The organism is Glaciecola sp. HTCC2999 (assembly GCF_000155775.1).
Taxonomy (GTDB): Bacteria; Pseudomonadota; Gammaproteobacteria; order Enterobacterales; family Alteromonadaceae; genus Opacimonas.
On the sequence record NZ_DS989811.1, the window covers coordinates 120,916 to 178,586 of the forward strand.

Sequence of the window (57,671 nt, forward strand, 5' to 3'; positions counted from 1 at the left end):
TCTATAATATCGTTATCTGATGCCCCAGATGAATTTTCAGGGGTATCATTAATTGCGTTATTATCTGCTTGGTCCTTCGCATCGGCTGCCATGCTTTACTCCATTAATTGATTTATATGCGCTATTAGTGCCGCGTCATCCGCACTTTGTGAGATAGAAATTTGTTGATTCGGTATCCCTAGCTTTAAAGCATACTGCGCTATTCTAGGACTCACTACTACCCATTTTAGTTCAGTTAGCCAAGAATGTGGATAAATATCAAAGGCTAATTGTAATTGTTCGTTACTCGTTGCAGTTATACCTGTTATATCAGTAACTTGCCACGCTTGTGTGCTCACAGGGTTATTCAGCGTTATACGTTCATATACAGTACATTCGGACACTACCGCACCACGCTCGCTTAGCGTATCACGCAAAGTTTCACGTCCCCCTAAGCCTTTGACAATGACAATGCGTTGCTCCGTCACATCTGATAATGACGGTAGAGATAATATCCCTTCACTCGTTTGCTGGTGTGCCAATGGCATCATTAGCTGATGGTTATTACACCAGAAAGGATATTGATGTGTCCATTGTGCTAAAGTCTGAAATGTCGATTTCCCAACGGCATACACATACGTATGACTGGATAAGTCGGGCATAAACGGCAAAGCAAATTGGGCGGCCATCTTACTAGTGAAAATGACGTTATCAACGTGGTGGAAGTTAACAAGATGGACCTGCTCTGCAATATCATCTCTAGGCAAGATTGTTTGGAGCGCTAGGCCAATCGAAGGTATTCCTGCTTGTTCAAACGCGTGCTGTGAAGAATCAATCTTATGTTCAGGTCGCAGCACTAACCACATTTGATATTAACCTAGTTCAACGGCAGCAAGAATATCCGCTGCACCTTGCTCTATAAGTTGTGAAGCGATGTGTTGACCGAGTTGGATAGCTTGTTGAATATGGACTTCTTCAATTTGTTCCAGTGGGCTATTGAGTGTCACAGAGGTATCTGTGATGTCATTCATCATTTCTTCCGCAGTTTTAGCTAATATAACGCTTCCATCTGATTCAAGTAACACACTGCCGTCAACGGTTGCCACTAACCCTTTTAAATATAATTCACGATAACCATCTTGACTGGTCTCTAGGGTAGCAAAACTCCCAATAGGTACCTGGCAACCTCCTTGAAGCTTGGCGTTCATTGCGCGCTCTGCCATCACACGGATGGTGGTTTCTGGGCAAGCTAAACATTGTAATACATCAATCAGTGCTAAATTATCATCCCGACACTCGATACCCACTGCCCCTTGACCTACGGCAGGTAAACTGGTGAGCGGATCAATCTCTGAGCGGATACGATCATGCATTTTTAGTCGAATCAAACCGGCACAAGCCAGAATAATGGCATCATATTCACCGGCATCAAGTTTGGCTAAGCGGGTGTTGACATTGCCCCTTAAATCTTTGATTGTTAAATCAGGACGACGGGCGCGCAGTTGCGCTTGGCGACGTAATGAGCTGGTTCCAACTACGGCACCTTTGGGTAAACTATCTATATCATCATAAGTATTTGACACGAACGCATCAAAAGGGTTTTCGCGAGGACAGATGGCGTGCAAACCAAACCCTTCAGGAAACTCAACCGGCACATCTTTCATAGAATGCACTGCGATATCTGCTCGGCCTTCTTGCATTGCTACTTCAAGTTCTTTTATGAATAAACCTTTGCCACCCACTTTAGCTAGAGGGGTATCTAGAATTCGGTCGCCCTTAGTGCTCATTGGCACCAAATTGACGCTCATGTCAGGGTAGTGTGCCTTTAATTGGGCTTGAACATATTCAGCTTGCCACATAGCGAGTGGACTCTTGCGGGTAGCGATATTAATAGTGGAGATTGATGTACTCATTAAAATTGCGTTTCCGTTGCATGATAGTGATTAATAGAAATGACCAAATTTAGCTTATGGCGCTAGTACTTTTTGTAACCATTGACTGATGTGACCGACTTCTTCAGGGCACACATTATGTTGCATAGGGTATTCATGCCATTTGGCGTTATATCCTAATTCATTAACACGCGCAAAAGCGGCCTTACCCATGGTCACAGGAACGACGTCATCATGGCTACCATGAGCGACCATTATCGGCACAATACGAGAAATTTGACTGTGTTCTTTTGCTAATGATTCTGGCTCTGCCATATACGTGGATAAACACATGATCCCAGCAAGGGCTTCCTCTAAACGTAAGCCTAAGTGATAGGCAATAACACCGCCTTGAGAAAAACCGGCTAACACGATATCACGTGCAGGAATACCAGATGCAATTTCAGCATCGATAAGCGCTTTGACCTGTTCTGCCGACTCGAGCACACCTGGCATATCAGCGCGCGAGTTAAAATCCATACTTTTAATGTCATACCAAGCACGCATGAGCATGCCATTATTAATGGTCACCGCTCGGTTAGGCGCATGAGGGAAAATAAACTTTACGCCTAATTCATCAGGGATATTTAACGCAGGGACGATAGGTGCAAAGCCATTGCCTGAATCACCCAGTCCATGTAACCAAATAACAGTTGCGCGATGCTCGCTTTTCGCCTCAACGACGACACTAGGTAATAAATCACTCATGAGTTAGCTTAAACCTAACGCAACAGGTTGTTCCGCCTGTACTGTCATTGCTGCATCTAAGAATGCCCAAAATTCACCAGCGCCGCGTTCATCAATCCACAAACCGTCTTCATAATTAAAGTGATGACCATTAAATTTGGTTGCAACCCATAATTGAAGTAACGGCTCTTGTTTGTTTAACACCATTTTTGAGCCATTTTCAAACGTTAATGTCAGGATACCTTCGGCACTTTCTGTATCAATATCAACAGGGTATTCGTCGAGCACTTCTTCGATGGATAAAAGTAATTGGTCGACTAGTTCATGGTATTGGCTTTCTGTAATTTGTGCTGTCATGCGAAGATACCTTTTATAAAATGCGGAAAATCCGGAATTGGTTAATGTTACCATTGTTTGTATAATGCAATCTATTGCCTCGGGTCAAAAATACTAGGAATTCACCATGACAGACGTAAATTTACCCCCACCCAAGCATTTGGGTCACTTGTTTGTAGTCTCAGCACCCTCAGGTGCGGGTAAATCGAGTTTAATCAAAGCATTATTGGCACAATATAGCTCTCAGGCGAATCCGCTCAAAGTGTCAGTATCCCACACTACCAGACAGCCACGAACGGGCGAAAGTGATGGTGAACATTATCATTTTGTCGATCACAGCCAGTTTGAAGCCCTCATTGAACAAGGTGCCTTTTTTGAATATGCCAAAGTATTTGATCATTATTATGGTACCTCTCGGTTAGCAATTGAAAATACGTTAGAGCAGGGTGTTGATGTATTCCTTGATATTGATTGGCAGGGTGCGCGTCAGGTCAAAGCACAATATCCTCAAGCGCATTTAGTGTTTATTCTGCCGCCAAGTGTGAGTGAGCTAGAGCGTCGTTTAATTGGTCGCGGACAAGATTCAGATGAGGTGATTGCTCGTCGGATGCGGGATGCGAAAGCTGAAATGTCACATGTTGATGAATTTGACTATGTACTTATCAATGATGATTTTGAGCAGACATTGCAGGCATTTCATGCGATTGTATTGGATAAACGTCAAGCATTGACCCATCAATCGTTACGCCACGCACAGTTACTGACAGATTTATTGAAAGACTAATTAAAGACTATCACTGGCGGTATAATTGGTGTACAATCTGCGCCCATTTTTTAAAAAATAACCTCACTTTCGGAGAATGTTATGGCTCGCGTAACTGTAGAAGACGCTGTTGAACAAATTGGTAACCGTTTTGATTTAGTGTTAGTTGCTGCTAAACGTGCTCGTCAAATTGCTACTGAAGGTAAAGAACCTATGGTTGACATGGGTAATGATAAGCCAACAGTAGTCGCACTTCGTGAAATCGAACAGCAATTAGTGACTGCCGATTCTTTAGAAGCTGCTGAGATTGCGGAACAGCATCAAGCAGAACAAGCAGAATTTGCATCAGTGGCAAATATTCTTAGCGAATAATCCCCCAAGTACTGGCATCGCAAGTGATTTACACGTATTCTTAGGATAGTGTGATAAACCAATAACTTGTGATGCTACGTGTACTTATTTGAAGGTCTAAAATCCAAAGTCTCCGCTTACCTACCAGATGACAAAGTGCAGCTGGTGCAAGAAGCATTCGTCCTAGCGAATAATGCTCACGATGGGCAAATGCGCTCGAGTGGCGATCCCTACATTACTCATCCTGTCGCAGTAGCGGGCATTTTAGCCGATATGCATTTTGATCATGAAACGCTCATGGCCGCATTATTACATGATGTCATCGAAGATACGCATTATTCTCAAGAAGATTTAGCCGATAATTTTGGTGATGTCGTAGCTGAGCTAGTAGAAGGCGTTTCGAAGCTAGATAAAATTAAATTCTCCAACAAAGAAGAAGCGCAAGTCGAAAACTTTCGTAAGATGATGATGGCGATGGTTCAAGATATCCGCGTTATTTTGATCAAACTCGCTGATCGTACCCATAATATGCGGACATTAGGGGCGCTGCGACCTGACAAACGTCGCCGAATTGCGACTGAAACGCTAGAAATATATGCTCCGATTGCACATCGCCTTGGGATCCATGACATGAAAAATGAATTGGAAAACCTCGGCTTTGAAGCCATGTATCCTATGCGCCATCGTGCGCTTCGTAGTGCGGTAAAACAGGCACGAGGTAATCGTAAAGAGATTATTGATAATATTTTTGGTGAGATCCGTGCACGCCTTGATGAACATGGACTGGGTGCTGTGGTTACCGGTCGCGAAAAACATTTGTATTCGATTTATCGAAAAATGCGCAACAAAGAACTCATGTTCAATGAAGTGATGGACATTTATGCCTTTCGCTTAGTATTTGAATCGATTGATGAGTGTTACCGTGCGTTAGGTGCCATGCATGGGTTATATAAGCCGATTGAAAATCGCTTTAAAGATTATATTGCTATCCCGCGCACCAACGGTTATCAGTCCTTACATACTTCGTTAATCGGCCCGCATGGGATCCCAGTGGAAATTCAAATTCGCACCAAAGATATGGATATTATGGCTGATAAAGGTGTTGCCGCGCATTGGTTATATAAAACACCAGGCGATAAAGATACTTCTTCACAGCTTAAAGCAAGAAAATGGATGCAGTCGTTATTAGAGTTACAACAAAGTGCAAGCTCATCGTTTGAATTCATCGAAAATGTAAAATCAGATTTATTCCCTGATGAGATTTATGTTTTTACGCCTAAGGGCACTATCATCGAATTACCGACTGGTTCATGCGCCGTTGATTTCGCTTATGCTGTTCACTCAGGAGTAGGGAATACGTGTGTCGGGGTAAGAGTTGATCGACGTAATTACTCATTATCAGAACCGTTACAAAATGGACAAACCGTCCAAATTATTACTTCACCTAGGGCAAAACCGAATGCGAATTGGTTGAACTTTGTGGTGAGTGCTAAAGCGCGTGCGAGTATCCGCCAATACTTACGTAAACAACAAACTGAAGATGCTTTAAGCATGGGAACGCGGTTATTACGTCATGCGCTAGGCCACACTAATTTAGATAATATAGCACCTGCAGATATTGCGCGAGTGGTAAAAGAAACAAAGCATACAAGCTTTAATGCATTACTTGAAGATATTGGTTTGGGGAATGAGCTCAGTGCGATTATTGCACGTCGATTGATTGGCGATAGTGAGTCACTGGCCGATACTAAAGTCGATAAAGTCGCTATTAAGGGTACTGAAGGGTTATTAATGCATTATTCAAAATGTTGTTATCCCATCCCTGATGATGAAATTGTTGCGATTTTAAATCCAGGAAAAGGGATGATGATTCATCAACATGGCTGTACCAATATTCGTAAACTGGCGAAAGAAGAGCCCCAACGAGTACTTGCGATGGAGTGGAGTGATAATGTAGAAGGCGACTTTAAAGTCTCTCTACGTGTAGAGCTCATTAATCATCAAGGCACTTTAGCTAGCTTAACTAATACCATCACTATGTGTGATTCAAATATTATTAATCTTGCGACCGACGAGAAAGAGAGCAACGTATATTTTGTTGATATGGAGATCACGACCCGCAATCGTGTTCATTTTGCCGATATTATGCGTAAGATCCGTCATATGGATCAGGTCCAAAAAGTCTCGCGTCATAGTCAAAATAAACATAATTAACCATCATTAGGAAAATTCCCATGACTAAATCTGTCATTCATACAGATAATGCTCCTGCCGCTATCGGCACTTATAACCAAGCCATAAAAGCTGGCAGCACTGTTTATCTTTCTGGTCAAATTCCATTAGTACCTGCTAGTATGGAAATGGTATCAGATGATTTTGCAGAGCAAGCTCATCAAGTATTTAAAAATTTATGTGCCGTATGCGAAGCCGCAGGTGGCGATATTAATGACATGGTCAAAGTGAATATCTTCTTAATCGACTTAAGTCATTTTGCTACAGTGAATGAAATCATGGCGCAATATTTTAACACCCCGTATCCTGCACGAGCAGCAGTGCAGGTTTCTGCATTGCCAAAAGCGGCGCAAATAGAAATTGATGGCGTTATGCAATTACCTGAGTAACGAATGGTATGACCCCGACACGTTTTGAACGCATTAAACAGATGCTCATCCAGCGTCAAACAGATCTTACTGTGCTGATGGAAGAAGTGCATAAACCGCATAATGTGGCTGCATTGATTCGAACTTGTGATGCCGTTGGGATCCATGAAGCTCATGTCGTATGGAATCAAAATTACAGTTTGCGAGTCGGTACCTCTTTAGGTGCGCATCACTGGGTCGGCATGCACGAGCATAGCGATATCGAAAAGGCTATTGCGCATCTTAAAGGTCAAGGTATGCAAGTATTAGTGACCAATTTATCCGATGATGCGGTAGATTTTCGTGAAGTGGATTATACGTTGCCCACTGCGATTATACTGGGGCAGGAAAAGTTTGGCGCTACTAAAAATGCGATTGCGTTAGCAGATAAAGAAATTGTCGTGCCGATGGTAGGCATGACGGTTTCACTCAATGTATCAGTAGCTGCGGCGGTGATTTTGTATGAAGCGCAGCGACAACGTGAAGCCGCTGGGATGTATGAAACGATGACACTACCAGAAGCAGAATGCCAACGTCAGCTCTTTGCTGGCGGTTATCCGCAGTTATACCAGCAGTGCCGTAAATTAGGACTTGTGTTACCCCAGATTAATGATGAAGGTGATATTGAGGCGGATGATGCTTGGTGGCATGCAGTACGACAATCCCCCATAGAAACGTCGGATCCATCAACCTCCTAAAAGGAAAATAGTGTGAGCCAGAGTTTGCCTGCATTAGGTCATCAGCCCATTACTGCGCTTAAAGGTGTTGGGGCAAAGGTGGCTGAAAAACTCCAAAATTTAGGGTTAAGGACCGTTCAAGACGTCTTATTCCACTTACCTCATCGTTACGAAGATCGGACACATATTTATAATATTGTAGATTTATATCATGGTATACATGCGACTATTCAAGGCGAAGTGATTCAAAGTGATATTGTGTTTGGTCGACGCCGAGCACTTGTTATCAAAATCAAAGATGCGTCAGGTATTATTACTTGTCGATTTTTCTATTTCTCTGCTGCACAAAAAGCCCAATTAACTCCTGGTACCCAAGTCCGCGCGTTTGGTGAATATCGCCGAGGCAAACATGCCTTGGAATGTGTCCATCCTGAATATAAAGTTGTTAATCCAAATGACGTAATGCCGGTGGCTGAAAGCCTTACTCCAGTATATCCCACCACTGAAGGCGTTAAACAAGTTACCTTGCGTAATTTGACCGAGCAAGCTTTGTTAGCACTAAAGCAAGGGGCCTTGGCTGAACTGATGCCCGATGGTATGTACGCCCAACAATTATCCTTAAGTGAAGCGTTACACATCGTACATCGTCCACCGCCTGATGTATCACTGCATTTGTTTGAAGAAGGAAAGCATCCTGCCCAGCAGCGTCTCATACTAGAAGAGCTTATGGCGCATCAATGTAGCGTGCTGAAGATGCGTGCCAATAATGAAGTCCAGCCTGGCTTTGCTATTGCCCAAGATGAAGCTCTGCAGCAAGCATTTTTGCAGACGTTACCTTTTTCACCTACCAATGCCCAAGCCCGCGTAGTGCGTGAAATTCAACATGATATGCAACAACCATATCCCATGATGCGTCTGGTTCAAGGGGATGTAGGATCAGGTAAGACACTCGTGGCAGCGCTAGCTGCACTTAACGTCATTGCTGCTGGCTATCAGGTGGTACTGATGGCACCCACCGAATTATTGGCCGAACAACACGCCCACAATTTTTCTTCATGGTTATCTCCATTGGGTATTCATGTTGGCTGGTTGGCTGGAAAGCTTAAGGGTAAGGCCCGCGATCAAGTATTGACGGCATTGGAAAGTGGCGATATTAATTTACTTGTTGGTACGCATGCGGTATTCCAAGAAAAAGTACAATATAAGAATCTTGCGATGGTGATCATTGATGAACAGCATCGATTTGGCGTACATCAACGCCTAGCACTGCGAGAAAAAGGTGAACAACAAGGGCGTTTTCCGCATCAACTCGTCATGACGGCTACACCGATTCCGCGTACCTTGGCGATGACAGCTTACGCAGATCTGAACACCTCGGTCATAGATGAGCTTCCACCTGGTCGCACACCTGTGCAAACTATTGTATTGCCTGCTGCACGCCGTGACCAAATCATTGCGCGGGTGCATAAGTCGGTAACTGAAGCAAATCGCCAAGTGTATTGGGTGTGTACTCTGATTGAAGAATCTGAGGTTTTACAAAGCCAAGCAGCCGAAGATACGTTTATTGCATTGCGTACAGCTCTAACTGATTTACGCATTGGTTTAGTGCATGGACGAATGAAACCGGCGGAAAAACAAACCATCATGGCACAATTTAAAGCTGCTGAGCTGGATGTGTTGGTCGCTACGACGGTAATTGAAGTGGGAGTCGATGTACCCAATGCCAGTCTGATGATCATTGAAAATCCTGAGCGGCTAGGATTAGCCCAACTACATCAATTACGTGGTCGCGTCGGGCGAGGTTCGATAGAGAGTCACTGTGTGTTGATGTATGACGGTAATTTATCCAAAACGGCAACTAAACGACTCGGGGTATTACGAGATTCGAATGACGGTTTTTATATTGCGCAAATGGATTTAGAAATTCGCGGACCCGGTGAGATCCTAGGGACTAAACAGACGGGTATTGCAGATCTGAAAATTGCAGATTTAGTGCGTGATGGGCATCTGTTAGAACAAGTACAACAACTCGCCGAACATTTATTTACCCATCACCCAGCTAATGCACAAGCCATGATTAATCGTTGGCTAGGCGCTCGGGAGCAATACACGAATGCTTAATGAACATATTATTCCACTGCGCATTTTGGTGAATGAACAACAAACACCATTATCGCTAATCAAATTTAATGATGTCCTTGTTGAAGTCGATTATTTAAAAGATCTTGCAAGTACTTACTCACTTAACTTTACTGGCTTAGCATCACTTTCAAAAATTTATGAGGCTCCGGCACAAGCGAACTTTGGCCAGCATGCATTGGTAACAATAGACCAAGCCACTGGTGCTTCAGCAGTGGGGTTAGCAGATTTATCAGACCCAAAATTACAGCCTCTGTGTGTCGATTTTGCTGCGGATGCATTACTGTATCGTAAAGATAAAGGCGGTGGTAAGAATGAAGCGATTGCTAAAGCAGTAGGTATCAAAGGTCAGTATTATCCCAGTGTGGTGGATGCGACTGCTGGATTGGGTACTGATAGCTTTATGCTAGCGGCATTAGGCTGTGATGTGACGATGCTAGAGCGGACTAACGTGGTCTGTGCTTTATTATATGATGGCCTAGTACGGGGTCGGGCTATGCCACAGAGTGCTGATATTGTGCAGCGGATGCAATTATTACCAGGTAGTGCTGTAGCACGTTTAGCACAACTCAAAGCAACCGACCAGAGTGTTGACGTGGTATACCTTGATCCTATGTTTCCTCATAAAAAGAAGTCAGCCGCAGTCAAAAAGCCGATGAAGATGTTTCAAACATTACTCGGACATGACAAAGATGCTGATGACTTATTGACACCAGCGTTGGCATTGGCAAAAAAACGTGTCGTGGTTAAGCGGCCGAATACTGCACCCTTCTTGCAAGATAAAAAACCAAGCATGCAAATCAAAGGTAAAAAGCATCGTTTTGATGTGTATTTATAGCAATCAAAGCAGCCACTTATCGTTAATTGCCTGCGATTTGCATCTCACTGATCAATACTGAGCCAGTTTGGATACTACCGCGTACTTCTATATCATTAGCAACCGCTTCGATATTCATCAGCATGGATTTGAGGTTACCGGCAATCGTGATTTCATGGACCGGATATTGGATCACGCCATTTTCAACCCAGAAACCTGCGGCCCCACGAGAATAATCACCTGTTACTCCATTGACGCCTTGACCCATCAGTTCAGTGACTAATAGTCCAGTACCCATCTGCTGTAACAACGCTGCTTGATCTGGCGCATTAGTAGAGATATACCAGTTATGAATGCCTCCAGCATGGCCATTCGTTTCTAGACCCATTTTACGAGCAGAGTAACTCGTTAACAGATAATGCTGTAATACCCCTTCCGTGACGATTTGCATGTCATTGGTTTGAACGCCCTCATTATCAAAAGGTGAACTTGCCAGTGCGCGTTTGACGTGCGGTTTTTCATCAATAGTTAACCAGCTAGGTAGCACTTGCGTATGTAACGAATCCATTAAATATGAGGATTTACGGAATAAACTGCCACCACTGATGGCACCGACAAAATGCCCAAACAAGCTAGAGGCAATGGTTTTATCAAAGACGACAGGATATTTGCCCGTGTTAATTTTACGGGCATCTAGACGTTCTATAGCATGCTTAGCTGCTTCACGACCAATGACATCCGGGGCGCCAATTTCACTACTAACCCGTGATACTTCATATGCATAATCACGTTGCATATCTGTTTCGGATTCACTTAATACGACACAGCTTAAGCTATAACGAGTACTGGGGTAGCCTGCAATTAAGCCATGGGAGTTCCCATAGACACGGCAACCAATATTGGCATTGTAACTTGCACCATCAGAGTTGGTAATTTTACTATCGTAATCTAGTGCGGCTTTTTCTGCGGCAAGCGCATCACGTAACCCTTGTTCGGTATCTAATTCAATCGGATGATATAAATCACAATCTGGGATATATGTGGCTATCTTGTTTGCATCAGCAATACCATTACAGTCGTCCTCACCAGTATGTTTGGCGATTTCGATGGCTTTTTGAACGGTGAGGGATAAGGCTGCTTTGGATAAATCAGCTGTAGATGCAGACCCTTTGTGACGACCGACATAGACTGAAATTCCTAGCCCACCATCATTGGTAAATTCAATATTTTCAACTTCTTGCATACGAGCGGATACGGCGATCCCTTGCACTTTAGACATGCTCGCTTCGGCCTCCGTAGCACCTTGTGCTTTGGCCATCGCTAATACGTCGCTAACGACTTCTTTAATGTCTTCGAGTTGCTGTTTTGTCTGCATATGTTAGTTTCACTATCCAAGTTCGAGGTTCCGTTGTTATAATAGAACCATATTCAAAAGAAAAAGTTAATTGTTATGTCCCACGATGAATTCACGCCCGTACCTGATGAAGATGATGGTTGGGTCAGTAAGACGCAACTCAAACAACAAGCCGATGCTCTGCATGATGTGGGCAAAACATTAGTGGGTCTATCTGCCGCAGCTCTAAAAACCATTCCAATGAATGAAGATTTAGCTGATGCGGTTGCTTTAGCTCAACGTATCAATAAGAAAAAAGACGGATATCGTCGTCAATTACAACTTATTGGTAAATTGTTACGTCAAACTGATGCAGAGCCGATTGAACATGCATTATCATTACTCAATGCAAAACAGCGTCAATCTAATCAAGCGTTTCATGCTATTGAAGTTGCTCGAGATGAACTTATTCAACAAGGTGATGATGCTATTCAAGCGCTGCTTCATCAATATCCTGAGCTTGACCGCCAACGTTTACGTCAATTAGTTCGTCAAGCAAAAAAGCAGGCGGAACAAAATAAACCACCAAAAGCATCTCGTGAGATATTTCAATATCTTAAAACGGTCATGCCGAGCGCATCATAAAGCCAAGTATTCAGTGGTCGGTTTGCGGTCACTGAATACACCAAATTTGAAATTCTACAGGTGCTTATTGAGTGCCACCCACTGTAATTTCATCTACTTTAAGACTCGGTTGACCTACACCTACAGGCACGCTTTGACCATCTTTGCCGCACACGCCAACGCCTTTATCTAATGATAAGTCATTGCCAATCATGGAAATTTTGCCCATCACTTCTGGACCGTTACCGATCAAGGTAGCGCCTTTAATTGGTGTGGAAATTTTACCATCTTCAATAAGGTAAGCTTCAGAAGTTGAGAAAACAAACTTACCTGACGTAATATCTACTTGTCCGCCACCAAAATTAGGTGCAAAGACACCTTGTTTTATCGTGCTTATTATATCTGCTTGGGTATGTTCACCGCCAAGCATGTAGGTATTTGTCATTCTCGGCATAGGTAAGTGTGCATAAGATTCACGTCGGCCATTACCGGTCGGTGCGACACCCATGAGTGCTGCATTATGTTTATCTTGCATGTAGCCTTGTAAAATACCGTCTTCGATTAATACATTGTATTGAGAAGGTGTCCCTTCATCATCGATAGTCATTGAACCGCGACGATCGGAGATCGTACCATCATCTACAACAGTTACGCCTTTGGCCGCTACTTGTTGTCCAATTTTACCTGAGAAGGTAGAGGAACCTTTGCGATTAAAATCACCTTCCAACCCATGCCCTACAGCTTCGTGCAACAAGACACCTGGCCAACCTGAGCCTAATACGACAGGCATATTACCAGCAGGTGCATCAACTGCTTCAAGATTTACTCGCGCCATATGCAATGCATCATCAGCAAGACGTTCATAAAAGGGTTTACCATTATCATCAGCCACAAAATAATCATAGGCAAAGCGCCCACCAGCACCGGAAGCACCACGTTCACGACGGTCGCCTTCTTCGAGTAATACTGAACAGTTTAAACGGATCAAAGGACGACGGTCAGTCGCTAAAGTACCATCGGTTGCAGCCACTAGAATCTCTTCATAGACACCGGTCATACTGACACTGACTTGAGATGCATTACTTGCTTGTTCTCGAATGTACTTATCTGTGGCTTTTAAGAGCGCGATTTTCTCGGCATCTTCCATTTGTAATAATGGATTATCACTCATATATTTTGCGTCCGCAGCTAGCGTGGCAAAGGGAGTGATTTTCTTTGTGACATTAACCGCAGGGGCAATGGTACGTGCTGCTTTTGCCGCATCGTGTAATGCCGCTACATTAATATCGTCAGAATACGCAAAACCGGTTTTCTCACCGCTAATTGCTCGGACACCTACACCACGTTCAATGTTGTAACTGCCATTTTTGATGATACCGTCTTCCAGTACCCAAGTTTCATGCTGAGAGGATTGAAAATACAAGTCTGCAAAGTTCACATCATGGGCACATAATAAGCCGAGTGTATCGTTCACTTGTGCTATCGATACCCCTGAGGCATCGAGTAAATTTGCTTGCACTGATGCAGTCACGTGTTCTCCTAAAAATATTGTCGGTGTTGTTGCACATTGAGTGCATGTTTTATCTCATGATGCCTGTTGGGATCACTTTTAGCAATCACAAATCCAGCCCCATTTTCAATCATATCTAAGACATCGCCCCAAGGGGAATAAATAGCAGAATGTCCGTAAGTATGTCGGCCATTGCAATGGCTACCACCTTGGTTAGCGGCAATCACATAACATTGGTATTCGATGGCGCGAGAGGCGAGTAAATGATGCCAATGCGCCTGACCTGTTTGATAAGTAAAAGCTGCCGGTACAACCAAATAATCAATAGCGTTTTCTTTTACCATCGCATTAAACAAGGTTGAGAAGCGAATATCGTAACAAATACAGATGCCGACACGACCAAATTCAGTATCTAAGACCACTACATCACTTCCAGGCATCGTGGTGGCGGATTCTTGGTATGTACCCGTATTGTCAGTAATACTGACGTCAAATAAATGTGTTTTATTATATTGAGCAACTAATTCACCAGACGGGTCAAAACACCAAGCGGTAGCGAACATTTTATTGGGATCTGGCGACGGGGTAGGGATTGAACCTGCAACTAGCCAAATATGATACGTTTTAGCAATGTCTGACAGTTTATCATGGAGTAATTGTTGCTTCTCATCTGAGAGTAACAACAACGCCTCCTTGTCTTTTCCACCAAAAAAGGCAAAGCATTCAGGAAGCACAATTAATGTGGGAAGATCATTATCCCAATTTTCTTGTGCGTGCTCAATTTGCTGGATAACTTGTACAAAATTATCATCAACATGAGGCGATGACACTAGCTGAATAGCGACAAGGTTTATCGGATGACTTGGCATAACTAATTATCCGTGGGTTGGATAATCGGGACTAAAGGCTGTTTATCCAATTCAGTGAGCGGTTCATCTTCGTCTAATACACGCTGTGCATTTGCCCGTTTTGGGAGATCGATTTCAGTGCTTTGACGTTCTAGTTCTGTGATGACAGGGGCATCAAAATTCCCCTTTATGGAATAATTAATATTAGAAAATACCTTTGTTGATGTCAGTACTTGATTCACCGCTAACGCAGCTATTGCAGTAGGCGGGTTGACCATGAAGTAAACTAAGGCTGGTAAGTTACCTGTGACATTCGGAGCAAATGATACTGTATAGTTAAGTTGTTGCTCGACTAAATCAGTATAGCCGGTGATCTCAATTTCACCAGCACCACCGTCTACAATCGTATCGTCAGTCAAAGCAATGCCATTTTCGATACTCATAGTGCCATTGATTTTGTCGTAGAAAAAGCCTTTAGCAAAGACATCTCTAAAATCTAAACTGAGCTTGCGTACTAAAGAATCTAAGGATAACAACGTGAATATCCGTGAGCCTTTATCACTGATTTCGGTAATGTAACCATCCGTTAATGACCAATCTACAGCACCGTTAACATTGGCAAAATCAAAATCAAACGGGGCGTTATCCCAGTTCAGTTCAACCTCGAAACTTGCCTGTGAGTCTTTAATCCCTGTCGAGAAGTTAAATTCATCTAAAAAGGCCCCAAAATCGTCACTTTCAATGCGCCCTTTAACAAAGGTTTTATCTGTCCATGTGCCGGTAAGATTAACACCACCATGGTCGTTTTGCGTACGTAATTGCGTAATCTCAAGCCCCTTTTCAGTGGGCTTTGTCTGCAGAATAACTTCGCCTAAGTAATTATCTAAGAATCGACATTGAGTACAGGTAAATGCGATAGGTGGGAGCTGCTGGGGTAAGACCCGCGGTGATGATACATATTCATTGTCAGAAAGGGCAACCCTTGGCTGAGCAGTCTCAAGCTGTCCATCAATATTATCGCTTGTTAACGCATTTAACGAGGTGACGTTGATATAATCGGCTTGGATATCGATACCACGACCTAGCCAATCGTTGTAAAAGCGAATCTCACCACGTGCCTCACGTGAATTGAGTTCAATTAACCAGTTATTATCAGCTTGTTTTGCTGTTGCGTTTACATCAGTAATCACTTGGTTAGCAAGCGTCATTTTCTCAGTCTGCATAAAGATGCGTTCAGGCGAGCCAAATAGTGGTGTACCGTTTCCATCCATGCCATTTAACAATTTACTAATAGTTTGATACCACAATGCGACATCTACTTGTTCAAGTGCTGCAGAGATACTAAAACCGACACCCATCCCTTGGAATTCACTCTCCCCTAAGGCTAAATGAGCGCGGGAAAACTGTTTTTCTTTATGTGGAATGATCCCATCAAAGCGGATCTCATTACCTAGCGTGGCATTGACTTGAGTCGCTAAGTTGGCGCCGGATAAACGGATTGAAAGTGGCATTATTACATCTTTGGTTTTAGCAAATGGCTCAGGTAACTCATGTGTGATGCCGACCAGATCGCTGTTAATAGTGAATTCGTAATCTACTCCCTTACGTTTTGGAAATAATAACGAGAGGTCACCTGACCATGTGGTGAAGCCCTTCACAACGTCTGCATACTCTGGACTAGCACGACTTGCTAATGCTGCGATATCCCAATCCCCGTCTAGGGTAGCATTTGCTTGGTAGCCGTCAGTTGTGGTATCTCCTATGAAAGAGAGTTTGATAGGTTGGTCGAATAATTCGGCAGAGAGTTGTTCGATTTCAATCTGTGCATTGGTAAATGCAACTTGTCCTTTAGCTTGGGTCAGCGCGAAATCCACATCTAAAAACTGCACGTAGTTATTAGGTAGATTTACCTTGCCAGTAACCATTATGTCAGCCGAGTCGAGTGGTATAGTAAGATTTACATCAGCACTTAATTCATTAGAGATAATGATGTTTTCAGTCAGTATTTTACCTAGAGAGTCTGCCATACTTGATTGTTGCATCAATGAGGCAAGCGCAAAACCCGTTCCTTCTCCTTTCGCATCGATGGTTAATACACTTTGACTATTTAGTCCTGGAAGGGTCGCATTGAGATCAGATAATGTGACATCTAATAATTTACCCGTCGGGGCTTGCATGGTTAAGTTATTATTTTCAAATGCTAGGTGCAGATCCATCTCACTTAAAGCTGGCCAATCAGGTGAAAAAGCAAATTCACCTTCTCGCATTGTCAGTTGGGCTTGAAAAATTCCATTGTTTCGTTCAAATGGAAAATCCTGAGCTGCACCGAACCATAATAGTTCGGCTTGGTCTACTCGACCTGTTTGGTTTGTCGTTGTTAATGCTCTTTTGAGGTAATTATACGTATTCTTTCCCATTAAATGAGTAGGTAAAAGTTTGACGACATGTTCAATCTTAGTGGGTGAAAAAGAGCCTTGTAATGCGAGCACATCAATATCAGCTCGATAAGAAAACGCTAACGCAGCGTCTACAAGGTCAGTATTGATAGTTAAATGCGAGGGTAGCATCGATACTGAGAATGGTGATATTTGGAAATATAACTGAGCGGTTAATGTTTCTAGTGCTAAATTCTGCGCGAGTAGCTGATCTGTCTGCAGTACATCATCTTGTGCTGTTAATGATATACCCATTTGCACTGGCGGGGCGTGCTTCACTGTGGTGTTAGTCAGATCCTGAAATGCATAAACATCTAGCCCAAGTGCGTTGATACCAGGTAGTGTTGTTTGTTCAAAAGCAACGGGGTTCAACGCAATATGAGCACCCCAATAATCACTATTTTTGAATAGTGATAATTGTTCCACAGTTGCCTTAGGTTCAGCCTGTTCAAACCATAACTGTTGCGTGTTAGGGAGAAAGAATTCACCTAGATGCCGAAGGGGAGTCACATCAAAAGGAGCGTCACTAGTGAGCGTCAATATTCCCTCTGCTGAACTATGGACACTAAAATCAGTAGAGATTATTTCATCATCAATCCCAATGACGACATTTTGTGCGTATACATGCCAATCTTGGACGTCAGGAACTGCCATGAAATCGATGTTTTGAATACTCGTCACCAGTGTATCGTTATCAGTTGACCAGCGTAATTGAGTCGGTGTGATTTGACCACTCACACGATTTAATTCAGATTGTGTGATAGTAAACCATGCGTTTCCTTGAGCGACACTCTCATCTAACGAAATATAACTGGGGAGATAATTAGCTAACAACTGACCAAATGCTATATTTTGTATTTCTAAAAAAATAGTGCCGTTTAAGTTACTAGCACTGCCTGTCAGTTGAGCTGAGAGTTGTGCGTTGTTTTGCGCATTGTTATTAAAAAAGATTTCACCTTGACCTTTATGTATTAAACCTTTGTTTAACCATAGTAAGTTGGCTATATCGATGCGTTGGGTTTGGTTATCAAATTTAAGATCAACATGTGAATCGATGACAGAGAAATATTCAAGGCGATGTAGCAATATATCTTTGAGTAATTGCGGTAAATTGGGGTCTGTGTCAGCTGCTTGAAGCGCAGAGATAGCGTCATTTTGGTCTGGTGAGGTTGCAGCGCGACTGATGTCCAAATCAAGAGCTAAACCTTGTAGTTCAAACTTATCAGTCACGATATCCCAGCTCAACAAAGACGCCAGCATATCTATCTCAACATAAATATTTTCTAATGTGAATTCAATTGATTGTGAGGTGTTATTCGTTTCTTTTAGCGGCCGTAAAGCGACCTTATGAAGGCTGAGACGTGGACCACTGCCTGCCCAATATCCTTCAATCTCGGTAATACTGATATCGGCATTTAATTGCTGTGAGAGAAAAGTAGAAACATATTTGTTCACTTCATTAGTATGCGGCAAAGCCAAGCGTATAGCGGTTAAAAGCACAGCAAAACACACCACGATCACGGCACTGGTGCGCCAGATCACTGATAGGGTTTGGTATAGCCATGTATTTTTGCTGCTGGTACTCATAAATTACATCATTACCACATCGAATTTATCTTGGTTATATAAATGTTCTGTTTGGACATTGATTTGTTTCGCGACAAAAAGCTCAACTTCTGCCAACATCGCCGATTCTTCCCCCATTAAGGCTTCAGCAACCGCAGGGGATGCATAGACAACAAATTTATCAGCATCATAAGCACGATTCACTCTAACAATTTCACGCATTACCTCAAAGCAAATCGTTTCAATCGTCTTAATTGAGCCTCGTCCCTCGCACACAGGACAATCTTCACATAGCGTATGCTCAAGACTTTCACGTGTACGCTTTCGCGTCATTTCAATTAACCCTAAGGCGGTAAAACCATGAATATTGGTCTTGGCACGATCGAAACTACAAGCATGGGTTAATGATTGTAAGACACGTCTTTGGTGGTCAGGTTCCGTCATATCGATAAAATCAATTAAAATCATCCCTCCCAAATTACGTAAACGTAACTGACGAGCAATCGCCTGGGTCGCTTCTACATTAGTATTAAAAATGGTTTCTTCTAAATTCCGATGACCGACAAATGCGCCAGTATTAATATCTATGGTTGTCATGGCTTCAGTTTGATCAATGATCAAATAACCACCCGACTTAAGATCTACTCGTCGTTTTAAGGCGCGTTGCGCTTCATTTTCGACATCATATAAATCGAAAATAGGTCGTTCACCTTTATAGTATTCAAGTTTATCGTGTAACTCAGGGACATATTCTTGTGTAAATTCAACTAGCTCATTAAATGAGAGTTTGGAATCAATGCGAATTTTTTCAATTTCAGTTCCCGTAAAGTCTCGGATAACACGACGAGCTAGCGGTAAATCCTCAAACAACACATTGTTGGCTTTGGTTTTCATGCGGGTTTGAATAATGTCCCATAAACGCTTAAGGAACTCAGCATCAGCTTCCAGCTCGTGTTCGTTTACCCCCTCAGCAGCCGTGCGTAAAATGAATCCGCCATTTTCATCACAAAATTTGGATACGATATCTTTCAAACGTTCGCGCTCATCTGCGTCTTCAATGCGTTGCGAGACACCAACATGTGTCACCGAAGGCATAAAGACTAAATAGCGTGAAGGAATAGTAATATCCGTAGTCAATCGGGCCCCTTTAGTCCCAATTGGCTCTTTGACGACTTGGACGACAATATCTTGTCCATCCCGAACTAATTCACGAATATCTTTTTTAGTAATGTGATTTGGATTAACATCATCGACGACTTCATTATGGATCACGATATCGGATGCATGTAAAAAAGCGGCCTTATCAAAGCCAATATCCACAAATGCAGCTTGCATTCCGGGGAGTACTCGTGAAACTTTGCCACGGTATATATTCCCAACCAAACCTAGTTTAGTATGCCTCTCAATATGAATTTCTTGCAAAATACCATTATCGATTAATGCGACTCTAGACTCAGATGGGGTAACGTTGATTAATAACTCAGCACTCATATTCTTATAATCCTTGACTTAAGACGATATCACGCCAGCATCTTGTAAGCATAATACGGTTTGGGCTAATGGTAAGCCAACAATACCACTGTAGCTACCATCAATATGCGTAACAAATTGGCCACCCATCCCTTGAATCGCATAACCACCGGCTTTACCAAGCGGTTCACCTGTTTCCCAGTAAGCTTCTATTTGTTGAGTTGATACTGTTGCAAAGGTAACGGTTGAAGTCACCACACTTTCAGTAATTTTCATCTTAGTATTGATTAGAGTTGCGACACATATTGCCGTGATAACTTCATGGGACTGACCTGATAATAGGTTCATCATTTCTGTAAAATGCGCTTTATCGGATGGTTTACCTAAGATTTGGCCATCGATATGAATACTCGTATCACTCCCAAGAATATATTTATCGCTATGAGAACCTGCTATAACACAGGCTTTTTCCCTAGCGACTCTTTGGACATAATCATGCGCTTTTTCATCATGCAGTACCGCTTCATCAATATCAGCTGGGATTTGGTCAAAATCGACCCCTAATTGACTTAACAGCTCAACACGACGTGGTGAGGCAGAGGCAAGCACTAGTGGGTGATATTGCTGGTAAAGTTGAGTCATGATAAACCCATCTGACGACGTATTTTACGTAATATCCAAAATAACCAAGGCCACAAAAAGACAGTGGTGACGATTGGCCAAAAATAACTGAATTGGAAATACACATTAGTCAGCCAATGTTGTAACCAAAAGATGATTAAGTTGTATAACGCGGTTAAAAGGCCAAGTAAGACCATTTGCTGCCACACCGAATAATTACGTAATCGTTGGTAATGTAATGAGGAAATATAAATGACCACCACTAATGCTAAGCTGTTCAGGCCTAAACTGTAACCCAGTAAAATATCTAATATGACTCCGCAAGCAAACGCTAAACCAAGGTTGACTCGCTGTGGTAAGGCGATATTCCAATACACTAATACTAATAATAGCCAGTCAGGTCTATACATGGCTACGTCTAAAGGCATCGGTATTACTTCGAGTACTAAAGCGATGAATATGGACAAATAAATAACGTAGCGTTTATTCATTTAAATCCCCTTTAATCACTCTGTTTTCCGTTGCACTTAATGGTGCCAATGGCATCTCTTGTTGACCTAAGAGTAGCAGATAACGAAGTCTATCTAACCGGGCCAGAGGAGTGGCTTTAACCATAGCAAAAGGGCGACCTTCATCACGTTTAATTTGTGAAATCACTGCTACTGGATATCCTTCTGGGAAGACATTGCCCAGTCCAGATGTAATTAAAATATCACCTTCGGCTACATCGGCACTATGAGGTACATGTTTGATATTTAAGAGATTCAGTTCACCACTGCCGTTTGCGATAAGGCGTAAATTATTACGTAAGATACGCACAGGAATGGCATGCGATAAATCAGAAACCAGTAATACGCGAGAGGTCGTTTGTGCAACATCGACAATTTGGCCCACGACACCTTGGTCATCAATAACCGGTTGGGTATTAAATACACCGTTAATACTGCCTTTGTTAATGAGTACCTGCAAGGAGTAAGGATTATTATCCACAGCCATCAGTTCGGCGACTTTTTTGGGCAAATTCGTTTGGATCGGGGCATCAAGTAATTTACGGAGCTGTTCATTTTCAGCTTGTAAACTTTGATATCGTTGATTATCGGCTTGCAGTATAACTAGTTGTTGGATTAACGCTTCATTCTCTGTGATAAGTTGCTCTTGGGAAATAATTCTATCGGTACTAGCATCGAGAAATACTGCAGGTAAGCTCGCGATATATTGCACTGGGGAGACGAGCGTGGTCAGTAAGCTGCGTAAAGGTTTGAAAACGCCATAAAGGCCGTCAGAGATAAGCAAGCCGAGAGAAAGCACGACTACAATTAATAATCGGGATTCTAAAGTGGGACCACGGTTGAATATCGGTTTCATAATAAAAAAGGCAACCCATCGTTGCCTTTACTCTTTATTCTGGAGAGAATAAGTCGCCGCCGTGATGGTCGATGAGATCAAATGCTTTACCACCTCCACGAGCGACACAAGTAAGCGGATCATCAGCAATCACGACAGGGATACCGGTCTCTTCCATCAGTAAACGATCTAAGTCACGTAACAATGCACCACCACCAGTTAAGACCATACCATGTTCAGAAATATCGGAAGCGAGTTCCGGTGGAGATTGCTCAAGTGCTACCATTACCGCAGAAACAATGCCAGTGAGTGGCTCTTGAAGTGCTTCTAAGATTTCATTGCTATTGAGTACAAAACTGCGTGGGACACCTTCAGCTAAATTACGACCACGGACTTCTATTTCTTGGACATCTTCACCAGGATAAGCCGCACCAATTTCATGCTTGATACGCTCTGCTGTCGCTTCACCGATTAATGAACCAAAATTACGGCGGACATAATTAATGATGGCTTCGTCAAATTTGTCACCACCGATACGTACAGATGATGAATACACAACACCGTTGAGTGAAATAATCGCAACTTCAGTAGTACCACCACCAATATCCACCACCATAGAGCCGGTGGGTTCTGATACTGGTAATCCTGCACCAATAGCAGCCGCCATTGGTTCATCAATCAAATATACGTCGCGTGCCCCAGCGCCTTCGGCAGATTCTTTAATAGCTCGACGTTCGACTTGGGTTGAACCACAAGGGACGCACACGAGAACACGTGGTGAGGGACGTAGAAAGTTATTATCATGAACTTGTTTAATAAAATGCTGCAACATTTTTTCTGTTACATTAAAGTCAGCGATAACGCCATCTTTCATAGGACGAATAGCTTTAATATTACCGGGGGTTCGGCCAAGCATCTTCTTTGCATCACTACCCACGGCGGCAACACTTTTAGGTGCGCCAGCTCGCTCTTCTCTAATCGCAACAACGGAAGGTTCGTTAAGTACAATGCCTTGGTCTTTGACATAAATCAGTGTATTAGCGGTACCTAAATCGATGGATAAATCATTTGAAAATAAACCACGCAGCTTTTTAAACATGACAAGCCTTTATTCTGTAATTATTAAGGGTCTTAATATCTGACAAGCATTTTATGATATGTTTCACTTTAATGCATACTTTTTTAAGTGTAATTGATATAAAAAAGCCAGATAACATCAAGAAATGTGATATCTGGCTGTTTTTAATTGTTAGAAACGGTTGCTTCCTTAGAACGGAATATCGTCATCGTATTCAAAGTTTGGTTCTTGAGGAGCCGGTGTGCTAGGTGCCTGAACTGGTGCTTGTTGAGGTTTATTATACCCACCAGTTGCTTGTGGAGCCTGGTTTTGTCCACCATAATTTGATTGGGGCTGATTATATCCACCGCCTTGGTTGCCACCGCCCATACCGCCTTGACCACGGGAATCAAGCATTTGCATTTGATCAGCAATAATCTCTGTCGTGTAACGATCATTACCTTGTTGATCTTGCCATTTACGCGTTTGTAATTTGCCTTCGAGGTATACCTTAGAGCCTTTCTTTAAGTATTCGCCTGCAATCTCAGCTAAACGACGATACATAGTAATACGATGCCATTCAGTGCGCTCTTGCGGTTGTCCTTGTTGGTCTTTCCAGCTTTCGCTCGTGGCGACACTTAGATTAGCCACAACACCACCATTAGGTAAATTTTTAACTTCAGGATCGTTGCCTAAGTTACCCACTATAATTACTTTATTAACACCTTTTGTTGCCATGTTATACCTCGTTATTATTGCACTGCTTGTTGAGCTAATGTTAAATCGAATGTGTGCGGATCAACTTTTAAATAAGCTGCTCGCTCGTCCTCAACGACAGTGATATCTTTTATTCCAGCAATTGCCTGTAAACGTTCTGCCACTTCAGCAACTGAATATCGTGTGTCTTTGAGATTAAGTGTAACGCGTTTTAGGCGTTCATGGTGGCTTAAAAATGAAATAATTACCAGCCACAATATCCCAATCACTGAACACGTAGTATAGAGCGTATTTTCCGAAAATGAACTGATCAGGAGGCCAGAAATAGTGCCGCCTAAAAAAGCACCAAAAAATTGAAAACTGGCATAGATACCCATGGCACTTCCTTTGCTACCGGCTGGTGCGATACTCGATACTAATGCTGGAATATTGGCCTCTAAATAGTTAAACCCAATGAAAAATAATATAGCAAAAGCATATAACTGCCAGAGTGCTAATGAGTGTTCTCTCTCCCATCCAAAACCAATGAAACACAGTGTCATTGCAATAATGCTGATTTGCATGACTAATTTAGGATGAATTTTAGCGACACGCATTAATCCTAATAATCCGACGATAGATATCAGCAAAACAGGTAAATACCACGTCCATTGTTGTGCTAGAGCAATGCCTGTGGCACTTAACATTTGAGGTAGTTGTACAAATAAAATAGTAATCATCATATGTAATACGCAAACACTGATGTTTAACAGACGCAGCTGAGGATGAGTCAGTAATACACGCAATTGGCTAAAGCGTGGCAAAGTATCGGCACTTGGCGCTACATTAGTGGCGTTAGGTACTAAAAATAGGACCAATCCAATGCCAGTAATACTAAGCAATACAGTGATAAAAAAGATCCCACTTAAGCCATACATACCTGAAATAATGGGGCCCAAAATCAGCGCTAAATAAAAAGATAAGCCAATCGACACACCGATAATCGCCATCACCTTGGTGCGCTGTGACTCACGCGTGACATCGGCAGCAAGCGCCATAACCGCGCCAGCAATGGCTCCTGCTCCTTGCAGTACTCGACCAATAATTAACCATGTCATATCTGAAGCCAGACCGGCCACTAAGCTTCCTAATGCAAAACATAATAGGCCACCAATAATAACCGGTTTACGGCCAATTTTATCAGAGAGCATACCCATTGGTATTTGCAGTAGGGCTTGGGTTAGTCCATAGCCACCAATCGCTAAGCCAACTAATAGTGGAGAATAGTCGGGAAAATCACGTGCCAAGATCGCTAATACTGGCACGACCATGAATAGGCCCAGCATTCGAAGAATATAAATGGCTGCGAGGGTTAAAGCCGCGCGAAATTCCGTAGCGTTCACAGATATGACTACTTTTCATTATTAAAAAAGACACGCAGTTTAGCATATTTTTCGCGAAGTAAAATCTATGACCTGCAAAGCAAAAGTGCCAAAAAGGGTTTATGATCAAAACCGGCAAAAATGCGTATTGTATTTATTAATTTTAATCACCTTAATATGTCGTAATCTCAAACGATTCTGTCATACTACAGGTTTTGCATATTGAAACGGTTGCATGGATAAAATAGAAGTTCGTGGTGCGCGTACGCACAACCTTAAAAACATTTCCTTAGATTTACCGCGCGATAAATTGGTCGTTATTACCGGTCTTTCTGGTTCAGGTAAATCCTCACTCGCCTTTGATACTTTGTATGCTGAAGGTCAACGTCGTTACGTTGAATCTTTATCCGCCTATGCTAGACAATTTCTTTCTATGATGGAAAAACCCGATGTTGACCACATTGAAGGTTTATCTCCGGCGATTTCTATTGAACAAAAATCCACTTCTCATAATCCGCGTTCAACCGTCGGGACCATTACTGAAATATACGATTACTTGCGTTTGTTATTTGCTCGCGTTGGTGTGCCTCGCTGTCCTGAGCATGATGTACCACTTGATGCCCAGACCATATCCCAAATGGTGGATCGAGTGTTGGCGATGCCGGAAGGGACAAAGTTAATGTTACTAGCGCCTGTCGTTCAAGACCGTAAAGGTGAGCATTTAAAAACCTTAGAGGGACTTTCTGCACAAGGGTTTATTCGCGCTCGTATTGATGGTGAAGTCTGTGATCTATCCGATCCTCCGACACTTGATTTACATAAAAAACATACGATTGAAGTGGTCGTTGACCGGTTTAAAGTACGCGATGATTTACAGCTTCGATTGGCTGAGTCTTTTGAGACGGCGTTAGGGCTCTCTGGTGGAAATGCGAAAGTTGCTTATATGGATGACGCGGCGGCGGAGGAGATTATTTTCTCGGCAAATTTTGCTTGTCCGCACTGTGGCTATTCAATCAGCGAACTTGAACCGCGCATGTTCTCGTTTAATAACCCGGCAGGGGCATGTCAAACATGTGATGGACTAGGTACTAGACAATTTTTTGATCCCCTACGCGTGGTGAGTAATGATGAGTTGAGTTTGTCGGGTGGCGCGATTCGCGGTTGGGATAAGCGCAGTTATTATTATTTTCAAATGCTGCAAGCGGTGGCTGAGCATTATGAGTTTGACTTGAATACCCCCTTTAATGAACTTGATAAAAAATCTCAAGACATTGTTCTAAACGGGTCGAAGGGTCAAAGTATTAGCTTTAAATATATCAATGAACGTGGCGATATTATGCAACGAAAGCATCCATTTGAAGGGATCATCCCAAACATGGAGCGCCGTTACAAAGATACCGAATCCAATACGGTCCGTGATGAGTTATCTAAATACTTAGCTCAGCAACCTTGTTCTACCTGTGCGGGTTCGCGTTTGCGTCTAGAAGCTCGAAATGTATTTATTGAAAAGACGAATCTGCCCACTGTGGCGACCATGTCGATTGCCGATTCGCTGGCCTTTTTTAAAAATTTGGCCCTAACTGGCCAACGCGCAGCGATTGCAGAGAAGATCTTAAAAGAAATTCAAGACCGCTTAAACTTCTTAGTCAATGTGGGTTTGAACTATCTATCGTTAGAAAGAAGCGCTGATACTTTATCGGGCGGCGAAGCACAACGCATTAGATTAGCTAGTCAAATTGGTGCCGGTTTGGTGGGGGTCATGTACGTGCTTGATGAGCCATCGATCGGTTTGCATCAACGTGATAATGAGCGCTTATTGCAAACGTTGCGGCATTTACGTGATTTGGGTAATACCGTGATCGTGGTGGAGCATGATGAGGATGCGATCCGTGAAGCCGATTATATTGTGGATATCGGTCCAGGGGCCGGTGTACATGGTGGTCAAATTATTGCACAAGGCACGATGGAAGATATTAAAAACTCGCCTGATTCATTGACGGGTAAGTATTTATCTGGCCGTGAAGGGATTGCCATTCCTAAGAAGCGTAATAAAGCGAAAAATAAGCAATGGCTAGAGCTTACTGGTGCAACTGGCAATAACCTCCAAGATGTCACTTTGAAAATTCCAACAGGAGTAATGACCTGCGTGACCGGTGTCTCTGGTTCGGGTAAATCGACACTGATTAACGATACGTTTTATAAAATTGCCCAAAAAGAACTGAATAACGCCACTTTGGGTGAACCCGCGCCATATAAAACAATGAAAGGGTTAGAATTATTAGATAAAGTGGTGGATATTGACCAAAGCCCAATTGGTCGCACTCCACGTTCCAATCCTGCAACGTATGCTGGTATTTTTACGCCTATCCGTGAAATGTTTGCAGGCACGCAAGAAGCGCGTTCTCGCGGTTACAAGCCCGGCAGATTTAGCTTTAACGTTAAAGGCGGTCGTTGTGAGGCGTGTCAAGGTGATGGGATGATTAAGGTGGAAATGCACTTTTTACCAGATGTCTATGTGCCCTGCGATGTGTGTAAAGGAAAACGGTACAATCGCGAGACCTTAGAAATTCGTTATAAAGGTAAAAATATTCATGAAATCCTCGAAATGACGGTGGAAGATGCCCGAGATTTCTTTGATGCCATTCCTGCAATTAACCGTAAGTTACAGACGTTAATGGATGTGGGCTTATCTTATATTTGTTTAGGCCAAGCGGCGACGACGCTATCGGGAGGGGAAGCACAACGGGTCAAATTAGCCAAAGAGCTATCTAAACGAGATACAGGTCAAACATTGTATATCTTAGATGAGCCTACGACCGGTCTCCATTTTCATGATATTAAACAGTTATTGGAAGTGTTAACCAAACTGCGTGATGCAGGTAACACTATGGTGGTTATTGAGCATAATTTGGATGTTATTAAAACAGCCGATTGGATTGTTGATTTGGGACCTGAAGGTGGCTCTGGCGGTGGACAAATTATCGCCCAAGGAACCCCTGAAGAAGTAGCCGAGGTGGCAATATCTCATACTGGGCGCTTCTTGAAACCGATGTTGCAAGGATAGATGATGTTAACGGAAACATTTAAAATTCGGTTTTATGAGACAGATGCGCTGCGGCATGTGAATAACACGGTAGTGCCGCAGTGGTTTGAAACGGCGCGAGAACCTATTTTTAAAGTGTTTACCCCTGAGCTGGATTTGGCTAATTGGCCATTAATCGTTGCTAGTTTCACAGTCGATTTTGTCGCGCAAATTCATTACGGACATGATGTCACTGTCACAACGGGTATTGAGCGAATAGGGAATAGCTCATTTGTCGTGTATCAAGAGCTACATCAACAAGATAAACTCGTCGCTAAAGGGTCAACAACATTAGTTCATTTTGATTATCAAACGCAGCGCTCTGCTAAAATAGATGATAGTCAAAGAGCGCAGCTACTATCTTGGAAAGTGATACCGGTATAAGTACCACACTGTTTATTCGGCCTTACTCGTAAGGCTGAACTTCAACTCCTTCAAGTGTATAACCCACTGAGGCAATATCGCCACTCCAGCCTTTGGTTGATAAAGTACCAACGACCCAAACGGCATCATATAAATTATCAATAGGGACTCCGTCCTTGAATGTCACGTAGACGATTTGATTTGAAGGTGGGGGCGGGACATGAATACAAGCACCAAAATAAGGGACAAGTAAAAATTCAGTAGTGAGCTCTGCTGTGCCTTCTAAAGGGACTACAAACCCAGGTATCTTGACAAATTGACCGTTGAGTTCCTCGAGTACCGGTGCATTTGGCGCAGCTTGTGACATATTATTCATGTGGTCGACAGTGACTTCTGGTGCAATAAAACCTTTGGGTACCATATCTTCCCAATACAACTCAGAAGGCTTACTGGTGTTAGCTAATGCACTGGCGCTGGTCACAATGAGTAACCATAGACTGAGACACAAACGAATACTGTGGAGTGAACGATACATAGTAGGACTCTAATTATTTTTAATAATATATTGATTAAGAGATAGTATACGAAAAATATTGAGTAAAACCTAAAAAAGCCGCATATTTACGTCATATACGGCTTGATTATATTGGCGCATAACCAACTGATGATGCTGCAATCCTGCTTTATTCGTTGTTTTGAGTATCGTTGTAATAACCCAAACATGCTTCTACCTCATTGGCAGAACCAATAATCACAGGTACACGCTGATGGATCTCTGTCGGCATCACTTCCATAATGCGCCCTTGACCAGTAGAGGCTAAGCCACCTGCTTGTTCCATCAAAAATGCCATTGGGTTGGCTTCATATAGAAGACGTAATTTGCCTGGTTTATTGGGATTTCGTTTATCAAATGGATAGGCAAATATGCCACCACGACATAAGACCCGGTGAATATCACCCACCATCGCTGCGACCCAACGCATGTTGTAATCTTTACCGCGCGGACCATCGATCCCTAGAAGTAAATCACTTACGTAATCTTGGATAGGTTGTTCCCAATGACGTTGATTCGATGCATTAATGGCAAATTCGCTAGTATCTTTAGGTACTTGTAAATTGGCTTCTGTTACTAAGAAACCACCATGGGTTTTATCTAATGTATACAGGTGAGTTCCGCGACCAGTGGTCATCGCGAGCATCGTTGACGGGCCATACAAGACATAACCCGCGGCTACGATTTGGGTACCAGGTTGAAGGAATGCGGAGGGATCATCCGGCTCCATCCATTGGGGGGCATGAGTGATGGAGAAAATCGTCCCAATCAAAGAGTTGATTTCTGTATTAGAAGATCCATCTAAAGGATCAAAACTCACCAAATACTTACCTTCTGGATTACACGGCACCACATCATCTTCTTCTTCAGAAGAAATAGCTTTGACGTACCCTGATTCACTTAAGGTATCTTTGAGGATTTGGTTGGAAATAACATCAAGCTTCTTTTGGGTTTCACCTTGCACGTTTTCAGATAAGGTCGAGCCTAATACACCGGCTAAAGCACCTTGAGAAACACGAAAGGAGATTTCTTTACAGCCAGCTAAAAGTGTACGAATTAATAGAATGAGTTCGAGTGGAGCACCGTCTTGTTGTAGACGCGAATTGAGTCGCTTCATGAGTTAAAAACCTTTTTATGTTTATGTAGGGTACAGAGGAGCATAACTCCATCGGAAAGGTTTTTATTATTGTTGTACTTTCCCTGTATATCTAGTGTACCTATATTTACTGCAGATGTTAACCGAGATTGATATTTCAAAACCGTCTAATGGTAGGTTATGGGGCTAATATCTGCTAAAGTATGATATTGATTATTATCCTACTTACCATAAAAGAAATTCGATATGCATGTACATATATTAGGGATCTGTGGCAGCTTTATGGGCGGAATAGCCGCACTAGCTAAATCACTTGGGCACACAGTGACTGGGTCTGACCGAAATGTCTATCCACCAATGAGCACTCAACTTGAAGGGCTCGGTATTACATTGACCGAAGGGTATGATGTTGCACAATTTGAACCTGAGCCCGATATGGTCATTATCGGTAATGCAATGTCACGAGGTAATCCTGCAGTCGAATATGTATTAGATCGAAATCTACCCTATACATCTGGACCACAATGGCTCTTAGATAATTTATTGAAAGATCGCTGGGTATTGGCTGTTGCTGGCACACATGGGAAAACATCAACCTCTAGTGTACTTGCGTGGATTTTAGAGTTCGCCGGTTATACCCCCGGTTTTCTGATTGGCGGTGTGCCGGAGAATTTTGGCGTATCAGCACGCATTGGTGAAGGCAATTTTTTTGTCATTGAGGCGGATGAATATGACAGTGCGTTTTTTGATAAGCGCTCTAAGTTTGTCCACTATCGTCCGCGGACATTGGTACTCAATAATCTTGAATTTGATCATGCTGATATTTTTGATGATCTTAATGCGATCAAAAAACAGTTCCATCATTTGGTTCGTTCAGTACCTGCCAATGGTCTGATATTGTCGGAGAAACACGATAACAACATGCAAGATGTCTTGGAAATGGGGTGCTGGACGACGCAAGAATTTATTTCTAAAGATTGGACCGCACAGAAGACCCAAGCTGATGGCGGACGTTTTGAAGTATATTATCAAGGTCAACTTCAAGGTGAAGTCAATTGGTCTTTAATTGGGGATCATAACGTACATAACGGTTTAATGGCGATTGCAGCAGCCCATAATGTGGGCGTTACCACTGATATTGCTATCGAATCGTTAAGTGAGTTTGTTAACGTCAAGCGCCGTATGGAAATCAAAGGAACAGTCGCTAATATCACGGTTTATGATGATTTTGCGCACCATCCTACTGCGATTAAAACGACAGTCGAAGGGCTAAAAGCCAATGTTGGTGTACAACGGATCTTAGCAATTTTAGAACCACGTTCTAACACCATGAAATTAGGTATTCATAAAGATCAGTTAACTGAGTCTTGGGCACAAGCAGATGAGGTTTATATTTTTGAACCTGCCAGCTTAAGCTGGTCCATTGACGAGGTTGCGCGCGATAGTGTGGCGCCAGTACACCCTTATCAAGATGTGGACAAATTAGTAGAAGCTGTCGTCAAAGAAGCGCAACCATCTGATCATATTTTAGTCATGAGTAACGGTGGATTTGCAGGCATTCATGATAAATTATTGAATGCGTTATCAGCACGATTTAACAAAGAGTAATTATTCATGAATCAAGCTCAATTCACCACCCCCTCAGCATGGGATAAGCGTATTACCTTAGCAATTACTGGGGCATCCGGCACACCATATGCGCTGCGTTTATTGGAGCTCTTAGTGAAAGCGGAGTACCAAGTGTACGTACTAATTTCATCAGCGGCCAAAGTGGTATTAGCGACAGAAGAAAATCTAAAAGTACCAAGTAAACCCGAAGCTGTTGCTGCTTTTTTTACCGAGCGTTTTGACGCTAAAGCAGGCCAAATAATCGCTTGTGGCAAAGATGAATGGTTTTCGCCGGTGGCATCAGGTTCAGCGGCACCAAAACAGATGGTCGTATGTCCTTGTTCAACCGGTACTTTATCAGCTATTGCGACGGGAGCGAGTGATAACCTGGTTGAGCGTGCAGCTGATGTGGTCATTAAAGAGCGAGGACAGCTCATTATCGTTCCTCGTGAAATGCCTTTTTCGACGATTCATTTAGAGAACATGCTCAAACTATCAAAGATGGGTGTGACAATCATGCCTGCTGCACCTGGCTTTTATCATGAACCTAACAGCATAGCTGATTTAGTCGATTTTGTGGTGGCACGTATGCTAGATCACATTGGTGTAGATCAAACGATTATGCAACGCTGGGGCTACAGACCATCTTAATTGTTATACTATAAAACAACAAGCATAACTAGAAACGGGGATTCATTATCATGCAAATTCGATCAATATCATTTGGAGCTGTCATTACGTTTCTCTTAATGAGCTTAGTTGCAGCAAACCCTGCGTGGGCTTGGGGCAAAAATGGGCACCGTATTGCAGGTGAAATCGCAAGCCAACATATCAGTCCGCAAGTAAAAGCGATTATGGCGGAACTGTTTCCAAATCGTACGTTAGCGGAAATCTCGACCTTAGCCGATTTTAACCGCTCTAATCCAGCCGAGTTTTGGCAAAAGCAAGCCGGTCCTTATCATTATGTGACGGTACCAGATGGCACCACATACGTTGACGTTGGTGCACCGAAACAAGGTGATGCATATACTGGGTTACAAATGTTCAGTGAATGGGTCAAAGATCCAAAGCGTTCTGTAGCCGAACGGCAGACGGCACTTCATTTTATTGTGCATATTGTGGGGGACTTGCATCAGCCATTACATGTGGGCAACGGGAAAGACCGAGGCGGTAATGATGTTAAATTAGATTTCTTTTGGGAGAGCTCTAATCTTCATCGAATTTGGGATAGCGGTATTATTGATCAACAAAAACTGTCTTATACTGAATACTCAGACTGGTTAACACGTAAAATGACGTCACAACAAATAGCTCAATGGATGGAGCCTGATCCTATGGTATGGATCCAAGAAAGTTATGACATTCGCAACGGGATTTATACAAACAATGAAAGTGAAAATTACAATTATGTATATGCCCATATTGATGCGCTTAACCGTCGCCTTTCTCAAGCAGGTATCCGCACTGCGGCATACTTGAATCAACTTTTTGTTCAGTAGGAAAGAGACTTAGTGTGCTGAATTTTTAGTCGGATGATATCAGAACGATGAATCCGACTAAAATACCGCGCTTTATTGCTTGCATTTTCTTGTCAGGTTGCCGATCATAAGCGCTATTAATCAGTTGATGTCGCGCTTATGAAATTTACCTCTCGTTCAGCCCATTTCCGCCAAATCACCCTTGTAGTATTGCTCACATCGGTTTTGTTAGGAATATCGGGGTGTGGTCAAAAAGGGCCGTTACGTTTACCGGCTGAACCACCGGTTCAAAATCAACCGCAAACTCAGCCTGCGGCACAACCAACTGAACCTGAAACACCATCAAACAACACCAATAACGCGATTGAAGATAAGAGATAAACTATGGATTTTTTTGATTACCAAAACGGCACATTGCATGCAGAAAATGTGGCATTACATGACATAGCTGCAAAGCATGGTACGCCCACCTACGTTTATTCTCGTAAGACGTTGGAGCGTCACTGGCATAAATTTGATGAAGCATTAGGTGATCATCCTCATTTAGTGTGTTTTGCGGTGAAAGCAAATTCGAACATCGGCGTGTTGAGTGTCCTGGCTAAACTAGGTTCAGGGTTTGATATTGTTTCCGGTGGCGAATTAAAACGTGTTATTGCTGCCGGTGGTGATCCTCAAAAAGTGGTTTTCTCAGGCGTGGGTAAAACGGCTGATGAGATTGAATTTGCATTGCAACAAAACATTTTGTGCTTCAACGTCGAGTCATTTGCTGAGTTAGATCGTATCAATGCAGTAGCGGCGAAATTAGATAGACCTGCGCGTATATCTTTACGCATTAATCCTGATGTGGATGCAAATACCCATCCATATATCTCTACAGGTCTCAAAGCAAATAAGTTTGGGATCGCACATACCAAAGCCGTTGAAACGTATTTGTACGCAAAAGCCTTGTCTTATTTAGAAATAAAAGGGATGGATTGCCACATTGGTTCACAGCTCACGGAAACGGCACCGTTTGTCGATGCATTAGAACGTTTATTAGGGTTAGTGGATGAGTTAGCAACCCATGATATTCATATCGAACATTTAGATGTAGGTGGCGGTTTAGGGGTGACTTATGCGAATGAAACACCGCCGTTACCTTCAGAATATGCTTCTGCTATTGCACAAAAGATGCAAGGTCGTGAGCACATGAAAATTATCATGGAGCCAGGTCGTGCGATTGCTGCAAATGCGGGTGTGTTACTCACTAAAGTTGAATTTTTGAAACAAAACGAAGACAAGCATTTTGCAATTATTGATGCGGCGATGAATGATTTGTTACGTCCAGCCCTTTACAGTGCTTGGCAAAATATTGTGCCCATTACACCAAGAGACGATGTAGCCGCTGCTGTTTATGATGTTGTGGGGCCCGTGTGTGAAACGGGAGATTTCTTAGGTAAAGACCGTGAATTAGCGATTGTGCCGGATGATATTCTCGCGGTGAAAAGTGCCGGCGCATATGGCTTTGTGATGGCATCAAATTATAACACCCGTGCTCGTCCAGCAGAGATCATGGTCGATGGAGATCATGTTATTGTAGTGCGTGAACGTGAAAAAGTTGAAGATTTATGGCACAACGAACATAAAGTCCAGTAAACTACTTTCAATGATGATATTTATTAAAGGCGGCCAATAATGTTGGTTGAATTCACCAAGATGCATGGTCTTGGTAATGATTTTATGGTGGTGGATTGCATCACTCAAAACATTTACTTTTCCCCGGAGCGCATCCAGCAGTTAGCGGATCGTAATTTTGGTGTGGGTTTTGACCAATTATTATTAGTTGAACCTCCTTACGATCCTGATCAAGACTTTCACTATCGCATCTTCAATGCCGATGGCTCTGAGGTGGAACAATGTGGCAACGGCGCACGGTGTTTTGCGCGGTTTGTGAAATATAAAAACCTGACTCATAAAACCAAAATTTCTGTCAGCACCAAGGCGGGCAAAATTATGCTTTATTTGGAAAAGGATGGACAGGTTACGGTGAACATGGGGCGTCCACGTTTTGCCCCTGATGATGTGCCAATGAAAGCTCAGAAACAAGAAAACACCTATATTATTCGTGAAGCCGACCAGACTTTTTTCTGTGGTGCAGTTTCTTTAGGAAACCCCCACTGCGTTATGGTAGTGGATGATATTGACACTTATGATGTGTTGGGAGTGGGTGCATTACTTGAATCTCACGAACGTTTTCCGCAAAAAGTGAATGTAGGCTTCATGCAGATCATTGATGAAAATAATATCAAGTTACGCGTGTTTGAGCGTGGCGTCGGGGAAACACTAGCTTGCGGTAGCGGCGCGTGTGCAGCGGTAGCGATTGGCCAGCAACAAGGTAAACTGGGCACTGAAGTGAATGTGACCTTACCAGGAGGGCCATTAACCATTCGCTGGCAAGGCGATGATCATACGATCAAGATGACGGGCCCGGCAGAACATGTATTTGATGGAAAAATAGTATTATGACCCAACCCGATTTCAGTCAAACATTAAGCGCCAAAGAAGTCGCTCAATATTTACGTGATAATGAAGAATTCTTTGTAGAATATCCAGAGTTAACGGCTGAGTTAATCATACCTCACCAGCAACGTGGAACGGTGTCTTTGGTGGAGCTTCAAGCGGAGCAGCTCCGTAAACAGCTGCATTCACAGCGTCAAGAGCTAGCAGCTTTGATCCGCAATGCCGATAATAACGAACAGTTGTTTCAAATTTACGCGCAACTACTGCAACGTTTATATACCTGTGACACGCTGGTTGATGTTGAAGCTGCCTTACATGCATGTTTTCATGGTGAATTAGCACTAGCCGAAGTGTGCGTACAATTATTCATTAAAGAAACCAGATTTGCTGATTTTAAACATCACGCGCTGATTGATAAGCGTTTTAAGCAATCGGATTTTTTCTTCGGTCGTTTATCGCAAAACGAAACCAAGCAAATTTTTAACGAAGGTTCGGTTGAATCATGTGCATTGATGTTATTGGGCGCCAAAGAGCCCTTTGGGTTTTTGGCTGTAGGCAGTGCTTCTGCGACCCATTTCCAACCTGAAATGGATACGTTATTTTTGCTCCAGTTAAAGCAATTATTAGAGCAAGTGTTAGCGCGTATTTTAACAGACCAAGACGAATAATTGGCTTATGACATCATTTGTACCGCATTTACCATTACACGATGATAAGTGGGTGCAAGCGTTTGCCGAACAGCTCAAAGTTGAGCGCCAATACTCAATACATACCCAATCTGCCTATATCAATCATATTCTAGTATGTAAAGACTTACTAACTTTGAAGAAATGGTCTAGCTTGACTGTTGAACAAGTGAAACGCATGGTGGGCCTATCTAAAAAAGCCGGATTAAGTGCCCGTAGTATTGCATTAAGACTCAGTGCGCTGCGGCAGTTTTGTCACTTTTTGGTGGAGCAACATCAATTGACTCAGAACCCTGCTGAGGCAGTTAACGCCCCTAAAATGGGCAAACCCTTGCCAAAACATTTACATGTAGAACAGTTAGAAGGTTTATTAAATTTCACACCAGAATCAGTACATGAAGCTCGTGATAAAGCGATGTTTGAACTGGTGTATGGGTGTGGTTTGCGTTTATCTGAGGTCACCGGGCTAAATTTACTTGATGTGTTGGATGATCATATCTTAAATGTTAATGGTAAGGGTGGTAAGCAACGGCGTTTGCCAATTGGCGAACATGCATGGAGGGCCGTACAAGATTGGCTATTATGGCGGGTACAATTTATCACTAGTGCGGCACCTGATGAGCCTGCGTTATTTTTGTCTCAGCGAGGGGGGCGGTTAGGGAATCGGCAAGTTGCTAAACGATTGACACAACTTGCCACCAAACAAGGCATTGATACGCATATTTCACCCCATAAACTGCGCCATTCTTTCGCCACGCACGTATTAGAATCTAGTGGTGATTTACGCGCGGTGCAAGAGCTGTTAGGTCATGCAAATTTAGCCACCACTCAAGTATATACTCATTTGGATTTTCAACATTTAGCGGGCGTGTATGACAATGCGCATCCTAGGGCGAAGAAATGATTTTTTACCGAAAAATCGGTGTAATTCGAGCAATGACCTTTGATTTGGATGACACTTTATACGACAACATGCCATATATATATGCGGCTGAGGCTGCCCTGTCTCAGTATATTACTGAGCATTATCCAAACGCCGCCAGTATTTCCAAAGAACAATGGTTTACTTTTAAACAATGTGCATTGCAAAACTCGCCAGTTATCAAATATGACATGGGGCAATTGCGTTTAGCGACGTTAAGATTAGGGTTCGCCTCTGTCGGTTATGCTGACGATACGTTAGAGGCAGCGGCTCATGATTGCTTTACTTATTTTTACGCTCAGCGCAGTAATTTTACCGTACCAAAACATTACACCGATGTATTGGCATCACTTGCGGGTAAGATCCCCCTTGTAGCGATCACCAATGGGAATGTGAATGTCGATACCATTGGCATTGGTGAATATTTTACACACGTCTATCATGCGAGTATCGATCATCGCGCAAAACCTCATTCAGATATGTTTGTTAAAGCATCACAGGCATTGGGGATTGCACCGCAATACATATTACATGTGGGCGATAATATGACTAATGATGTGTTAGGTGCTTATCAAAATGGCTATAAATCAGCTTGGTATGCTGCAGACCGTCACATGAATATGAGTCATGAGCCGGTCAAATGTTTACCCGATGTGCAGTTAGATCGTTTTTCGGATTTATTGCATTGGGTCTGAACACTGTATATATCAACAGTTTTTGTTATAATTAATTTTTCTCTACCCCAACATATAAAAAGGCTTAATGGATGGACGTATCTCGATTACTTGATGGGCTTAATGATAAACAGCGTCAAGCGGTCGCCGCTCCTGCGCAAGATATGTTGATCTTAGCCGGTGCAGGCAGTGGTAAAACACGAGTATTAGTCCATCGTATTGCGTGGTTGATGGAAGTCGAAAACTTATCCCCTTTTTCTATTCTGGCGGTTACGTTTACAAACAAAGCTGCCCGTGAAATGCGCGGACGGATTGAACAACTCAAAGGCCAGTCACTGCATCATATGTGGATTGGAACCTTTCACGGGCTCGCACATCGTTTATTGCGTGCTCATTACGCCGAAGCTAATCTACCTGAGAACTTTACGATATTAGATTCAGATGATCAGCATCGCCTGATCAAACGCATTATTAAATCAATGAACTTGGATGAGAAAGATTGGCCAGCTAAGCAATCCCAATGGTATATCAACGGTAATAAAGACGAAGGTTTACGCCCCAAAGATATTGATACTTATGGGGATGCGAACCAGCAAAAAATGCGTGATATTTACCAAGCATATCAACAAACTTGTGACCGGTCTGGGTTGATTGATTTTGCAGAATTACTGCTCCGAGCGTATGAGCTGTGGCGCGATAATGATCGTATTCGTCAGCATTACCAAGAGCGATTTCGCGCGGTATTGGTAGACGAATTCCAAGACACCAATAATATACAATATGCGTGGTTACGTCTGTTATCAGCACCGAGTAATAATATGATGATCGTAGGCGATGACGATCAGTCTATTTATGGGTGGCGCGGCGCGAATGTTGAAAATATTTCACACTTTCTCAAAGATTTCCCGAGTGCGGATACTATTCGTTTAGAACAGAATTATCGTTCCACAGGGCATATTTTGAAAGCGGCTAATGCGGTGATAGATAATAATGCCGGACGCTTGGGTAAAGAGCTATGGACTGAGGATGCTGACGGCGAAAAGATAAAGCTCTATGCAGGTTTCAATGAGCTAGATGAAGCACGTTTTATCGTAGCTCGGATCAAAGAGTGGATGGATCAAGGGTATGCTTTGTCTGATTGTGCCATTTTATATCGCAATAATGCTCAATCACGAGTACTGGAAGAGGCGTTACTGCAAGAAGCTATTCCCTATCGAATTTATGGTGGTCAACGATTCTTCGAGCGTCAAGAAATCAAAGATGCACTGGCCTATCTGCGTATGATTAATCACCCATTAGATGACGCTGCGTTTGAACGTGTAGTGAATACACCAACGCGTGGCATGGGTGATAAAACGTTGTCGCAAATCCGAGAAGTAGCACGTGAGACAGAGCAATCTATGTGGCAAACGTCGGTCATGATGCTGCAAGAGAAACGATTAAAAGGACGTGCAGGTAATGCACTCCAAGGCTTTGTTGATTTGATCATGAATATGAGTAATGACATCAAACCATTGCCATTAGAGCAGCAAACCGATCATGTTATAAAAGCATCTGGCTTAGTCGCGATGTACCAAGCTGAAAAAGGCGAGAAAGCGAAGGCTAGAGTGGAAAACTTAGAAGAATTAGTGACTGCTTGTAAGCAATTTGAAGTGCCTGAAGAGGCTGATGATATGACGCCATTATCAGCATTTCTTGCTCACGCATCATTAGAGGCGGGTGAAGGACAAGCTGAGAAACACCAAGATGCCGTTCAAATGATGACTATTCATACCGCGAAAGGGTTAGAGTTTTCTTTAGTCTTTCTAGCGGGTGTGGAAGAGGGAATGTTCCCTAGTGCGATGACGAATGATGAACCTGGCCGTCTCGAGGAAGAACGTCGTCTATGCTATGTGGGTATGACTCGTGCGATGCAAAAACTTTACATTACTCATGCTGAAACGCGTCGAGTATATGGCCAAGATAAATTTCATACTGCCAGTCGCTTTATTCGAGAGATCCCCAAAGAATGTATCGAAGAAATCCGCCTGCGACAAAATGTGTCTCAACCTGTGCACAACCGCTTTAGCCCCAGCACCTCACATGAAGCCTTTAGTGAAAGTGGATTCTCATTGGGAATGCGTGTGAGTCACAACAAATTTGGTGATGGGACCGTCTTAAACTATGAAGGCTCAGGCGAGAGTGCACGTGTACAAGTGAATTTTGATGATTTTGGTGCTAAATGGCTGGTACTCGCTTATGCGAAGTTATCGCCGTGTTAATATGAACGCGGTATTAAGACTACCGCGATTTTAGATAAGGGATCTATTAAGCCTAAGTGTTAAGTAATATCTTTTGTTTTCGGTAGTGCCTGACACCATCATAAGTGAACACCGCTAGGGCTAACCAAACAAACCCAAAGGTAATCACCCGCTCAATATTGAAAGGTTCGTTGTAAACCATAATCGCGATGACGAACATCAGTGTCGGGCCAATATATTGGAAAAATCCAAGGGTTGAATACATGATACGGCGTGCTGCTGAAGTAAAACATAGCAGCGGAGCGGTGGTGACTAAGCCCGCGCAGATAAATAAGACATTTATTGTTGTACTGTTATTGGCAAAGTTACTGGTGGGTGAATCTGTCCACAACCAATAACCCAGCGCTAAAGGCAGCATCAAAACCGTTTCAATAAACAGTCCCGGTATCGAGTCGACATTGATTTGCTTACGGACCAAGCCATATAAGCTAAAGCTTAATGCCAAAGACAGTGCGATGTATGGGACATCACCAAACGACACAATTAAAATCGCCACGCCAATAAACGCTAATAGCACTGCAACTTTTTGCAAACGTCGAAAACGTTCGCCTAAAAATACAAAGCCAAATAGAACATTAAATAGGGGATTAATGTAATAACCAAGGCTAGCTTCTAATAGATGGTCATTATTGACTGACCAGATAAACAGCCACCAATTGCCGCCAAGTAATATTCCCGCACAGACTAATAATCCCATGACTTTTTTATCAGCAAGCGCAGTGGTGACTTTGTTAATATGATTAAGTCCGAGGATCAAGCCAGCCAATACGAGTGCTGACCAAATAATACGGTGCATTAAGATTTCAACAGCATCGACATGTAACAACTGCTTAAAATAGATAGGTGCAATGCCCCACATGGTATAAGCACAAATCGCAAATAACATACCTGCCTGGGTAGAAGTTAAGCCTGAAGCTGAGTTTGGCGGGGTCGAAGATTCTTGCATGAAAGGCCAGTGAAATGAAATAAGACAGGCGCAATTGTGAAGTAACTTATCAAAGCAAGCAACCACTTAATAAATTTACCTATGGTTGCTTATCATAATGATTCATATATCACCTAAGTGGATGACACCCTTATCAATTATAGGTTAGATAGTACTATCATAAATAGTTAACAGTGTTGTCTCTATTCTCTTCATCAAATGCTACAATTTAGTATATGATCTAATTTTTGAGATCTGTTGTCTGACAATGATACTTATCAGATCTATGTGTATCTTGTATTAATATAACCATATCTAGTAGAGCCAATATCACCTCAAATGACAGCTGATTTATTACATACCACATTAAAAAACACCTTCGGTTATAGTGACTTCCGTAAGGGTCAGCAAGCTATAATTGAAGCGTCATTAGCGCAACAAGATTGCTTGGTTTTAATGCCTACCGGTGGTGGTAAATCCTTGTGTTATCAGGTGCCCGCTGTCATCAATACTGGCTTAACGATTGTTGTTTCACCCTTGATTTCACTCATGCAAGACCAAATGGAGCAATGTCTCGCGGTCGGTATTCGCGCTGATATGATCAGTTCACAGTTAGATGGAGCAGAAATCACGCAAGTTTATCAACGCTTACATAATGGACAGACAGATATTTTGTTTGTCGCACCTGAACGGATTTTACAACCGTACTTTATTGAGCGTTTATCTGAACTCGATATTAGTTTAATCGCAGTTGATGAGGCTCACTGTGTCTCTCACTGGGGACATGACTTTAGACAAGATTACCGTAATTTAGGTCAGCTCCGACAAATATTTCCATATATTCCTATTATGGCCCTAACGGCCACTGCCGATATTGCCACTCGCGAAGATATTCAAACTCAGTTGCATTTAAATCACCCTCATGTGCATTTAGCCAGTTTTGACCGCCCGAATATTCGTTACACAGTTATTCCTAAATTTAAACCGCTGGAACAAATCGTACGATTTATTCACGCTCATGAAGGGAGTGGAATTATTTACTGTTCTTCAAGGAACAAAGTGGATGAGGTGCGCAACAAACTCTACGCCAAAGGCTTTAAATGTGGGGCTTATCATGCCGGCCTAACCCAAGAAGAACGCGCTCAGGCCCAGCGTGATTTTCAAAATGATAATATTGATATTATGGTCGCCACGGTTGCCTTTGGTATGGGGATCAATAAATCTAATGTGCGTTATGTGGTACATCATGACTTACCCCGAAGTATTGAAGCTTATTACCAAGAAACGGGCCGAGCAGGGCGAGATGGCTTAGCTTCAGAAGCATTATTATTATTTGATGAAAAGGATGCGGCACGAATCAAACAGTGGATAGAATCTTCAGAAAGTCATCGGATTGAAGTGGAACTTGAAAAATTTGAGGCGATGGAGCGTTTTGGGGATGCACAAACGTGTCGCCGACAAGTGTTACTTAATTATTTTTCTGAAGCTAGCCAAACGCAATGTGGTAACTGTGATGTGTGTATCGATCCGCCAAAACATTTTGATGGCTTAGAATCGGCCCAAAAAGTGTTATCGTGTATTTATCGAATGCGTCAGATAGGCACGATAAATCAAGTCGTTGAAGTGATCAAAGGTCGTCAACTGCAACGTATTGTCGAACAAGGTTATGATAAGTTATCTACGTTTGGGATCGGTAAAGATAAAGCCGATGAGTATTGGGTTAATATTATTAATCAGCTGATCCATAAAGGGTATTTGTTTATTGATATTACTAATTATGCCGTTTTGCGGTTAACCGATGCAGCAAAACCAATATTACGTGGAGAACAACCATTAACCCTAGCAGTGCCACGCTTAAGCGGGACCAGTAAGAAACAGCAGAAACTCGCTAATGTTAGTTATGACAAAGAATTATTTGCGAAGTTGAAGCATCTGCGTAAACGGTTAGCAGATGAGATAGGTAAACCACCATACGTGATATTTTCGGATGCTAGCTTAGTCGATATGGCACAAAATTTACCAATGGAAGCGAGTGATTTCTTATTTGTATCCGGCGTAGGGCAAGTCAAACTCGAACGATATGGTGATCAGTTTATTAATTTGATCACTCAACATGTTCAATCACAATAATTGTCGTTTAAGTAGTCTCCTAAGAGACTCGTTAATTGTCGTATCCAAACCGCATTTATGCGGATTTTTTCGGTCCAAAGTTATATTCTCCGCCAGCATCTAGGGCTTCCTGGTATGCCGGTCTTGCCTGCATCCGTTCTACGTAAGCTTTGATATGCTGTGGCACATTAGAGGGCTGGCTGGCGAGCATTGCTTCTAGTGGAAAAAGCATCATAAAATCGACCGTCGTTAAGCGTTCGCCGACAAAATAATCTATCCCTTTATTGACTTGACGGGCAAGGTGTTTTTCAACATGTGCGACGTTCTCAGCAAAATTTTTATCGTAGTAGGCATTTAGAATCGCATCAATGACTTTATCCGCGATGGTTTTGATAATGATTGGCTTCTTTTGGGCTTTTGCTTTGCCTAATACGAGCTTTGCAATTAATGGCGGCATCATGGTTCCTTCAGCAAAATGCAGCCAATATAAGTATTGAATATAATCTGCATCACCCGCCTGATAGGTTAATAAGGCGTCAGGATAGGTTTGAGCAAAGTACTCAACAATCGCTCCAGATTCAGCTAATGGAGTTTGCATTTCGTCATCCAATGTCACTACCGGAGAGCGTCCGAGTTCAAAAATCGATTTTAATGAATCCGGTGCTAATGATGTTGTTGGATTTCGATAATGAGTTTGTATATCAAAATCTAAACCAAGCTCTGCAAATAACCATAAAATACGTTGTGAGCGAGAATGATTTAAATGATGTAGTGTAGGCATAATATTTCCTTAAATTGGACACTGATTATTACCCGTAAACGCGATAAATGGATTAAACATTTAACCTAAAGCGTGCGTATAAAACTTAAATGTGTAGCGAAATAGTGCCAAACTGCTGTTATGCTAGCAAATTCTAAAGCGTTAGCTTACTTTATTTCAATGATAAACTATTATTAGAGATCTATGTCTGAATCTTATATTGACCCATATAAATACCAACATTCTTATGCCGATGAGTTGGCTGATTTAGTTACCCCAATCAAACCGACTGTGATTTATCAGCCTCATCTACAAGTGGTTAATCATGCACTGTGGGAAGCATTAGGGTTACCCATTCAATGGCAAGATAATGATACGTTTATGCAGCAGTTATTTGGGTCTGAGTCCCTCTTAACTCAACATAGCGTGGCCCAGAAATATGGTGGGCATCAATTTGGTCATTGGAATCCACAGCTAGGAGATGGACGCGGTCTGCTGCTATGTGAAATAGTGGATAATCAAGGTCAGCGACAAGACTTACATCTTAAAGGTGCAGGGCCAACACCTTATTCACGACACGCGGATGGGCGTGCAGTCTTGCGTTCGACTATACGAGAATATTTGGCCAGTGAAGCTTTATTTCATTTAGGTATTCCAACCTCTCGCGCCTTATGTTTGATTAGTTCTAATGAGCCGGTTTATCGTGAACAACAAGAAAAAGCTGCGATGCTGATACGCACTGCGCCAAGTCATTTAAGGTTTGGACATTTTGAATACTTTTACCATGATCGTGAACCCGGTGTGGCAGCAGATATTGCCACCCCTAAACTCCAACAATTAATGGACTACACTTTAGCGTATCATTTTCCGCAGTGTGTAGATTGCCAAAACCCGCATCTAGCGATGTTAACGCAAATAATTGCTGATACCGCACGATTAATCGCACATTGGCAAGTCGTTGGCTTTAACCATGGTGTTATGAACACGGATAATATGTCGATTCATGGGATTACATTTGATTATGGCCCATATGCATTTTTTGATGATTTTGAACCGCATTATGTGTGCAATAAATCTGATCATCAGGGACGTTATCGTTTTTCCCAGCAACCAAGTATCGGTCTTTGGAATCTCAACGCGCTGGCACAAGCATTCCGGCCGTTTGTCACTACAGAAGATATTACCGATGCGTTAGATACGTTTGAACCTATATTGGTAGAGCACTATCATCATTTGATGCTCAAACGATTTGGATTAACTGAAACGACGGATACAGCATTGGCGATGATGACATTGTTTATGAAGTTATTACAAAGTCCTAAGCGTGATTATCATATTAGCTTTAGACAACTAGCCGGGCATCTCGATTGGGACTCATTAACATTACTCCGCAATGAATATGTGGATATTGGCTTATTTGATGAATGGTTAGCTGCATTTAAAGCAGAAGTAGCGTTACAAGAAGTCGATTTTACCACCTTACAGTCACGAATTAGTTTAGCGAATCCACATACTGTGCTGCGCAACCATCATGCTCAAGCAGTCATTGAAGCTGCTGAACAAGGTGATTTTTCATTATTTCATGCTTATTTAGAAATATTAAAGAATCCGTTTGATGCGACAACCAAGATAGACCGATTTGCTGCTCCACCCTCGATAGGGGATAAGGGAATTGCCTTATCATGCTCTTCGTAATGGAGTAAATAGTCGAATTTACTATGGTGGGGTTGATTTTATATGATGCTAATCCCATTGTTATCCTTTAAAATAGACAAGGTTAGTCGTTAGTGCGACCAACATGTTTATCAACCATCACACGAGAATACCTAAACATGCCAGTATCGATGTTTGAATTTGTCAGTAAAGCGAAGCTACCAACACGATTTGGAGATTTCACGATCCATGGATTTGTGGACACGCGCAATCAGCAAGAACACGTGGCATTAAGTTATGGTGAATGGCTCCCAGATGACGCTGTGCATATTCGTGTGCATTCAGAGTGTTTAACCGGTGATTCATTGTTTTCGACACGCTGTGATTGCGGTTTTCAACTCGAAAAAGCCTTAGCTAACATTGTCGAGCATGGTTCGGGTGTCTTATTATATTTAAGACAAGAAGGTCGTGGCATTGGCTTATTGAACAAAATCAAAGCCTATGCATTGCAGGATACTGGACTGGATACGGTTGAAGCAAATGAACATTTAGGGTTTGATGCTGATTTACGAGAATATGATATTTGTCAGTTTATGTTACACCATTTGGGGATTAACAGAGTGACCTTGATGACTAATAACCCGAAAAAAATCAATGCATTAACCTCATTAGGGATTGAAGTTGTTGAGCGTAAACCGATTGATCATGGCATGACTAAAGATAATAAAGGGTACCTAAAGACCAAGACTGAAAAGCTTGGTCATGAGTTTGATCCACACTTATTTAAATAGTTTTTCTTATCACCACATACTTAACGCTATTCAGTTTGCGTTAAGTTCAATCAAGCTATAACTATGATTAACGTAACTCATTCCCTTTAGGAGGGTCTATGTTAGTCAAAACAGCTCAACAAAACCTACCACGTTGGCAGCGTATCATTACTGCTGCAGCCATTAGCTTAACAACGCTTAGCTTATCTGGGTGTGTGATTGCTCATACGCCATATCAAGGTGAGGTCAAATATGGGTTTATTAAATCTCCACCTCACAAAACGATGACGACGACTACCACAAGTTATGTACCCCGACAGCCAGCTGCTACCGAAAACGATGAAATAGTTACGGTCCTCGACAGTGCATTAGCGCCAATTGCGTTATATCCTGATTCGTTACTTGAGCATATCTTTGCAGCTGTAGTGCAGCCGATGGATTTGATCCAAGCCCAAGCATTGATTGAACAGCACAACGAATTGGATGCAAACGAACTCGTTGAATTAGCGCGTGGTAAGCCATGGGATCCCAGTGTGATTGCGTTATTGCCTTTTGCAGATGTGATCGCAAATCTCACTGAAGATTTAGAATATCTTGAGTATTTAGGACATGCGGTAGAGAGTGATTATAATTTAGTGGTATCGCGTGTCGCCTATTTGCGTCAACAGGCTCAAAACAGCGGTAATCTTGTTTCGGATGATTACGTTAAAGTAATAGAAAAAGAGACAAAAATCTTTATCGAGTCAGCTGAACCTGAAGTGATATTTGTACCGACGTATGATCCATTAACCGTTTATGGTACTTGGTGGCATGGCCAGCAACCGCGGATATGGAATTATCGCCATATTAAACGCCACAGCTATCGTCATTATAATAAGCCCCACCGACTCGGCATACATGTGTCACAAGGTAACGTCTCTATTAACTGGAATCCATTTAGCTATGTAAGTCATAATTATTGGCGTGATCATTATCATATTAAACAGCGTCATCAGCTATTTTCGCGCCGTTTACATGCTTCTCATCGTGCTCATAATGTACATCGCAATGAGCGCTGGAACGGAGGTAAACGTCTGAATAACCAACGTTCAGATGTTAAGCGAGACCGTCAATATCAAGGGGGCAGTAAGCATCGCAATAACCAAAAGCTAAATAATAAACGTCGTGTTAATAGTCATACTCCTGATAATCACTCAGCCGGTCAGGTACGAGTCGCACCGGTAAAACGTGTTCCCGTTAAATTGCCACCTAAACGGATTCAACGTAATACCTCTGATCAAAAAGTGGTGCGAGCACCAGTCAAGTTACCGCCCAAACAGGTCAGTGTAAAGCGGACTCAGGATCGAGTCGCTCAGAATAGAGTCGCTCTGAAGGGAGTCGCTCAGAACAGAGTCGATCTGGAGCGAGCAGTCCGGGATCGAGTTGTCCGGGATATTGAACGTTAGGCAAGATAATTGAGTGTCGCTTGAACGAAGCGTTCAGGCGATGCCTCATCCATATTGAAATATAAAGATGGCTCAATGAGCTCTACTTCCATCAGTTGCCAGATATCATCTTTCTGAGCGCGTGGATTCCTTATTAAGTCGACACGTGCATATAACGATTTTTCAGGAAGTGCAGCAAGTACTTTAGCGGCAGCACTTAACTGTCGTTCATCCGGGATGACTGTAATCAGTTCACCACCATGTTCTTCTTGAACACGAAAATCACCTGACTTAGGGACTTTTCTAATTGTATGGCTATATTCACCATTAAAATAAAAAAGTGAGTACTCACCCTCATTTATAACGCTATCTAAGAATGGTTGTATGACACAAGGCGTGGTGGAAAAAATATTCGACAGAGGGCCTGCTTGGGCCATTAAGTTAGTATGGTCAAGACGAAAAGTATTATCTGAATTAGCACTGATAAGTGGTTTGATAATGATTTCTTGGGTGTCAAAATATGCAAACTGGGCATAAATATCAGATATGGCTACTGAATCAAAAAATACTGAAGGGATGATGGTGATACCTTGTGTTTGCAATATTTGTAGATAGCGTTTTGAAATGTTCCATTGCATCAATGATAATGGGTTAATTAATACCGTATCATGCTTTGTGATTTCAATGAGCTTGTCGATAAAAGCATCTGCATGTTCTTGATAATCCCATGTACTTCGTACAATGACAGCATCATATTGTGACCAATCAATATCAATAGCATGCCAAGAAATAACATCGACGTGAACACCATGCTGAGAGAAAGGCTGAATCAACAAATTATCCCAAACAAAATAATCTTCAAGATCATCAGTAGATAAAAAAGCAATAGATTGGTGCAAAGGAAGCTCCTGTTATGGGTAATATTCAGATTATAAATCATTTATATGGTGCAATTATCACCAAATCAGTGCATTAGATGTGGTGCAATTATATAGACATAATAAAAATTTAGTAATATCAATGGCTTAAAATTTTTTAATGTAGGAATGATTCTTGCTATTAATAGCAAAGTTGGTCATTCACTATGATAATAAGCTATATTATGACCATCACAACAGCACTATTTTGATGCTTCGACATTAAAATTCATTTCGACCATACCTCATTTGTGTATTGGCGAGATGACGATAAGTGGTGTAGATAAATTTACACACATTAGATTAGATTTTAAAGGTAGTATATTCAATGGATACAGTTAATAGCGCAGTGGAGACATTACTCCAGGGCACCAATACATTATTTATTTTGCTTGGTGCGATAATGGTATTTGCCATGCACGCCGGGTTTGCTTTTCTAGAAGTAGGTACCGTACGTAATAAAAACCAAGTCAACGCATTGATCAAAATCATGACTGATTTTGCCGTGTCATGTTTATGTTACTTTTTCATTGGTTATCTAATTGCATACGATACGACATTTTATGCGAGTGCGGCTGAATTAAGTGCTAACAATGGATATGATCTAGTGAAGTTTTTCTTCTTGATGACCTTTGCAGCTGCCATTCCAGCCATTGTTTCTGGTGGTATTGCAGAGCGTGCTCGTTTCTATCCTTTCTTAATTGCATCAGGTTTAATTGTTGGCTTTGTTTATCCATTCTTCGAAGGGATTATCTGGAATGGTAACTATGGTTTTCAAGCATGGCTAGAAGCGTCGTTTGGTGCAGGGTTCCATGATTTTGCTGGCTCAATTGTCGTGCACGGTATGGGCGGTTGGTTAGCATTAGTCGCAGTTGTGTTATTAGGTTCGCGCAATGGACGTTACAAAAACGGTAAGTTGAATGCCTTTGCCCCATCAAATATTCCATTTTTAGCACTGGGTGCATGGATTTTGAGTATTGGTTGGTTTGGCTTTAATGTCATGTCTGCACAAACAGTCGATGGGATCAGTGGTTTAGTGGCAGCAAACTCATTAATGGCTATGGTAGGTGGTATCTTAACGGCGATGTGGTTTGGAAAAAATGATCCTGGTTTTATTCACAACGGTCCATTAGCTGGTTTAGTCGCCGTCTGCGCAGGCTCTGATGTAATGCATCCGATTGGTTCGTTAGTCGTTGGTGGTATTGCAGGGTGGTTATTTGTCTGGTTATTTACCGTGATGCAAAACAAAATTAAAGTAGACGATGTTTTAGGTGTGTGGCCATTACACGGTGTATGTGGTGCGTGGGGTGCGATTGCTGCTGGCATCTTTGGAACTGAAGCATTGGGTGGTTTAGGTGGCGTATCGTTAGTGTCACAGTTAATCGGTACTGCTCTAGGTATAGTCATTGCAATCGTAGGCGGTATTATCGTTTATGGTGGTGTGAAAAAACTAGCTGGCTTAAGATTAAGCGAGGAAGAAGAATATAAAGGTGCTGATTTATCCATTCACAAAATCGGTTCTATGAATTCTGACGATATCTAATTTTAAAAAATGTTCTTAAAAAATAAACAGGCATAGATTACATTTCTATGCCTTTTTTGTTTTCACCCCAAATATATTGAAACCTTTTAATCCTGATGAAATACTTCAATTTGTTGATGATTTAGATAATCCCTAACTTATTGATATAATTGAGCATACTCTTAAGCAACTTGGCCGGCTACGTATCCACTACTCCATGCCCATTGGAAATTGTAGCCACCGAGCCAGCCGGTCACATCTAGTACTTCACCAATAAAGAATAGTCCCTTATGGTCTTTGGCTTCCATGGTTTTGGATGAGAAATGATCGGTGTTGACTCCGCCTAAGGTGACTTCGGCGGTACGATAACCTTCTGTGCCATTAGGCTTAAGTTGCCATGCTTTGAATTGATTAGCGATATGCTCGAGTTGCTTACCTTGGTATTGTTTCATTGGTTTATTTTCTATTTCAAAATATCCCAATAATTGCGCGATGAGACGCCTAGGGAACCAGGTCGATAGAACAGTGGATAGCTGTACGTTAGGCTGTTGAGTTTGTGCTCGGTTTAGCTCTACGGTTAAATCGAGAGATGGTAGTAAATCGATTTCTACGGTATCACCGGCTTCCCAATAAGAAGAGATTTGTAATACAGCAGGGCCACTTAATCCCCGGTGCGTAAATAAAATCCCCTCATTAAATCGTGTATTAGCACATGTTGTTGCCGCTTCTACACTCACGCCACTAAGCTCTGCTAGTACATCCTTGTCATGCGTATGCAAGGTAAATGGAACTAATGCTGCTCTGGTGGGAGTGACCTGCATACCAAACTGTTCTGCAATTTGATAGCCAAAGGGTGTTGCACCCAGCTTCGGCATTGATAATCCGCCGGTGGCAATGACTAATGACTCACAACTATATTGGCCTTTGGATGTCGATAAATGATAGCCTTTTTCATGTTTATTTATCGTCAGTATTTCGCATGCCGTAGTGACTGTCACTTGATGCTTTGCACATTCGGACATAAGCAGTGAAACGATTTGTTTAGCTGAGTCATCGCAAAATAACTGGCCAAGGGTTTTTTCATGATAAGCAATGCCATAGTCATTGACCAATCCAATGAAATCCCATTGGGTGTATTGGCTTAATGCTGATTTGGTGAAATGAGGATTGTCACAGATAAAATTTTCATGTGAAGTATACATGTTGGTAAAATTACAGCGCCCCCCACCAGACATGAGTATTTTTCGACCAACTTTTTTTGCGTGGTCTAGCACAGTCACACTTCTTCCGCGCGCGGCCGCAGTAGCTGCACAAAATAACCCTGCCGCACCGGCACCAATGACTACCACATCTTGATCTTGCATTAATTCTTACCAATATCACACAAAGCGCTATTATAAAGCGAATGGTTGATAAGTATAGTCGATGAAAGAAGATAACTAAAACAGACCGATTTAGCGCAATGTGTTAATATGAATTAGTTACGTTAGCACTCACGTTTTGAGTGCCCTTTTTGTGAGTGATTCATGACCACCAGTTTTTCTGATTTAGGATTATCGCCAGCTGTATTACAAGCGGTGTCCGACCAAGGCTACACCCAACCCTCTCCTATTCAACAACAAGCTATCGGCCCGGTCTTAGACGGCCAAGATGTTATGGCGGCAGCGCAAACGGGTACCGGTAAAACCGGCGCATTTGCATTACCTATCGTTAATTTGTTGAGTGAGACGTCAAAGCGTCCATCGCCAAATAACATCAAAGCACTGATTTTAACGCCTACTCGTGAGCTTGCTGCTCAAGTCGCTGAAAGTGTTAAAGCGTGTGCTCAGCATACCCAATTACGTTCTATGGTCGTATTTGGTGGAGTGTCGATTAACCCTCAAATGCAGGGGTTACGTCGTGGCTGTGATATTTTGATTGCGACTCCTGGACGCTTGCTCGATCTGCATCAACAAAATGCCGTGAAGTTTAGTCAACTTGAGATACTGGTCCTTGATGAAGCCGACCGTATGCTAGATATGGGATTTATTCATGACATTAAACGTATCATGAAGCTAATTCCAGCCAAACGACAAACATTATTATTCTCAGCAACCTTCTCTGATCCTATTAGAGAATTAGCGAAACAGTTTACTCAAGAGCCAATCGAAATATCGGTTACGCCTAAAAATAGTACGACACCGTTAGTGAAACAATTACTCGTGCATGCTGAGAAAAGTAGTAAAACCACATTACTGATTAAGTTAATTAAAGATAATGATTGGCAGCAGGTATTAGTATTTACCAGAACAAAGCATGGTGCTAATCGTATTGCGCAAAAGTTAGGAAATAAGAATATTACTGCAGCTGCTATCCATGGTAATAAAAGCCAAGGTGCTCGCACTAAAGCATTAGCTGATTTTAAATCAGGTGATGTACGTGTGTTAGTGGCGACTGACATTGCTGCACGTGGTATTGATATTGACCAGTTACCTAATGTGATTAATTATGACTTACCCCACGTGCCAGAAGATTATGTACACCGTATTGGCCGTACGGGTCGAGCTGGAGCAACTGGGCATGCAGTATCGTTTGCTACTAATGAAGATATCAAACAGCTTAATGATATCCAAAATCTCATTGGCGAACACATTGAAGTGCTGGAAGTGGAAGGTTTATCTGTGTCTGGCGTGATGCAAGCACCGCTTAAAACACCAAAAGCAAAAAAGCCAAAGAAGCCGCGTAAACCACGTTCACGTTCTGGTGGCAACGCGACTAAAACGGGTGGAGCGCAGGCAGCTGCTGCGGCACAAACAGGTGATGGACGGGGTAAATCATCACCGAGTCGCGGTCGTCGCAGTAAACCAGCGTCATAATATTTGTCGCTTGAGCCTATCACGTTGAGTGATGATTAATAAGATTAAAAAAACCACCTTAGTAGGTGGTTTTTTTTGTAACACTTTTAAGATTAGGCGTCTACGCTACCACAGAAACGATAGCCTTCACCGTGAATCGTGACAATTAACTCAATATCACCTGGCTCAGACTCAAAATGCTTACGAATACGACGAATAGTCACATCGACTGTTCTATCGTTAGGACGTAATTCGCGACCTGTCATTTCCATAATGAGTTGTTCACGAGTCAGAATTTTACCTGGGTTATTTAAGAATAAATGTAAGGCACGAAACTCACTGCGAGGAAGTCTAAACTCGTTTTGGTTTGGAGAAATTAAGCTACGGCTATCACCGTCTAACGTCCAGCCATTAAAGTTTACGCGAGAAGGTAAATCTTCATCATCATTAGCATTTGTTGTGCGCGTGAGTAAGTTACGCGCACGGATCGTTAATTCACGAGGATTAAACGGTTTAGTTAAATAATCATCGGCACCAATTTCAAGACCTAAGATACGGTCAACATCGTTATCGCGACCGGTTAAAAATATGAGACCTACATTTTTACGGTCGCGCACTTCGCGGGCAAGTATCAATCCATTTTTGCCAGGCAAGTTAATATCCATAATGACGAGATTGATATTATTATTTTGAAAAAAGTCATGCATTTGTTCGCCATCTTCAGCTTCAAATACATTATAACCTTCAGCTTCAAATAGGCTTTTCAACGTAGTGCGTGTGACTACTTCATCTTCAACAATTAAGATATTTGGCGTTTGCATAGTGTTTACTTACTTTAACTTAAAATTAATATTTTTATTACGTGCTAGTCTATCAGATAAATAAATAAAATACACGGCTATCTAGCACAACAATCAATGGCATAAATCTAATGCAGTGCACGTTGAAATAATGCCTCAAATTGAATTGCTGCATCTGACCAAGTGAATTTGGTCTCCATCGCTCTTTTTTGCATTGTTACGAACAGGTCTGGTTGCTCTCTGTATAGTAATAATGCTCGACGAATACATATCAATAATGCTTCAGGCGAGGGGGAATCAAAGACAAACCCAGTGGCTTCCTGAGGATTTTGGTCAATACCTACGACAGTATCACTTAAACCACCAACATTACGGACAATTGGCAATGTCGCATAAGCCAGTGAGTACATCTGATTAAGACCGCATGGTTCAAATTCAGATGGCATTAAGAAAAAGTCAGAACCTGCTTCTACTAAATGGGCTAATTCAGGTTCAAAGCCATGGATAAATTTAAATTTAGTTGGATGCATACGGCTTACGTCTGCCAGTTGCTGACACACCAGCGGGTCGCCAGTACCAACAATAACTAAACCCAAATTATGTGCCATTAAATCACGCAAGATAGGGACGATATAATCAAATCCCTTTTGTGCTGTTAATCGACATACCATCCCGATGAGAGGTGTATCAGGTGAATCTGTAAACCCTGCTTTGGCTTGAAGTGCAGCCTTGCATTTGGCTTTACCCGATAAATCATTGATGTCAAAGTGGGCTGGAATAAATGGGTCAGTGGTTGGATCCCATTGAGAGTAATCACAGCCGTTGAGGATCCCTTTTAAATCGGAAGAGCGGTTTTGTAATACATAATGTAAACCATGACCGCCTAAATCCGTTAGGATTTCTTGAGCATAAGTTGGGCTGACAGCGGTAATTTTATCCGCGTGTGCAATCCCAACTTTCATCATATTGATATGTGGATGCTGATCAAAGTGAAGTGCTTGATGATAAGGCTGCATCATGGGGATTTCATGAAGTTCAAAACTGCCCTGAAAAGCGGCATTATGAATGGTTAATGCTGTTTTAGTGTTCGCAAAAAAACCTTCAGCAAACTGTTGTTGGTTATGCTTAACAAAGAAAGGAACTAAACCGGTGTGCCAGTCATTACAGTGCATAATATCAGGCTGGAAATTAACGGCTTGCAGCACATCAATGACTGCAGCACTAAACAAACCAAAACGTTCACCATTATCGCTGTAAGCTACGTTGTTTTCAGCATAAAGCCCCTCACGGTCAAAACAAGTATGGCCGATTAAATGTACTTTAACATTACCTAAGTCATGCTCGTAGCGTTTAAATTGGCGCATAGAGCTGGTGAATTCACCATGCTGTGTTAGATTGAATTGGTCAATCACGACTTGATAAGCTGGCATGACAATACACACCTCATGACCTAACGCTTCATAAGCTAGAGGTAGAGCTTTAGCGACATCGGCCAGTCCACCTGTTTTAATAATGTCTTCTACTTCTGATACGATAAATGCGATCTTCAATTTACTATCTGACATAGGTTTATTTTCTTTGTTTGTATTTGTTATGACCCGCTTTGGGACGAATACCGACTGCTTGGTAAACAGCGAATTTATTATCACTGATGAGTTTTTGACAAGGGCCGACATGCTCTTCCATATCCACAGCATAATTCAAGAAACTATTAGCAACTAAGGTTAAATGACCTTGTTCGATTAGATGCTCTCGAGCTTGTACTAAGAAACTATGCGCGATGGAGTAATCAGTATTAATACCTTTATGAAAAGGCGGATTAGTAATGATATGGCTAAACTTACCTTCCACATTAGATAATCCATTGCTGGCAACCACATCACCTTGTAAGTTATTTAAATGTAGTGTTTTTTGAGCACAATACAAGCTTAATGCGTGAATATCACTTAATACTAGATGTAGATTGGGGCGGTTATTTGGATCGGGGAATGTATGTAAGTGTCGTACACCCACAAATGCCGCAATAACACCTGCACCACAAGCAAAATCCAACACATCATTTTTGATGTTTTGAGGTAAGTGCTGTAATAACAAATGAGTACCTAAATCTAGGGCATCTTGAGAAAACACGCTTGGCATACCAGCGACTTCCCATTTAATCTCGTTCAATTCATAGGTCTTAGTCGTTAAGAAGTCATCCAGATTAAAGGCCTTTGGATTGGCCTTCACCGTACCGACAAATAAACCGCAATGTTTGGCCGAGTCGACTTTGTTAACGGTATCGCACACTTTCTCTAAATGCTTAGCACAGCTTTTAATGCCACTTTTATTATGACCAACAATAAATATCTGGCCGCCTGTCTTAACCACGTTAGATAAATTAGCTAATAACATTCCCAAGTGAGTTTTGACTTTGGGCATGTACACAATGGCAGCATCATAAAGTACTTTTGGTGTGACGATATGAGTGTTGAATTCATGACGTGCAAAATCAGCAGAATAGGCTTGCTCGTAAACATCATAAAACTGATGAAAACCCGTGATGTTCTCGCCTAAATCATAAAACACTTCTGCGTCTGTTGGGTTAACGATGACAACATTACCTTGAGCAAAGTACTCTTTGTTGCGCAGAATAACCTGACTTTCTGGACTCATCATGCTTGAACTTCCTTTTGCGCAGCGAATAATAGATCCCATACACCGTGACCGAGTTTTTGACCACGGACCTCGAACTTAGTAATAGGGCGATATTCGGGACGTTCAATATAGTCGTTATTCGAGCTAAGGTTAGTGTAATTAGGTTGGGCTTGAAGCGTCTCAAGCATATGCTGTGCATAAGGCTCCCAGTCAGTTGCCATATGTAATTGACCGTTATCTGCGAGTTTTTGATGCACTTTTTGGGCAAATTCAGCTTGGACTATTCGACGCTTGTGATGACGTTTTTTGTGCCAAGGGTCGGGGAAAAATAACTGTAAACGGTGTAATGCGTTATCAGCAATACACTTATCTAGCACCTCAATAGCATCGTGTTCAAACACACGTAAGTTCGTCACTTCAGCCGCTTGAGCATCAGCTAAACATGCACCTACACCTGGACGATGAACTTCAATACCAATGAAATTTAGTTCAGGTGCATTTGCCGCCATTTCCACTAACGATTTACCCATACCAAAACCGATTTCCAATACGACAGGATTATCGTTGCCAAAGACTTCGGTTAAATTAAGTAGACCCATATCAACAGTCAAACCCATTGTTGGCCAATTATCTTCGATAGCTCGGCCTTGTGCGGTAGTCAAACGGCCTTCGCGTTTAACAAAACTTTTGATTTTGGAAATGTATACGCCAGCAGCTTCTGCTTCTGCTTGGTTTTGGAAACGACTCATAAAAGTGCTCTGAATATCTAGATTGTGCGTATTATCCTGTGTTGTTGACTGAATGTAAAACGTCAGTGTGGTTTTATTTGGTATAATTGTTTTAGGTAATGGTTG

Annotated in this window: 52 protein-coding genes (1 of these 52 running past the window's edge); 26 read left to right on the top strand and 26 right to left on the bottom strand. The window is 42.2% G+C overall.

Annotation, left to right across the window (positions count from 1 at the left end):
- The 5 genes in view from G2999_RS11860 to cyaY are tightly spaced (at most 54 nt apart) and all read right to left on the bottom strand, a layout consistent with a single transcriptional unit that may run on beyond the window.
- Nucleotides 1-92 carry the 5' end (the start) of a uroporphyrinogen-III C-methyltransferase gene (locus G2999_RS11860; RefSeq protein ID WP_010179211.1) on the bottom strand. Its footprint begins 1,165 nt before the window's first position, so 92 of the gene's 1,257 nt are visible here — the first part of the coding sequence; its start codon is at nucleotides 90-92; its stop codon lies beyond the left edge, outside the window.
- 3 nt (nucleotides 93-95) lie between these two features.
- The gene (locus tag G2999_RS04595; protein WP_010179213.1) at nucleotides 96-845 is read right to left on the bottom strand and encodes a uroporphyrinogen-III synthase; all 750 of its coding nucleotides are present in this window, start codon (nucleotides 843-845) and stop codon (nucleotides 96-98) included.
- Nucleotides 846-851: 6 nt separating this feature from the next.
- The gene (gene hemC, locus G2999_RS04600; RefSeq protein ID WP_029257383.1) at nucleotides 852-1,892 is read right to left on the bottom strand and encodes a hydroxymethylbilane synthase; all 1,041 of its coding nucleotides are present in this window, start codon (nucleotides 1,890-1,892) and stop codon (nucleotides 852-854) included.
- A gap of 54 nt (nucleotides 1,893-1,946) precedes the next feature.
- The gene (locus tag G2999_RS04605) at nucleotides 1,947-2,618 is read right to left on the bottom strand and encodes an alpha/beta hydrolase (RefSeq protein WP_010179216.1); all 672 of its coding nucleotides are present in this window, start codon (nucleotides 2,616-2,618) and stop codon (nucleotides 1,947-1,949) included.
- A 3-nt stretch (nucleotides 2,619-2,621) separates the two neighbouring features.
- The gene (cyaY, locus tag G2999_RS04610; RefSeq protein WP_029257384.1) at nucleotides 2,622-2,942 is read right to left on the bottom strand and encodes an iron donor protein CyaY; all 321 of its coding nucleotides are present in this window, start codon (nucleotides 2,940-2,942) and stop codon (nucleotides 2,622-2,624) included.
- A 118-nt stretch (nucleotides 2,943-3,060) separates the two neighbouring features.
- On the opposite strand from cyaY, the gene gmk reads away from it, so the two are divergent.
- The 7 genes from gmk to G2999_RS11865 all read left to right on the top strand — a co-directional run bounded on the left by gmk (nucleotide 3,061) and on the right by G2999_RS11865 (nucleotide 10,340).
- Complete coding sequence (gmk, locus tag G2999_RS04615; protein WP_010179220.1) at nucleotides 3,061-3,717, top strand: guanylate kinase; 657 nt, start codon at nucleotides 3,061-3,063, stop codon at nucleotides 3,715-3,717.
- An 81-nt stretch (nucleotides 3,718-3,798) separates the two neighbouring features.
- Nucleotides 3,799-4,068 carry a DNA-directed RNA polymerase subunit omega gene (rpoZ, locus tag G2999_RS04620; protein ID WP_010179222.1) on the top strand — a complete coding sequence of 90 codons (270 nt, stop codon included), beginning with the start codon at nucleotides 3,799-3,801 and terminating at the stop codon, nucleotides 4,066-4,068.
- 78 nt (nucleotides 4,069-4,146) lie between these two features.
- Nucleotides 4,147-6,261: a bifunctional GTP diphosphokinase/guanosine-3',5'-bis pyrophosphate 3'-pyrophosphohydrolase gene (spoT, locus tag G2999_RS04625; protein WP_010179223.1), complete on the top strand. Its 2,115-nt coding sequence runs from the start codon at nucleotides 4,147-4,149 to the stop codon at nucleotides 6,259-6,261.
- A gap of 20 nt (nucleotides 6,262-6,281) precedes the next feature.
- Complete coding sequence (locus G2999_RS04630) at nucleotides 6,282-6,668, top strand: RidA family protein (RefSeq protein ID WP_010179225.1); 387 nt, start codon at nucleotides 6,282-6,284, stop codon at nucleotides 6,666-6,668.
- Nucleotides 6,669-6,676: 8 nt separating this feature from the next.
- The gene (trmH, locus tag G2999_RS04635; RefSeq protein ID WP_010179226.1) at nucleotides 6,677-7,384 is read left to right on the top strand and encodes a tRNA (guanosine(18)-2'-O)-methyltransferase TrmH; all 708 of its coding nucleotides are present in this window, start codon (nucleotides 6,677-6,679) and stop codon (nucleotides 7,382-7,384) included.
- 24 nt (nucleotides 7,385-7,408) lie between these two features.
- Complete coding sequence (gene recG / locus G2999_RS04640; protein ID WP_029257386.1) at nucleotides 7,409-9,484, top strand: ATP-dependent DNA helicase RecG; 2,076 nt, start codon at nucleotides 7,409-7,411, stop codon at nucleotides 9,482-9,484.
- The gene (locus G2999_RS11865; protein ID WP_010179231.1) at nucleotides 9,477-10,340 is read left to right on the top strand and encodes a class I SAM-dependent methyltransferase; all 864 of its coding nucleotides are present in this window, start codon (nucleotides 9,477-9,479) and stop codon (nucleotides 10,338-10,340) included. The genes recG and G2999_RS11865 overlap by 8 nt, the downstream gene beginning before the upstream one ends.
- 22 nt (nucleotides 10,341-10,362) lie before the next feature.
- Here the strand turns inward: G2999_RS11865 and pmbA are convergent, their stop codons facing one another.
- A complete protein-coding gene (gene pmbA / locus G2999_RS04650; protein WP_010179233.1) occupies nucleotides 10,363-11,694 on the bottom strand; it encodes a metalloprotease PmbA in 1,332 nt (443 codons plus the stop codon).
- Between the two features lie 75 nt (nucleotides 11,695-11,769).
- Here pmbA and yjgA point away from each other — a divergent pair, with 75 nt between their 5' ends.
- Nucleotides 11,770-12,297, top strand: a complete 528-nt coding sequence (gene yjgA, locus G2999_RS04655) for a ribosome biogenesis factor YjgA (protein ID WP_010179235.1) — start codon at nucleotides 11,770-11,772, stop codon at nucleotides 12,295-12,297.
- Nucleotides 12,298-12,361: 64 nt separating this feature from the next.
- On the opposite strand, the gene tldD is transcribed toward yjgA, so the two are convergent.
- The 10 genes from tldD to G2999_RS04705 form a co-directional block, all read right to left on the bottom strand.
- Entirely contained in the window at nucleotides 12,362-13,807 is a 1,446-nt protein-coding gene (tldD, locus tag G2999_RS04660) for a metalloprotease TldD (protein WP_010179237.1), read from the bottom strand.
- A gap of 8 nt (nucleotides 13,808-13,815) precedes the next feature.
- Nucleotides 13,816-14,655 carry a carbon-nitrogen hydrolase family protein gene (locus G2999_RS04665; protein ID WP_010179238.1) on the bottom strand — a complete coding sequence of 280 codons (840 nt, stop codon included), beginning with the start codon at nucleotides 14,653-14,655 and terminating at the stop codon, nucleotides 13,816-13,818.
- 2 nt (nucleotides 14,656-14,657) lie between these two features.
- Nucleotides 14,658-18,656 carry a YhdP family protein gene (locus G2999_RS04670; protein WP_010179240.1) on the bottom strand — a complete coding sequence of 1,333 codons (3,999 nt, stop codon included), beginning with the start codon at nucleotides 18,654-18,656 and terminating at the stop codon, nucleotides 14,658-14,660.
- A gap of 3 nt (nucleotides 18,657-18,659) precedes the next feature.
- Nucleotides 18,660-20,126, bottom strand: coding sequence for a ribonuclease G (gene rng / locus G2999_RS04675; protein ID WP_010179242.1), 1,467 nt, complete (start codon nucleotides 20,124-20,126; stop codon nucleotides 18,660-18,662).
- Nucleotides 20,127-20,144: 18 nt separating this feature from the next.
- Entirely contained in the window at nucleotides 20,145-20,747 is a 603-nt protein-coding gene (locus tag G2999_RS04680; protein WP_010179244.1) for a nucleoside triphosphate pyrophosphatase, read from the bottom strand.
- Nucleotides 20,744-21,217: a rod shape-determining protein MreD gene (gene mreD / locus G2999_RS04685; protein ID WP_010179246.1), complete on the bottom strand. Its 474-nt coding sequence runs from the start codon at nucleotides 21,215-21,217 to the stop codon at nucleotides 20,744-20,746. Before mreD ends, G2999_RS04680 begins: the two co-directional genes overlap by 4 nt.
- Nucleotides 21,210-22,091 carry a rod shape-determining protein MreC gene (mreC, locus tag G2999_RS04690; RefSeq protein WP_010179248.1) on the bottom strand — a complete coding sequence of 294 codons (882 nt, stop codon included), beginning with the start codon at nucleotides 22,089-22,091 and terminating at the stop codon, nucleotides 21,210-21,212. Before mreC ends, mreD begins: the two co-directional genes overlap by 8 nt.
- Nucleotides 22,092-22,125: 34 nt before the next feature.
- Nucleotides 22,126-23,169, bottom strand: a complete 1,044-nt coding sequence (locus G2999_RS04695) for a rod shape-determining protein (protein WP_010179250.1) — start codon at nucleotides 23,167-23,169, stop codon at nucleotides 22,126-22,128.
- A gap of 168 nt (nucleotides 23,170-23,337) precedes the next feature.
- Nucleotides 23,338-23,865 (bottom strand): single-stranded DNA-binding protein, encoded by a 528-nt coding sequence (ssb, locus tag G2999_RS04700; protein ID WP_010179252.1) that lies wholly within the window; start codon nucleotides 23,863-23,865, stop codon nucleotides 23,338-23,340.
- Nucleotides 23,866-23,879: 14 nt separating this feature from the next.
- Nucleotides 23,880-25,226, bottom strand: coding sequence for an MFS transporter (locus G2999_RS04705; RefSeq protein ID WP_010179254.1), 1,347 nt, complete (start codon nucleotides 25,224-25,226; stop codon nucleotides 23,880-23,882).
- A 214-nt stretch (nucleotides 25,227-25,440) separates the two neighbouring features.
- On the opposite strand from G2999_RS04705, the gene uvrA reads away from it, so the two are divergent.
- Together uvrA and G2999_RS04715 are read left to right on the top strand one after the other, a co-directional pair.
- Entirely contained in the window at nucleotides 25,441-28,269 is a 2,829-nt protein-coding gene (gene uvrA, locus G2999_RS04710) for an excinuclease ABC subunit UvrA (RefSeq protein WP_010179256.1), read from the top strand.
- 3 nt (nucleotides 28,270-28,272) lie between these two features.
- Nucleotides 28,273-28,671 carry a thioesterase family protein gene (locus G2999_RS04715; protein ID WP_029257387.1) on the top strand — a complete coding sequence of 133 codons (399 nt, stop codon included), beginning with the start codon at nucleotides 28,273-28,275 and terminating at the stop codon, nucleotides 28,669-28,671.
- Between the two features lie 22 nt (nucleotides 28,672-28,693).
- Here the strand turns inward: G2999_RS04715 and G2999_RS04720 are convergent, their stop codons facing one another.
- A complete protein-coding gene (locus tag G2999_RS04720) occupies nucleotides 28,694-29,185 on the bottom strand; it encodes a DUF3299 domain-containing protein (protein WP_010179261.1) in 492 nt (163 codons plus the stop codon).
- Between the two features lie 148 nt (nucleotides 29,186-29,333).
- Nucleotides 29,334-30,320 (bottom strand): class 1 fructose-bisphosphatase, encoded by a 987-nt coding sequence (locus G2999_RS04725; RefSeq protein WP_010179262.1) that lies wholly within the window; start codon nucleotides 30,318-30,320, stop codon nucleotides 29,334-29,336.
- A gap of 225 nt (nucleotides 30,321-30,545) precedes the next feature.
- Between G2999_RS04725 and mpl the strand changes: the two genes are divergently transcribed.
- From mpl to uvrD, 10 genes are all read left to right on the top strand, one after another.
- Nucleotides 30,546-31,907, top strand: coding sequence for a UDP-N-acetylmuramate:L-alanyl-gamma-D-glutamyl-meso-diaminopimelate ligase (gene mpl / locus G2999_RS04730; RefSeq protein ID WP_010179264.1), 1,362 nt, complete (start codon nucleotides 30,546-30,548; stop codon nucleotides 31,905-31,907).
- A 6-nt stretch (nucleotides 31,908-31,913) separates the two neighbouring features.
- Nucleotides 31,914-32,558, top strand: a complete 645-nt coding sequence (locus tag G2999_RS04735) for a flavin prenyltransferase UbiX (RefSeq protein WP_010179266.1) — start codon at nucleotides 31,914-31,916, stop codon at nucleotides 32,556-32,558.
- Nucleotides 32,559-32,608: 50 nt separating this feature from the next.
- Nucleotides 32,609-33,406: a S1/P1 nuclease gene (locus G2999_RS04740; protein WP_010179267.1), complete on the top strand. Its 798-nt coding sequence runs from the start codon at nucleotides 32,609-32,611 to the stop codon at nucleotides 33,404-33,406.
- Nucleotides 33,407-33,544: 138 nt separating this feature from the next.
- Nucleotides 33,545-33,766, top strand: a complete 222-nt coding sequence (locus G2999_RS11870) for a lipoprotein (protein ID WP_010179269.1) — start codon at nucleotides 33,545-33,547, stop codon at nucleotides 33,764-33,766.
- Between the two features lie 3 nt (nucleotides 33,767-33,769).
- On the top strand, nucleotides 33,770-35,020 hold the full coding sequence (lysA, locus tag G2999_RS04750) for a diaminopimelate decarboxylase (protein WP_010179271.1): 1,251 nt from the start codon (nucleotides 33,770-33,772) through the stop codon (nucleotides 35,018-35,020).
- Nucleotides 35,021-35,059: 39 nt separating this feature from the next.
- Nucleotides 35,060-35,890, top strand: a complete 831-nt coding sequence (gene dapF, locus G2999_RS04755; protein ID WP_010179273.1) for a diaminopimelate epimerase — start codon at nucleotides 35,060-35,062, stop codon at nucleotides 35,888-35,890.
- Complete coding sequence (locus G2999_RS04760; RefSeq protein WP_010179275.1) at nucleotides 35,887-36,552, top strand: DUF484 family protein; 666 nt, start codon at nucleotides 35,887-35,889, stop codon at nucleotides 36,550-36,552. The genes dapF and G2999_RS04760 overlap by 4 nt, the downstream gene beginning before the upstream one ends.
- Before the next feature lie 7 nt (nucleotides 36,553-36,559).
- Nucleotides 36,560-37,474 carry a tyrosine recombinase XerC gene (locus tag G2999_RS04765; RefSeq protein WP_010179277.1) on the top strand — a complete coding sequence of 305 codons (915 nt, stop codon included), beginning with the start codon at nucleotides 36,560-36,562 and terminating at the stop codon, nucleotides 37,472-37,474.
- Entirely contained in the window at nucleotides 37,471-38,187 is a 717-nt protein-coding gene (locus G2999_RS04770; protein WP_010179279.1) for an HAD-IA family hydrolase, read from the top strand. The genes G2999_RS04765 and G2999_RS04770 overlap by 4 nt, the downstream gene beginning before the upstream one ends.
- Nucleotides 38,188-38,258: 71 nt before the next feature.
- Nucleotides 38,259-40,427 carry a DNA helicase II gene (gene uvrD / locus G2999_RS04775; RefSeq protein WP_010179280.1) on the top strand — a complete coding sequence of 723 codons (2,169 nt, stop codon included), beginning with the start codon at nucleotides 38,259-38,261 and terminating at the stop codon, nucleotides 40,425-40,427.
- 52 nt (nucleotides 40,428-40,479) lie between these two features.
- Here uvrD and rarD read toward each other — a convergent pair whose 3' ends face one another.
- Entirely contained in the window at nucleotides 40,480-41,412 is a 933-nt protein-coding gene (gene rarD, locus G2999_RS04780) for an EamA family transporter RarD (RefSeq protein WP_010179283.1), read from the bottom strand.
- Between the two features lie 318 nt (nucleotides 41,413-41,730).
- On the opposite strand from rarD, the gene recQ reads away from it, so the two are divergent.
- Nucleotides 41,731-43,521, top strand: a complete 1,791-nt coding sequence (gene recQ / locus G2999_RS04785) for a DNA helicase RecQ (RefSeq protein ID WP_010179285.1) — start codon at nucleotides 41,731-41,733, stop codon at nucleotides 43,519-43,521.
- Nucleotides 43,522-43,576: 55 nt separating this feature from the next.
- On the opposite strand, the gene G2999_RS04790 is transcribed toward recQ, so the two are convergent.
- Nucleotides 43,577-44,281 carry a glutathione S-transferase gene (locus G2999_RS04790; protein WP_010179286.1) on the bottom strand — a complete coding sequence of 235 codons (705 nt, stop codon included), beginning with the start codon at nucleotides 44,279-44,281 and terminating at the stop codon, nucleotides 43,577-43,579.
- A 183-nt stretch (nucleotides 44,282-44,464) separates the two neighbouring features.
- Between G2999_RS04790 and G2999_RS04795 the strand changes: the two genes are divergently transcribed.
- The 3 genes from G2999_RS04795 (at nucleotide 44,465) to G2999_RS12610 (ending at nucleotide 48,128) form a co-directional block, all read left to right on the top strand.
- On the top strand, nucleotides 44,465-45,955 hold the full coding sequence (locus G2999_RS04795; RefSeq protein WP_010179287.1) for a YdiU family protein: 1,491 nt from the start codon (nucleotides 44,465-44,467) through the stop codon (nucleotides 45,953-45,955).
- A gap of 137 nt (nucleotides 45,956-46,092) precedes the next feature.
- Nucleotides 46,093-46,704, top strand: a complete 612-nt coding sequence (gene ribA, locus G2999_RS04800) for a GTP cyclohydrolase II (RefSeq protein ID WP_010179288.1) — start codon at nucleotides 46,093-46,095, stop codon at nucleotides 46,702-46,704.
- A 98-nt stretch (nucleotides 46,705-46,802) separates the two neighbouring features.
- Nucleotides 46,803-48,128: a DUF3300 domain-containing protein gene (locus G2999_RS12610; protein WP_010179289.1), complete on the top strand. Its 1,326-nt coding sequence runs from the start codon at nucleotides 46,803-46,805 to the stop codon at nucleotides 48,126-48,128.
- Here G2999_RS12610 and G2999_RS04810 read toward each other — a convergent pair.
- Nucleotides 48,125-49,006, bottom strand: a complete 882-nt coding sequence (locus G2999_RS04810) for a RimK family alpha-L-glutamate ligase (RefSeq protein WP_010179290.1) — start codon at nucleotides 49,004-49,006, stop codon at nucleotides 48,125-48,127. The genes G2999_RS12610 and G2999_RS04810 overlap by 4 nt on opposite strands.
- A 346-nt stretch (nucleotides 49,007-49,352) precedes the next feature.
- Here G2999_RS04810 and G2999_RS04815 point away from each other — a divergent pair, with 346 nt between their 5' ends.
- Nucleotides 49,353-50,567 carry an ammonium transporter gene (locus tag G2999_RS04815; RefSeq protein WP_010179291.1) on the top strand — a complete coding sequence of 405 codons (1,215 nt, stop codon included), beginning with the start codon at nucleotides 49,353-49,355 and terminating at the stop codon, nucleotides 50,565-50,567.
- Nucleotides 50,568-50,728: 161 nt separating this feature from the next.
- On the opposite strand, the gene G2999_RS04820 is transcribed toward G2999_RS04815, so the two are convergent.
- Complete coding sequence (locus G2999_RS04820) at nucleotides 50,729-51,910, bottom strand: NAD(P)/FAD-dependent oxidoreductase (protein ID WP_010179292.1); 1,182 nt, start codon at nucleotides 51,908-51,910, stop codon at nucleotides 50,729-50,731.
- A 162-nt stretch (nucleotides 51,911-52,072) separates the two neighbouring features.
- Here G2999_RS04820 and G2999_RS04825 point away from each other — a divergent pair, with 162 nt between their 5' ends.
- Complete coding sequence (locus G2999_RS04825; protein WP_010179293.1) at nucleotides 52,073-53,401, top strand: DEAD/DEAH box helicase; 1,329 nt, start codon at nucleotides 52,073-52,075, stop codon at nucleotides 53,399-53,401.
- 92 nt (nucleotides 53,402-53,493) lie between these two features.
- Here G2999_RS04825 and arcA read toward each other — a convergent pair whose 3' ends face one another.
- The 4 genes from arcA to trmB all read right to left on the bottom strand — a co-directional run bounded on the left by arcA (nucleotide 53,494) and on the right by trmB (nucleotide 57,566).
- Nucleotides 53,494-54,201 carry a two-component system response regulator ArcA gene (gene arcA, locus G2999_RS04830; RefSeq protein ID WP_010179294.1) on the bottom strand — a complete coding sequence of 236 codons (708 nt, stop codon included), beginning with the start codon at nucleotides 54,199-54,201 and terminating at the stop codon, nucleotides 53,494-53,496.
- Between the two features lie 107 nt (nucleotides 54,202-54,308).
- Nucleotides 54,309-55,745, bottom strand: a complete 1,437-nt coding sequence (gene glgA, locus G2999_RS04835; protein WP_010179295.1) for a glycogen synthase GlgA — start codon at nucleotides 55,743-55,745, stop codon at nucleotides 54,309-54,311.
- 4 nt (nucleotides 55,746-55,749) lie between these two features.
- On the bottom strand, nucleotides 55,750-56,838 hold the full coding sequence (locus tag G2999_RS11880; protein WP_010179297.1) for a 16S rRNA methyltransferase: 1,089 nt from the start codon (nucleotides 56,836-56,838) through the stop codon (nucleotides 55,750-55,752).
- Nucleotides 56,835-57,566, bottom strand: coding sequence for a tRNA (guanosine(46)-N7)-methyltransferase TrmB (trmB, locus tag G2999_RS04845; RefSeq protein WP_010179299.1), 732 nt, complete (start codon nucleotides 57,564-57,566; stop codon nucleotides 56,835-56,837). The genes G2999_RS11880 and trmB overlap by 4 nt, the downstream gene beginning before the upstream one ends.
- Between the last annotated feature and the right edge of the window lie 105 nt (nucleotides 57,567-57,671).

Coding starts and splice junctions, on each gene's coding strand:
- G2999_RS04595 (WP_010179213.1), bottom strand. CDS start 845: ATGTGGTTAGTGCTGCGACCTGAACATAAGATTGATTCTTCACAGCAC.
- hemC (WP_029257383.1), bottom strand. CDS start 1,892: ATGAGTACATCAATCTCCACTATTAATATCGCTACCCGCAAGAGTCCA.
- G2999_RS04605 (WP_010179216.1), bottom strand. CDS start 2,618: ATGAGTGATTTATTACCTAGTGTCGTCGTTGAGGCGAAAAGCGAGCAT.
- gmk (WP_010179220.1), top strand. CDS start 3,061: ATGACAGACGTAAATTTACCCCCACCCAAGCATTTGGGTCACTTGTTT.
- rpoZ (WP_010179222.1), top strand. CDS start 3,799: ATGGCTCGCGTAACTGTAGAAGACGCTGTTGAACAAATTGGTAACCGT.
- G2999_RS04630 (WP_010179225.1), top strand. CDS start 6,282: ATGACTAAATCTGTCATTCATACAGATAATGCTCCTGCCGCTATCGGC.
- trmH (WP_010179226.1), top strand. CDS start 6,677: ATGACCCCGACACGTTTTGAACGCATTAAACAGATGCTCATCCAGCGT.
- G2999_RS11865 (WP_010179231.1), top strand. CDS start 9,477: ATGCTTAATGAACATATTATTCCACTGCGCATTTTGGTGAATGAACAA.
- pmbA (WP_010179233.1), bottom strand. CDS start 11,694: ATGCAGACAAAACAGCAACTCGAAGACATTAAAGAAGTCGTTAGCGAC.
- yjgA (WP_010179235.1), top strand. CDS start 11,770: ATGTCCCACGATGAATTCACGCCCGTACCTGATGAAGATGATGGTTGG.
- G2999_RS04665 (WP_010179238.1), bottom strand. CDS start 14,655: ATGCCAAGTCATCCGATAAACCTTGTCGCTATTCAGCTAGTGTCATCG.
- G2999_RS04670 (WP_010179240.1), bottom strand. CDS start 18,656: ATGAGTACCAGCAGCAAAAATACATGGCTATACCAAACCCTATCAGTG.
- rng (WP_010179242.1), bottom strand. CDS start 20,126: ATGAGTGCTGAGTTATTAATCAACGTTACCCCATCTGAGTCTAGAGTC.
- G2999_RS04680 (WP_010179244.1), bottom strand. CDS start 20,747: ATGACTCAACTTTACCAGCAATATCACCCACTAGTGCTTGCCTCTGCC.
- mreD (WP_010179246.1), bottom strand. CDS start 21,217: ATGAATAAACGCTACGTTATTTATTTGTCCATATTCATCGCTTTAGTA.
- mreC (WP_010179248.1), bottom strand. CDS start 22,091: ATGAAACCGATATTCAACCGTGGTCCCACTTTAGAATCCCGATTATTA.
- G2999_RS04695 (WP_010179250.1), bottom strand. CDS start 23,169: ATGTTTAAAAAGCTGCGTGGTTTATTTTCAAATGATTTATCCATCGAT.
- ssb (WP_010179252.1), bottom strand. CDS start 23,865: ATGGCAACAAAAGGTGTTAATAAAGTAATTATAGTGGGTAACTTAGGC.
- uvrA (WP_010179256.1), top strand. CDS start 25,441: ATGGATAAAATAGAAGTTCGTGGTGCGCGTACGCACAACCTTAAAAAC.
- G2999_RS04715 (WP_029257387.1), top strand. CDS start 28,273: ATGTTAACGGAAACATTTAAAATTCGGTTTTATGAGACAGATGCGCTG.
- G2999_RS04720 (WP_010179261.1), bottom strand. CDS start 29,185: ATGTATCGTTCACTCCACAGTATTCGTTTGTGTCTCAGTCTATGGTTA.
- G2999_RS04725 (WP_010179262.1), bottom strand. CDS start 30,320: ATGAAGCGACTCAATTCGCGTCTACAACAAGACGGTGCTCCACTCGAA.
- mpl (WP_010179264.1), top strand. CDS start 30,546: ATGCATGTACATATATTAGGGATCTGTGGCAGCTTTATGGGCGGAATA.
- G2999_RS04735 (WP_010179266.1), top strand. CDS start 31,914: ATGAATCAAGCTCAATTCACCACCCCCTCAGCATGGGATAAGCGTATT.
- G2999_RS04740 (WP_010179267.1), top strand. CDS start 32,609: ATGCAAATTCGATCAATATCATTTGGAGCTGTCATTACGTTTCTCTTA.
- G2999_RS11870 (WP_010179269.1), top strand. CDS start 33,545: ATGAAATTTACCTCTCGTTCAGCCCATTTCCGCCAAATCACCCTTGTA.
- lysA (WP_010179271.1), top strand. CDS start 33,770: ATGGATTTTTTTGATTACCAAAACGGCACATTGCATGCAGAAAATGTG.
- dapF (WP_010179273.1), top strand. CDS start 35,060: ATGTTGGTTGAATTCACCAAGATGCATGGTCTTGGTAATGATTTTATG.
- G2999_RS04760 (WP_010179275.1), top strand. CDS start 35,887: ATGACCCAACCCGATTTCAGTCAAACATTAAGCGCCAAAGAAGTCGCT.
- G2999_RS04765 (WP_010179277.1), top strand. CDS start 36,560: ATGACATCATTTGTACCGCATTTACCATTACACGATGATAAGTGGGTG.
- G2999_RS04770 (WP_010179279.1), top strand. CDS start 37,471: ATGATTTTTTACCGAAAAATCGGTGTAATTCGAGCAATGACCTTTGAT.
- uvrD (WP_010179280.1), top strand. CDS start 38,259: ATGGACGTATCTCGATTACTTGATGGGCTTAATGATAAACAGCGTCAA.
- rarD (WP_010179283.1), bottom strand. CDS start 41,412: ATGCAAGAATCTTCGACCCCGCCAAACTCAGCTTCAGGCTTAACTTCT.
- recQ (WP_010179285.1), top strand. CDS start 41,731: ATGACAGCTGATTTATTACATACCACATTAAAAAACACCTTCGGTTAT.
- G2999_RS04790 (WP_010179286.1), bottom strand. CDS start 44,281: ATGCCTACACTACATCATTTAAATCATTCTCGCTCACAACGTATTTTA.
- G2999_RS04795 (WP_010179287.1), top strand. CDS start 44,465: ATGTCTGAATCTTATATTGACCCATATAAATACCAACATTCTTATGCC.
- ribA (WP_010179288.1), top strand. CDS start 46,093: ATGCCAGTATCGATGTTTGAATTTGTCAGTAAAGCGAAGCTACCAACA.
- G2999_RS12610 (WP_010179289.1), top strand. CDS start 46,803: ATGTTAGTCAAAACAGCTCAACAAAACCTACCACGTTGGCAGCGTATC.
- G2999_RS04815 (WP_010179291.1), top strand. CDS start 49,353: ATGGATACAGTTAATAGCGCAGTGGAGACATTACTCCAGGGCACCAAT.
- G2999_RS04820 (WP_010179292.1), bottom strand. CDS start 51,910: ATGCAAGATCAAGATGTGGTAGTCATTGGTGCCGGTGCGGCAGGGTTA.
- G2999_RS04825 (WP_010179293.1), top strand. CDS start 52,073: ATGACCACCAGTTTTTCTGATTTAGGATTATCGCCAGCTGTATTACAA.
- arcA (WP_010179294.1), bottom strand. CDS start 54,201: ATGCAAACGCCAAATATCTTAATTGTTGAAGATGAAGTAGTCACACGC.
- glgA (WP_010179295.1), bottom strand. CDS start 55,745: ATGTCAGATAGTAAATTGAAGATCGCATTTATCGTATCAGAAGTAGAA.
- G2999_RS11880 (WP_010179297.1), bottom strand. CDS start 56,838: ATGATGAGTCCAGAAAGTCAGGTTATTCTGCGCAACAAAGAGTACTTT.
- trmB (WP_010179299.1), bottom strand. CDS start 57,566: ATGAGTCGTTTCCAAAACCAAGCAGAAGCAGAAGCTGCTGGCGTATAC.